The 41,781-nt window shown below is 73.8% G+C and carries 34 protein-coding genes and 2 tRNA genes; 20 read left to right on the top strand and 16 right to left on the bottom strand.

Annotation, left to right across the window (positions count from 1 at the left end; genetic code table 11):
- Positions 1-219: 219 nt before the first annotated feature.
- Together D459_RS0107650 and D459_RS0107645 are read right to left on the bottom strand one after the other, a co-directional pair.
- Positions 220-2,172, bottom strand: a complete 1,953-nt coding sequence (locus D459_RS0107650) for a helix-turn-helix domain-containing protein (RefSeq protein ID WP_017592406.1) — start codon at positions 2,170-2,172, stop codon at positions 220-222.
- The gene (locus tag D459_RS0107645; RefSeq protein ID WP_017592405.1) at positions 2,169-2,987 is read right to left on the bottom strand and encodes a 3-hydroxybutyrate dehydrogenase; all 819 of its coding nucleotides are present in this window, start codon (positions 2,985-2,987) and stop codon (positions 2,169-2,171) included. The genes D459_RS0107650 and D459_RS0107645 overlap by 4 nt, the downstream gene beginning before the upstream one ends.
- 359 nt (positions 2,988-3,346) lie before the next feature.
- Between D459_RS0107645 and D459_RS0107640 the strand changes: the two genes are divergently transcribed.
- On the top strand, positions 3,347-4,717 hold the full coding sequence (locus D459_RS0107640) for an MFS transporter (protein WP_017592404.1): 1,371 nt from the start codon (positions 3,347-3,349) through the stop codon (positions 4,715-4,717).
- Here the strand turns inward: D459_RS0107640 and D459_RS0107635 are convergent.
- Both D459_RS0107635 and D459_RS0107630 read right to left on the bottom strand, forming a co-directional pair.
- Positions 4,696-5,160, bottom strand: a complete 465-nt coding sequence (locus D459_RS0107635) for an acyl-CoA thioesterase (protein WP_017592403.1) — start codon at positions 5,158-5,160, stop codon at positions 4,696-4,698. The two genes, D459_RS0107640 and D459_RS0107635, sit on opposite strands and share 22 nt — an antisense overlap.
- A gap of 112 nt (positions 5,161-5,272) precedes the next feature.
- On the bottom strand, positions 5,273-7,381 hold the full coding sequence (locus D459_RS0107630; protein WP_017592402.1) for a prolyl oligopeptidase family serine peptidase: 2,109 nt from the start codon (positions 7,379-7,381) through the stop codon (positions 5,273-5,275).
- Between the two features lie 272 nt (positions 7,382-7,653).
- On the opposite strand from D459_RS0107630, the gene D459_RS0107625 reads away from it, so the two are divergent.
- Both D459_RS0107625 and D459_RS0107620 read left to right on the top strand, forming a co-directional pair.
- The gene (locus tag D459_RS0107625; RefSeq protein ID WP_017592401.1) at positions 7,654-8,199 is read left to right on the top strand and encodes an HNH endonuclease; all 546 of its coding nucleotides are present in this window, start codon (positions 7,654-7,656) and stop codon (positions 8,197-8,199) included.
- 137 nt (positions 8,200-8,336) lie between these two features.
- Positions 8,337-8,543: an FmdB family zinc ribbon protein gene (locus D459_RS0107620; RefSeq protein WP_017592400.1), complete on the top strand. Its 207-nt coding sequence runs from the start codon at positions 8,337-8,339 to the stop codon at positions 8,541-8,543.
- A 207-nt stretch (positions 8,544-8,750) separates the two neighbouring features.
- Here D459_RS0107620 and ilvD read toward each other — a convergent pair whose 3' ends face one another.
- Positions 8,751-10,613, bottom strand: a complete 1,863-nt coding sequence (gene ilvD / locus D459_RS0107615; protein ID WP_017592399.1) for a dihydroxy-acid dehydratase — start codon at positions 10,611-10,613, stop codon at positions 8,751-8,753.
- A 171-nt stretch (positions 10,614-10,784) separates the two neighbouring features.
- Complete coding sequence (locus D459_RS0107610) at positions 10,785-11,585, bottom strand: nuclease-related domain-containing protein (RefSeq protein ID WP_040709493.1); 801 nt, start codon at positions 11,583-11,585, stop codon at positions 10,785-10,787.
- Between the two features lie 207 nt (positions 11,586-11,792).
- Between D459_RS0107610 and D459_RS0107605 the strand changes: the two genes are divergently transcribed.
- Complete coding sequence (locus D459_RS0107605) at positions 11,793-13,223, top strand: amidase (RefSeq protein ID WP_017592397.1); 1,431 nt, start codon at positions 11,793-11,795, stop codon at positions 13,221-13,223.
- On the opposite strand, the gene D459_RS34180 is transcribed toward D459_RS0107605, so the two are convergent.
- On the bottom strand, positions 13,114-14,340 hold the full coding sequence (locus D459_RS34180; protein ID WP_394296692.1) for an MFS transporter: 1,227 nt from the start codon (positions 14,338-14,340) through the stop codon (positions 13,114-13,116). The genes D459_RS0107605 and D459_RS34180 overlap by 110 nt on opposite strands.
- A gap of 1,716 nt (positions 14,341-16,056) precedes the next feature.
- Between D459_RS34180 and malQ the strand changes: the two genes are divergently transcribed.
- Positions 16,057-18,156, top strand: coding sequence for a 4-alpha-glucanotransferase (gene malQ, locus D459_RS0107585; protein WP_017592393.1), 2,100 nt, complete (start codon positions 16,057-16,059; stop codon positions 18,154-18,156).
- A gap of 199 nt (positions 18,157-18,355) precedes the next feature.
- Here malQ and pepN read toward each other — a convergent pair whose 3' ends face one another.
- The gene (gene pepN, locus D459_RS0107580) at positions 18,356-20,902 is read right to left on the bottom strand and encodes an aminopeptidase N (RefSeq protein ID WP_017592392.1); all 2,547 of its coding nucleotides are present in this window, start codon (positions 20,900-20,902) and stop codon (positions 18,356-18,358) included.
- Positions 20,903-21,186: 284 nt separating this feature from the next.
- Here pepN and D459_RS0107575 point away from each other — a divergent pair, with 284 nt between their 5' ends.
- The 5 genes from D459_RS0107575 (at position 21,187) to D459_RS0107555 (ending at position 24,345) form a co-directional block, all read left to right on the top strand.
- Positions 21,187-21,798 (top strand): mycothiol-dependent nitroreductase Rv2466c family protein, encoded by a 612-nt coding sequence (locus D459_RS0107575; RefSeq protein ID WP_026120156.1) that lies wholly within the window; start codon positions 21,187-21,189, stop codon positions 21,796-21,798.
- A gap of 20 nt (positions 21,799-21,818) precedes the next feature.
- Positions 21,819-21,983: a hypothetical protein gene (locus D459_RS36120; protein ID WP_017592390.1), complete on the top strand. Its 165-nt coding sequence runs from the start codon at positions 21,819-21,821 to the stop codon at positions 21,981-21,983.
- A gap of 100 nt (positions 21,984-22,083) precedes the next feature.
- Positions 22,084-23,505, top strand: a complete 1,422-nt coding sequence (locus D459_RS0107565; RefSeq protein ID WP_017592389.1) for an aldehyde dehydrogenase family protein — start codon at positions 22,084-22,086, stop codon at positions 23,503-23,505.
- A 109-nt stretch (positions 23,506-23,614) separates the two neighbouring features.
- Positions 23,615-23,770, top strand: a complete 156-nt coding sequence (locus tag D459_RS36115) for a hypothetical protein (RefSeq protein ID WP_017592388.1) — start codon at positions 23,615-23,617, stop codon at positions 23,768-23,770.
- 107 nt (positions 23,771-23,877) lie between these two features.
- The gene (locus tag D459_RS0107555) at positions 23,878-24,345 is read left to right on the top strand and encodes a ribose-5-phosphate isomerase (RefSeq protein WP_026120155.1); all 468 of its coding nucleotides are present in this window, start codon (positions 23,878-23,880) and stop codon (positions 24,343-24,345) included.
- A 91-nt stretch (positions 24,346-24,436) separates the two neighbouring features.
- Here D459_RS0107555 and D459_RS0107550 read toward each other — a convergent pair whose 3' ends face one another.
- Together D459_RS0107550 and D459_RS0107545 are read right to left on the bottom strand one after the other, a co-directional pair.
- The gene (locus D459_RS0107550; RefSeq protein WP_017592386.1) at positions 24,437-24,700 is read right to left on the bottom strand and encodes a hypothetical protein; all 264 of its coding nucleotides are present in this window, start codon (positions 24,698-24,700) and stop codon (positions 24,437-24,439) included.
- 85 nt (positions 24,701-24,785) lie between these two features.
- Positions 24,786-26,021: a GNAT family N-acetyltransferase gene (locus D459_RS0107545; RefSeq protein ID WP_017592385.1), complete on the bottom strand. Its 1,236-nt coding sequence runs from the start codon at positions 26,019-26,021 to the stop codon at positions 24,786-24,788.
- A gap of 291 nt (positions 26,022-26,312) precedes the next feature.
- On the opposite strand from D459_RS0107545, the gene D459_RS0107540 reads away from it, so the two are divergent.
- The 3 genes from D459_RS0107540 (at position 26,313) to D459_RS0107530 (ending at position 29,264) form a co-directional block, all read left to right on the top strand.
- Positions 26,313-27,416, top strand: a complete 1,104-nt coding sequence (locus D459_RS0107540; protein ID WP_017592384.1) for a PP2C family protein-serine/threonine phosphatase — start codon at positions 26,313-26,315, stop codon at positions 27,414-27,416.
- 134 nt (positions 27,417-27,550) lie between these two features.
- Positions 27,551-28,894, top strand: coding sequence for a magnesium transporter (gene mgtE, locus D459_RS0107535; RefSeq protein ID WP_026120154.1), 1,344 nt, complete (start codon positions 27,551-27,553; stop codon positions 28,892-28,894).
- Between the two features lie 151 nt (positions 28,895-29,045).
- A complete protein-coding gene (locus D459_RS0107530; RefSeq protein WP_017592382.1) occupies positions 29,046-29,264 on the top strand; it encodes an antitoxin in 219 nt (72 codons plus the stop codon).
- Between the two features lie 66 nt (positions 29,265-29,330).
- Here D459_RS0107530 and D459_RS0107525 read toward each other — a convergent pair whose 3' ends face one another.
- The gene (locus D459_RS0107525) at positions 29,331-30,161 is read right to left on the bottom strand and encodes an ABC transporter ATP-binding protein (RefSeq protein ID WP_017592381.1); all 831 of its coding nucleotides are present in this window, start codon (positions 30,159-30,161) and stop codon (positions 29,331-29,333) included.
- Positions 30,162-30,371: 210 nt separating this feature from the next.
- Here D459_RS0107525 and D459_RS0107520 point away from each other — a divergent pair, with 210 nt between their 5' ends.
- Positions 30,372-30,869, top strand: coding sequence for a hypothetical protein (locus tag D459_RS0107520; RefSeq protein WP_017592380.1), 498 nt, complete (start codon positions 30,372-30,374; stop codon positions 30,867-30,869).
- Positions 30,870-30,917: 48 nt separating this feature from the next.
- Here D459_RS0107520 and D459_RS0107515 read toward each other — a convergent pair whose 3' ends face one another.
- The 3 genes from D459_RS0107515 to D459_RS0107505 form a co-directional block, all read right to left on the bottom strand.
- Positions 30,918-32,537: an MDR family MFS transporter gene (locus tag D459_RS0107515; RefSeq protein ID WP_017592379.1), complete on the bottom strand. Its 1,620-nt coding sequence runs from the start codon at positions 32,535-32,537 to the stop codon at positions 30,918-30,920.
- 102 nt (positions 32,538-32,639) lie between these two features.
- Positions 32,640-33,323, bottom strand: a complete 684-nt coding sequence (locus D459_RS31035) for a TetR/AcrR family transcriptional regulator (protein ID WP_017592378.1) — start codon at positions 33,321-33,323, stop codon at positions 32,640-32,642.
- Positions 33,324-33,514: 191 nt separating this feature from the next.
- Positions 33,515-35,392: an ABC transporter ATP-binding protein gene (locus D459_RS0107505; RefSeq protein WP_017592377.1), complete on the bottom strand. Its 1,878-nt coding sequence runs from the start codon at positions 35,390-35,392 to the stop codon at positions 33,515-33,517.
- A gap of 235 nt (positions 35,393-35,627) precedes the next feature.
- Between D459_RS0107505 and corA the strand changes: the two genes are divergently transcribed.
- Complete coding sequence (corA, locus tag D459_RS0107500; RefSeq protein WP_017592376.1) at positions 35,628-36,602, top strand: magnesium/cobalt transporter CorA; 975 nt, start codon at positions 35,628-35,630, stop codon at positions 36,600-36,602.
- Between the two features lie 9 nt (positions 36,603-36,611).
- Here corA and D459_RS0107495 read toward each other — a convergent pair whose 3' ends face one another.
- Together D459_RS0107495 and D459_RS0107490 are read right to left on the bottom strand one after the other, a co-directional pair.
- Positions 36,612-37,109 (bottom strand): adenylyltransferase/cytidyltransferase family protein, encoded by a 498-nt coding sequence (locus D459_RS0107495; RefSeq protein WP_026120151.1) that lies wholly within the window; start codon positions 37,107-37,109, stop codon positions 36,612-36,614.
- Between the two features lie 232 nt (positions 37,110-37,341).
- A tRNA-Gly gene (locus tag D459_RS0107490) sits at positions 37,342-37,412 on the bottom strand.
- A 126-nt stretch (positions 37,413-37,538) separates the two neighbouring features.
- On the opposite strand from D459_RS0107490, the gene D459_RS0107485 reads away from it, so the two are divergent.
- The 5 genes from D459_RS0107485 to clpX form a co-directional block, all read left to right on the top strand.
- A tRNA-Pro gene (locus tag D459_RS0107485) sits at positions 37,539-37,613 on the top strand.
- 243 nt (positions 37,614-37,856) lie between these two features.
- Positions 37,857-39,260 (top strand): trigger factor, encoded by a 1,404-nt coding sequence (gene tig, locus D459_RS0107480; protein WP_017592374.1) that lies wholly within the window; start codon positions 37,857-37,859, stop codon positions 39,258-39,260.
- 233 nt (positions 39,261-39,493) lie between these two features.
- Complete coding sequence (locus D459_RS0107475; RefSeq protein ID WP_081620483.1) at positions 39,494-40,093, top strand: ATP-dependent Clp protease proteolytic subunit; 600 nt, start codon at positions 39,494-39,496, stop codon at positions 40,091-40,093.
- Positions 40,094-40,188: 95 nt separating this feature from the next.
- On the top strand, positions 40,189-40,851 hold the full coding sequence (locus D459_RS0107470) for an ATP-dependent Clp protease proteolytic subunit (RefSeq protein ID WP_017592372.1): 663 nt from the start codon (positions 40,189-40,191) through the stop codon (positions 40,849-40,851).
- Positions 40,852-41,084: 233 nt separating this feature from the next.
- Positions 41,085-41,781, top strand: a 697-nt coding sequence (gene clpX / locus D459_RS0107465; protein WP_017592371.1) for an ATP-dependent Clp protease ATP-binding subunit ClpX, incomplete at its 3' end; no start/stop codon positions are given.

The raw sequence follows: 41,781 nt of genomic DNA, 5'->3' as shown, positions 1-41,781 counted from the left end.
GCCCCCCCCCCCCCGCCGGTGGGCGGACGGCGGCGGGGTCCCGCTGCGGCCGGGCCGGCCGCAGCACGGTGCGGCGCCGGGCGGTCCCTCCGGCGCCGTGCACCCCGTTCCGCAGGGCCTCGATGGGGATGCGCTCCCCGCGGGCCGGGTCCCGCCCGGCGCGCGGTGCCGCGTCGGGCACGGGGGGCCGCCCGCTCTGACGGGACCGCACCGCCGGGATCAGCGCGGGGGGCGGCCGGCGGGCGGGGGGTCGAGGTCCAGGCCGTCGCCGAGCAGGGCGTGCAGGCGCAGGGCGAGCTGGAGCTCCAGGGCGCGCGGCGGGCTCTGCCAGTCCGGCCCGAGCAGCCGGCCGACCCGGTCCAGGCGCTGGGCGACGGTGTTCACGTGCACGTGCAGGGCGTCCTTGGCGCGGGCCGGGCTGGCCCCGTGCGCGAAGTAGGCGCGCACCGTCTCCACCAGGGTGGTGCCGCGCTCCCGGTCGTAGGCGAGCAGCGGGCCCAGGGTCGCCTCGACGAACCCGGGGACGTCCCGGTCGCCGCCGATCAGCAGCCCGAGGAAACCCAGGTCGGCGGGGGAGGCCACGTCCCCGGTGCGGCCCAGCGAGACCAGCGCCCGCAGGCAGCGCCGCGCCTCGGCGTAGGCGCCCCGGAAGCCCGGCACCCCCGCGGTGGGGCCCGCGGTGCCCGCGGTCACCGGGGTGTTCACCGCCGCGGACAGCGCCTCGGCGGCCCGGGCGCCGACCTCGGCCGGGTCCTTCCCGGGAAGCGCCAGCACGGTGCCGCCGGCCCGCGTCCCCGCCAGGCCGTCGCCGGTCTCCGCCAGGTGCTGGGCGGCCGAGCGGAGCCGCCCGGCGTGCGCCCCGGGCGCCTCGGCGACCACCACGACGTGCGGGGCGTCCAGGTCGGCGCCGAGCAGCCGGGCCCGGCGGCGCAGCGCGTCGGCGTCGTCCGGGGAGTCCAGCACCGCGTCCAGCAGGTCGCCGCGGACCCGGTGCTCGGCCTCGCTCGCCGAGCGGCGCATCACCAGCAGCAGGGCGACCACCAGGGCGGCCCGCTCCAGGATCCGGCGGTCGGCGGCGTCCAGCCGCACCCCGCGCAGCACCAGGGTGCCCAGCGGCTCGCCGCCGGCCAGCACCGGTGCGGCGCAGGTCTCGCCGACCTGCACCACCCGGCCGCCGGCCTGCGCGGCCCGCACCGCCTCGGCGTCCTCCCCGGCGGGGCCGTCCGGACCGGGGCGCCCGGCCCCGGGCGGGCCCGCGTCGTAGAGCACCGCCGAGCCGCCCAGCACCTCGCTGACCGCGGCCTCCACCTCCTCCATCCCGCCGCCGCGCAGCACCAGGTCGGTGAGGCGCTCGTGGGCGGCCGCGGCCCGCTCCACGCCGGTGCTGTGCAGGGTGAGCCGCTGGTTGGCCTCGCCCAGCTCGGCCAGGGCGGCCCGGGTGTCCTCGATGAGGCCGGCGTTGTCGATCGCGATCGAGGCGTGCGCCGCGAGCGAGCCGAGCAGCGCCACCTCGTCCCGGGAGAAGGGCCGCTCCCGGCGGTTGGCCGCGAACAGCACCCCGATCACCCTGCCGTTGAGCTGCAGCGGCACCCCGAGGATGGCGATCAGGCCCTCTTCGCTGACGGCGGTGTCGATCGGGTCGGTGTGCGCGAACCGGGTGTCGGTGAAGTAGTTCGCGGTCACGTAGGGCAGCGCGGTCTGCGCCACCAGCCCGCCCAGCCCGTCCCCGGGGCTCAGCCGCAGCCGCTGGAACCGCGCCGACACCGACCCCGAGGTGACCCGCATGACGGTGCCGCCGCCGTCGCCCGGATCGGCGTCGCGCAGCGTCAGGTAAGCGGTGTCGGTGCCGAGCAGGTTGCGGGCCCGGTCCACGATGGCGCGCAGCACCCGGTCCAGGTCGCGCATGCCGGCCAGGTCGTTCGCGGTCTCGTACAGCGCGGCCAGCTCCGACTCGCGCCGCCGCCGGTCGGCCAGCACGGTGCGCACCTCCAGGGCGAGCACCTTCGCCGTCTCCAGCCCGGCCAGGGCCTCCGGGTCCCACCCGGCGGCCCGCGCCTCCATCAGCGGCCGCTCGTACTCCACGGCGGGCGCGTCGCGCAGCAGCAGCCGCAGGAACTGGGTCTGCGCGCTCTCCGGGCCGGCCGGGTCCGGCGGCGGGACCGACCGGGTCACCCGGCGCTCCAGCCGCCGTCGAGGGTGAGCGAGGCCCCGTTGACGAACGAGGCGGCGGGGCCGCACAGGTAGGCGACGGCCTCGGCGACCTCCTCGGGCTCCAGCAGCCGCTTGGCCGGGGTGCGGGCGAGCAGCACCCGCTCGGCCACCTCGCCGGGGTCCAGGCCGTGCGCGGCGGCCTGATCGGCGAGCTGGCCCTCGACCAGCGGGGTGCGCACGTAGCCGGGGGCGACGCAGTTGGACGTGACGCCCCGGGCGGCCCCCTCCACCGCGACGGCCTTGGACAGCCCCTCCAGGGCGTGCTTGGCGGTGACGTAGGCCGACTTGTAGGGCGAGGCGAGCCGCCCGTGCACCGAGGAGACGTTCACGACCCGGCCCCACCCCCGCCGGTACATGTGCGGCAGGGCGGCCCGGACGGTGCGGAACGGCGCCTCCACCATGACCCGCAGCATCCGGGAGAACTCCTCCGGAGGGAACTCCTCCACCGGGGAGACCAGCTGGAACCCGGCGTTGTTCAGCACGATGTCGGCGCCCCTGCCGATCTCCTCGGCGGCTTCGGGGTCGGCCAGGTCGGCCGGGACGGCGGTGCCCGCCCCGCTCTCGGCGAGCGCGCGCACCCCCTCGGCGTCCCGGTCCACCAGCCGGACCTCGGCGCCGGCGGCGGCCAGCCGCAGCGCGCACGCCCGGCCGATGCCGGAGGCGGCGCCGGTCACCACGGCGGTCCGCCCGCGCAGGTCGAGCGGGGCGGACGCGCCGGCCGCGGCCGGCGCCGGAACGGGCGCCGCAGGCTGCGCGCGCCGGTCGGTGGTGGCCATCGAGCCCTCCTGGTCCTGCACGGGGCCGGGGCCGGAGCCCCGGCGGGAGCGGTCGCAGCTCAATCTAGGCGGGCCCGGCCCCCCGGCGCATGGGGCCCGCCTCCATGCCGGACGGCCCGGGAGTGGCGCCCGGCGACATGCCTCGCCGGCCGCGGCCCCGGGGGCCGCCCGCGGGGGCGCCGCCGGCGTCCGGGGCCCAGGGGTGTGCCCCGGATACATGGGCGCGCCGCACCGTGGGTGGGCGGCCGCTATGGCATGGGCCACACTGTGCGGCCTACGGTGCAGCTGCCGAGGCCCTCCGGGCGTCCGGAAGGCCTCGGGCCCTGCCCCCCGACCGTGCGGAAAAGGTGGAGAACCCCATGGCCACGACCCGCGACGGCACCCCGCGCAGCTCGTTCGCGAAGGTGGTGACGTCCAGCCTGATCGGTACCACGATCGAGTGGTACGACTTCTTCCTCTACGGCTCCGCGGCCGCGCTGGTGTTCGGCTCGGTGTTCTTCCCCGAATCCGACCCGCTGACCGGGACGCTGCTGGCGTTCGGCACCTACGCGGTCGGGTTCGTCGCCCGGCCGGTCGGCGGCCTGGTCTTCGGGCACTACGGGGACCGGATCGGCCGGAAGAAGCTGCTGGTCATCAGCCTGCTGATGATGGGCGCCTCGACGTTCGCGATCGGGCTGCTGCCCGGCCACGCCGCGATCGGCCTGCTGGCGCCGCTGCTGCTCATCCTGCTCCGGCTCGTCCAGGGCTTCGCGCTGGGCGGCGAGTGGGGCGGGGCGGTGCTGCTCGTCTCCGAGCACGGCAGCCCGCGCCACCGGGGCTTCTGGGCGTCCTGGCCGCAGGCCGGCGTGCCCTGCGGGAACCTGCTGGCCACCGCGGTCCTCGCGGTGCTGGCCGCGACCATGTCGGACGCCTCCTTCGAGGCCTGGGGGTGGCGCATCCCGTTCCTGCTCTCCGGGATCCTGGTGCTGATCGGGCTCTACATCCGGCTGGCGGTGTCGGAGTCCCCGGTCTTCCTGGAGGCGGCCGCGCGGGCGGAGCGGGCCCGGGCCGCCGAGGGCGCCGTCGAGCGGGCCCCGCTGCTGCTGGTGCTCCGGGACCACTGGCGCGAGCTGCTGGTGGCCATGGGCGTGCGCGTCGCGGAGAACATCTCCTACTACGTCATCACCGCGTTCATCCTGGTCTACGCGGTGCAGGAGGCCGGCGTCGACGACGGCACGGTGCTCAACGCGCTGCTGGTCGCCTCGGTGGTGCAGCTGGCCGCCATCCCGCTGTGGGGGTTGCTCTCCGACCGGGTGGGGCGCCGCCCGGTGGTGGCCTTCGGCGCGGTCGGGGTGGGCGCCTGGGCGTTCGCGTTCTTCCCGATCATCGACCAGGGCACGTTCGGCGCGCTGCTCGCCGCCGCCGCGGTCGGCCTGGTGCTGCACGCCGCCATGTACGGGCCGCAGGCCGCCTACTTCTCCGAGCTGTTCGGCACCCGGACCCGCTACTCCGGCGCCTCCATCGGCTACCAGCTGGCCTCGATCGCCGCGGGCGGCCTGGCTCCGCTCATCGCCACCGCGCTGCTGGCGGAGTTCGCCTCCTCGGTGCCGATCTCGGTCTACGTGGCCGCGGCGTCGGTGCTCACCCTGGCGGCGGTCGCGGTGTCGCCGGAGACCCGCGGCCGGGACCTGGCCGAGCGCCCCGCCCAGGACGGGGCGGCCGACCCGGATCAGGCCGCCGGGTCCCGGTAGCGCAGCAGGTAGGCCCGCTCGCCGGCGTCCAGCCGGCGGGCGGCCTGGCGGTCCAGGTCGTAGCCGACGATGACCGACTCGGCCCGCAGGTAGACCGCATCGTCGTCGAGGATCTCGTAGGCCAGCCGGAAGCTGGCGTTGCGCACCTCGGTGACCCGGGTCTCCACCCGGACCGGGGCGCGGCGGAGCAGCAGCGGCCGCAGGTAGTCCACCTCGTGCCGGGCGACGACCAGCGCGCCGAACAGCCGCTCCCCGCCCCCGTCCGGCTCGGAGTCCCACTTGAGGAACGCGATCCGGGCGTCCTCCAGGTAGGTCAGCATCCGCACGTTGTTGACGTGGTTCAGCGGGTCGAGGTCGGCGAAGCGGACCTGGGCCAGGTGCACATGGCGCTCACCGCCCCCCGCGGTCCGTCCGGGGGGCGCCTCGGTCGCGATCTCCACCACTGCTCAGGTCCCTGCCTCTCCGCCGCCGCGATCCCGGGCGGCCCGTACGCACCGGGCCGCCCACCGGCCGATTCTCCCGCGCCGGGCGGACCGCCCGCACACCGCCCCCGGGTCAGGCCCCGCCGGAGCCGCGCCGCAGCCCGGTGCAGCGGGCGAGGAACGCCAGCTGCTCGGAGCCGAGCGCCACGCTGCGGCTGACCGAGCGGGAGCTGTGCCCGACCTCGGACTCCCGGCGGAGCAGCACCGGGCGCTCCTCGGGCGGGGCGGAGGTGGCGTGCTGCACGGCGGCGCACATCTTCCGCGCGTGCAGCGGGTCCACCCGGGTGTCGTTCTCGAACACGGTGAACAGGACCGCCGGGTAGCGCACCCCCTCCCGGACATGGTGGTAGGGGGAGTAGGAGAGCAGCCAGTCCAGCTGCTCGGGGTCGTCGGCGGAGCCGTACTCCACGTTCCACAGCCGCCCCAGCCCGAACCGCTCGTAGCGGACCATGTCCAGCAGCGGCGCCGAGCACACCGCGGCCGCGAACAGGTCCGGCCGCTGGGTGACGGCCGCGCCCACCAGCAGGCCCCCGTTGCTGCCGCCCATCACGGCGAGCCGGTCCGGGGCGGTGGCGCCGGACGCGATGAGGTGCTCGGCGCCGGCGGCCAGGTCGTCGAAGACGTTCTGCTTCCGGTCGAGCATGCCGTCCCGGTGCCACTCCTCGCCCTCCTCCAGGCCGCCGCGGAGGCCGGCGACGGCGTAGACGCCCCCGGCCCGGACCCAGGCCAGCGCGGTCGCGGAGTAGAAGGGGGTGACGGAGAGCGCGAAGCCGCCGTAGCCGGACAGCACGGTCGGCAGCGGGCCCTCGGCCCCCTCCGGGGAGAGCACCAGCATCCGCACGGTGGTGCCGTCCTTGGAGGCGTAGGCGACCTGCTCGGCGCGGACCCCGGGCAGGTCCAGGTCCCCGGCCCCGGGCGCGGCGGCCCACAGCGAGGCCTCGCCGGTCCGCGCGTCCAGCCGGTACACCGAGGCGGGGGTGGCGTGGTCGGTGTAGGTGAACCACACCTCGTGGCCGCCCTCGGGCCGCTCGGTCAGCGCGCCGACGCTGCCCGGGCCGGGCAGCTCCACCCTGCCCAGCAGGTCGCCGGTGGCCAGGTCGTGCCGGGTGATCTCGGAGACCGCGTGCCGGGCCCAGACCGCGACCAGCTGCGGCCGGTCCAGCTCCGGCCCGTCCGCGATCGCGTACCCGCCGAGCACCGCCTCCGGGTCGGGGCCGATCAGGGTGCGCCAGTTCTCCGGGCCTGGGTCGGCGGGGTCGCAGACGCACAGCCGGCCGCGGGACGCGTCCCGGTCGGTGGAGACGTACAGCCGGCCGTCCCGCCCGACGTAGGGCTCGGCCTCGGCGTCCGCGCCCTCCTGCACCGGGGTGAAGCAGGGCGTCTCCGGGCCGGACTCGGCCAGGTCGGCGATCCAGGCGTCGTTGCTGACCGAGGTCCCCTCGGAGGAGGTCAGCAGCAGGTACCGGCCGGAGCGGTCCACGGCCGCCCCGAAGTACTCGGTCATGCCGCGCCCCTCGCCGAAGACCAGTACGTCCTCGTCGGTGGGGCGGCCGACCCGGTGCAGGTAGACGCGGCGGTGGTACTGGCGCTCGTCCTCGGGCACCTGCTCGGGCGGGAGCCGCCGGACGTAGTAGAACGCCTTGCCGCCGGGCAGCCAGGCCGGGGCGGAGTGCCGGGTGCGGTCGATCGGGCCGTCCACCGTCTCGCCGGTGGCGATGTCCATGACCCGGAGCAGGGACTCCTCATCGCCGCCCTCGGAGAGGTGGTAGGCGAGCAGCCGCCCCTCGTCGTCGGGGTACCAGCCGTCCAGGGTGGTGGTGCCGCTCGGGTCGATCGCGGTGGGGTCGATCAGCACCCGCTCGCCCTCGCCCGGGGCCGAGGTCACCAGCACCCCGTGCTCCTGGCCGGGCTCGCGCCGGACGAACAGGCACCGTTCGCCGCGCCACACCGGCGGGCCGACGTGGCCGGCCCGCATCAGCGCGGCGATGTCCGCCGCGAAGGCGGACCGCTCCGGCCAGGAGTCGCGCATCCGGGCGTAAAGGGCGTCCTGGGCCGCGGACCATTCCCGGGAGGCGGGCGAATCCGCCTCCTCCAGCCAGCGGTAGGGGTCGGCGACGGAACGGCCGTGCAGATCTTCGACCAGGTCCGAGCGGCCGGCCGCGGGGTAGCGGTGATGAGGCATGACCGCACCCTATCGGCGCGCTTCACGTCGCCGATTCATACCGTGCGCCATTATCGGAAGCCAGGGGTTTTCCACGAGCCCGCAGAATTGGGGTGGCGGCGGACGGGTCCGACCCAGCAAACTGAATGCGGGACTAAACGCTGCGGGAACCACCCACGGGAGGTCCGTGTGGAAGAGTCGACAGAGGCGGCCGCGAGGCCGGCCCACAAGGAGGTCTCCTGGCTGGCCGATCGGCTGGCCGGGGTAGAGACACGTACGGCCGGAGCGGTGCTGTGAGCGCCCGCACCGGCACGGAGGGCGGCACACTCCGCAGGCACGTCCTCCTGCTCAACGCCAGCTACGAACCCCTGACCACGCTCCCCCTGCGCCGGGCCGTGCTCCTGGTGCTCAGGGACAAGGCCGAGGTCGTCCACGGCGACGCGGCCGGTGCGGTACTGCACTCCGCGACCACGGTGCTCTCGGTGCCGTCGGTGATCCGGCTCCGCCGCTACATCAGGGTTCCCTACCGCCGCCGCGTTCCGCTGACCAGGATCGCGCTGATGCGCCGGGACGGCAACCACTGCGCCTACTGCGGCAAGCGCGCCGAGACCATCGACCACGTCATCCCCCGGAGCAGGGGCGGCGCCCACATCTGGGAGAACGTGGTCGCCTCCTGCAAGCCCTGCAACCACAAGAAGGCCGACCGTCTCCTCGACGAGCTGGGGTGGACGCTCAACATCACCCCCAGCGTTCCACGAGGTCTGCACTGGCGGCTGATCAACGGAGACCAGCACGGCGACCCGCAGTGGGCGCCGTACATGCCCCGCCAGGCGGCCTGATCAGGACAACCGAACCGCGCAGCGCCCACCGTGACGCGCCCCGGGGGACCACCCGGGGCGCGTCGCCCGTTCCAGGAGCGGGGCGGGGCTGAGACGGCGGCGCGCCGCGCGGGCGGCCGGTGCCTATCATCGGTGCCATGCCTCGATACGAGTACGCCTGCCGGACCTGCGGCGAGTCCTTCGAACTGTCCCGGCCGATGGCCGAGTCCGCCGACCCCGCCGACTGCCCGCAGGGGCACGGCGACACGGTGAAGCTGCTGTCCCGGGTGGCCGTCGGCGGGATGGCCGCCGAGCCCGCCGGAGGCGGCGGCGGGGGCTGCTGCGGCGGCGGGTGCTGCGGCTGACCGCGCACGCCCGGCCCTTCGGCGGGCCGGCCCCTCCCCGAGCGGTGGTCCCGACGCTGCGGCCTTGACCGGGCGGGTCGACGGGGCCGCTCTGCCGGGATCACCGGGGCGGGCCCTTCTCCGGCAGGCGGTCCGGTCCGGAACGGGCGGAGCCCGGGTCACCGCCGTGCGGGCGGGACCCGGGCTCCGCCGGTGCCGGTGCGGGGCTCAGCCCTCGATCTGGGAGACGTCCCGGGCGGCACCGGTGGAGGCCGAGGTCGCCATCGCGGCGTAGGCGCGCAGCGCGGCGGTCACCGACCGCTCGCGGGTGCGCGGCCGGAACCCGCCGAGCTCCTTGAGCAGCCGCTCGCGGCGGGCGTTCAGCTCGTCCTCGGGAACCTCCAGGACGATGCCGCGGTTCGGGATGTCGATGCCGATCACGTCGCCGTCCTCGACCAGGGCGATGTCGCCGCCGGCCGCCGCCTCCGGGGAGGCGTGCCCGATGGACAGCCCGGAGGTGCCGCCGGAGAACCGGCCGTCGGTGACCAGGGCGCACGCCTTGCCCAGCCCGCGCCCCTTGAGGAAGCTGGTCGGGTAGAGCATCTCCTGCATGCCGGGGCCGCCCTTGGGGCCCTCGTAGCGGATGACCACCACGTCGCCCGGCTCCACCCGCTTGTTCAGGATGCCCTCGACGGCGTCCTCCTGGCTCTCGAAGACCTTGGCCGGGCCGGTGAAGGTGAGCAGCTCCTCCTCCACGCCGGCGGTCTTGACCACCGCGCCGTCCACGGCCAGGTTGCCGAAGAGCATGGCCAGCCCGCCGTCGGCGCTGTAGGCGTGGCCGACCGAGCGGATGCAGCCGGCCTCCCGGTCGGTGTCCAGGCTCTCCCACCGGGTGTCCTGGGAGTAGGCCTTGGTGGTGCGCCGCCCCCCCGGGGCGGCGTGGAACAGCTCGACCGCCTCCGGCGACGCGCTGGGCAGGGAGATGTCCCACTCGGCGATGAACTCGCCGACCGTCTTGCCGTGCACGGTGGGCAGCGAGGTGTCGATCAGCCCGCCGCGGGCCAGCTCGCCGAGGATGGCGGGGATGCCGCCGGCCCGGTGCACGTCCTCGACGTGGTACTTGTCCGTGTTCGGCGCGACCTTGCACAGGCAGGGCACCTTGCGGGAGAGCTCGTCGATCTCCGGCAGGCCGAATTCCACGCCGGCCTCGGTGGCCGCGGCCAGCAGGTGCAGGATGGTGTTGGTGGAGCCGCCCATCGCGATGTCCAGCGCCATCGCGTTGCCGAAGGCCTGCGGGGTGGCGATGGACAGCGGCAGCACCGAGGAGTCGTCGCCCTCGTAGTAGCGCTTGGCCACGTCCACCACGAGCCGGCCGGCGTCCTGGTAGAGCCGCTTGCGGGCGACGTGGGTGGCCAGCACGGTGCCGTTGCCGGGCAGGGCCAGGCCGATCGCCTCGGTGAGGCAGTTCATCGAGTTGGCGGTGAACATGCCGGAGCAGGAGCCGCAGGTGGGGCAGGCGGCCTCCTCCAGCACCGCGAGCTCCTCCTCGGAGACGCTCTCGTCGGCGGCGGCGACCATCGGGTCGATCAGGTCGAGCTTGCGCTCCTTGGTGGCGGTCCCGTCGACCACGGTGACCCGGCCGGCCTCCATCGGGCCGCCGGAGACGAACACGGTGGGGATGTTCAGCCGCATCGCGGCCAGCAGCATCCCGGGGGTGATCTTGTCGCAGTTGGAGATGCAGACCAGCGCGTCCGCGCAGTGCGCGTTGACCATGTACTCCACCGCGTCGGCGATGAGCTCGCGGCTGGGCAGCGAGTAGAGCATGCCGCCGTGGCCCATGGCGATGCCGTCGTCGACCGCGATGGTGTTGAACTCGCGGGGGACGCCGCCGGCCTCGCGGACCGCGCCGGCCACCACGTCGGCGACCTCGCGCAGGTGCACGTGGCCCGGGACGAACTGGGTGAAGCTGTTGGCCACCGCTACGATCGGCTTGCCGAAGTCCTCGCGCTCCACGCCCGAGGCGCGCATGAGCGCGCGGGCGCCGACCATGTTCCGGCCGTGGGTGACGGTGCGTGAGCGGAGCTGCGGCATGGGATTCTCCCAACGAGAACGGTGTTTCAGACCGATGGTATCCCCGGCGCCCACCTGCCTGTGTCTCGACTCCAAAGATTTATGTCTCATATTTTGAGATGACATGTCCGGGGCCGGACACGGCGGCGGCCCGCCCCGGGCGCCGGGACGGGCCGTTGCGGGCTCCGCGGGTCAGTACTTGGCGGGCAGGACCTTCTCCGCCGCGCGGTGGATGTCCTCGATCTCCTGCTCGGTGAGGCGGCTCTTGCCGGTCCGCAGCCACTTGCGCACCTTGGTGCCGCGGATGATGTCGACCCCGCGCAGGTTGTGGCTGTCCCAGGGCATCCCGGGGCCGTAGATGGCCAGCGAGGCGCGGACCTCCACCGGCCGGCCGAGCTCGTCGCTGATCAGCTGCTGGGCGGTCCGGGCCTCCTCCAGCGCCTCGTCGATCCGCTCGTTCTTGGAGAACCGCCCGTGGTAGAGGCTCTCCAGCTTGTTGCGGAGCGGCAGCCGCTTGTCCCACGACTCGGAGTCGATCGCGAACGCGCCGCGCCGCCCGACGATGAAGTGGTCGATCTGGCCGTTGCCGCCCGGGGTGCCGCGCGCGTGCAGCACCCGGTAGCCCAGCCGCTTCATCACCCGCAGCTGCGCCTCGGTCCGCCGCTGGGCCATGGAGGGCTTCCGCCAGCGGGGGACCTCCGAGTGGCGCCGCGCGGTGCGGACGATGAACCCGATGAGCACGGCGGCGGTGAACGTCGCCCCGATCTGCCAGTCCCGGGTGAGCAGGCCCGTGACGAGCCCGACGGCCAGCGCGATCGCGCCGCGCACCGCCCACCTGCGGGTCGCCTCGGGGGTGACCAGGTCGCCGTAGGTGCCGAGGAGCCCGCCTTTCGAGCCCTCGCCGCTCTGTTTGTCCGCCGACACGAAAAAGGGCGACAGGGATGCCGCCTCAGGGCGCTTGGCGCCGTCCTTCGCACTGGTTGCCGATTCCACGGTGCACAGATTAGTTCCATCCATATGCGAGTCCCAGTCCATTGAAACTCACACTTTTGTTCCCTTCTTCTTGGGGGAATCTCACGTGTTCGTTACCGGAGGGAGGGAATGATGACCCTTTACCCGGACCTCTCTAGAGAAGTGCCGGGCCCGCCCGCTGCTCCGGCGGGGTACCGCAGGGCGGGCCCGCCGCGCTAGCCTCCGCCCATGAGTAGGATTCACGACCTGACGGCGCTGGAGCAGGCCGAGGCGGTCCGCCGCCGGGAGCTGTCCCCGGTGGAGATCACCGACCACTACCTGGACCGCATCGACCGGCTCGACGAGCAGGTCGGAGCCTTCATAACGGTCACCGCGGAATCGGCGCGGGAACAGGCCCGCAAGGCGGAGGCCCAGGTGCTCCGCGACGCGCCGGAGGACCTCCCTCCGCTCCTCGGCGTACCGGTTCCGGTCAAGGACCTGGACCCCGTTGCGGGCGTCCGGCACACCTTCGGGTCGATCGCCTACGCGGACAACACCGCGGCGGTCGACGCCGAGTTCGTGGTCCGGCTGCGCGCGGCCGGCACGGTGATGACCGGCAAGACCAACACCCCCGAGTTCGGCAGCCCCTGCTACACCGAGAACGACATCGCCCCGCCCGCCCGCACCCCCTGGGACGCCTCCCGCTCCGCCGGCGGCTCCAGCGGCGGCGCGGCCGCGGCCGTCGCGGCCGGGCTGGCCCCGGTGGCCCAGGGCAGCGACGGCGGCGGCTCGATCCGCATCCCGGCCAGCGTCTGCGGGCTGTTCGGGATCAAGCCGTCCCGGGGCCGGATCACCTCGGCCCCGGCCCGCCCGGACTACATCGGCCTGTCCACCTCCGGGCCGCTCGCCCGCACCGTCGCCGACGCCGCCCTGCTGCTCGACGTGATGTCCGGGTCGCTCCCCGGCGACTACTACACCGCCCCGCCGCTGCCCGCCGGGGAGACCTTCCTGGACCACGCCCGCCGGGAGCCGAAGCGGCTGCGCATCGGCAGGTTCAGCGCGACCCCGGTCCCGGGGGTGCGGCCCGACCCGGCGGTGCTGGAGGCCTATGAGGACGCCACCCGGCTGCTGACCGGCCTCGGCCACGAGGTGGAGGAGGCCGACTGCCCGTTCGACGCCTCGATGCTGCAGATGTTCTCGGTGGTCTGGGCGGCGATGGCGGTGGCCGGCCCGGTCCCGCCGGAGTACGAGGACCGGCTGCGCCCGCTCACCCGGAGCCTGCGCGCCAAGGCCCGCGCACTCTCGGTGGAGGACTACATGCGGGCCACCGCCGGGCTGCAGCTGGCCATCCGCAAGGCGATGCCGGCGATGCTCGGCTACGACGTGCTGCTCAGCCCGACGCTGGCGGCGCTGCCCGCGCCGGTGGGCCACTTCGACGCCGGGAACGACCCGGAGGAGGAGTTCGCCCGGATGACCCGGTTCACCCCCTACACCTCCATGTTCAACGTGACCGGCCAGCCCTCCGCGAGCGTCCCGCTGCACTGGACCCCCGAAGGGCTGCCGGTCGGCGTCATGCTGACGGGCCGGATGGGGGAGGAGGCGACTCTGCTGTCCCTCTCGGCCCAGCTGGAGGGGGCCCGTCCGTGGGCGGACCGGCGTCCTCCGCTGTGGGACGCCTGACCTTCATCCCCAGGGTGAGCAGCGCGCCGAGGGCCGCCAGAGCGGCGGCCCCGGCCGCGCCCGCAGCGATCCCGCCCAGATCGATCAGCCAGCCGGTGAGCGGCGAGGCCAGCGAGATGCCGCCGGTCGTCGCGGTGGTCATCCAGCCGTAGGCCTCGCCGCGCCGGTCCGGCGGGGCCAGCTCGCCCACCCGCTCGGTCACCGCGGCGACCGTCGGCGCGATGGCCAGGCCGGCGATGAACAGCACCGGGCCGATCAGCCACGGCGTCGGCAGGTGCAGCACCGGCGGCAGCAGCGGCACCACCAGCAGCGCCCCGGCCGCGGTGCCGAAGGCGCGCCGCGGGATCCGCGGCCGCCCGGCCAGGGTGCCCGCGATCAGGCCGCCCACCAGCGACCCCAGCGCGTAGATCGCCATCAGGCCGCCGGCGTAGCCGGGCGTGCCCAGCTCGCGGGACCAGGCGACCATGGCCAGATCGATCGAGCCCAGCCCGGCGACCATCAGCATGATCACGGTGATCACCAGCAGCACCTGGGGGTCGGTGAGCAGCGACCGGCGGCGCCCGGCGGGCCCGGCGGAGTCGGCCGCCCCGGAGCCCGCCTCCCCGGAGGGGCGCGGCGGCAGGGTGTGCCCGGCCCGGCGCAGCGCCAGCGCGAAGCCGACGGCCCCGGTGCAGCCGATGGCGCCCAGCACCAGCAGGCCGGTGCGGCCGCCGCCGAAGCCGACCACCACGGCCGCCAGCAGCGGCCCCACGATGAAGAGCAGCTCCTGCAGGGTCGCCTCGGCGGCGAACATGGTCTGGCGGGTCGGGCCGGAGGTGATCCGGGGCCACAGCGCCCGGCCGATCTGGGTGGCGGGCGGCTGGAACACCCCGGTGACCACGGCCAGCGGGACCGCGACCCACCACAGAGCCGCGGGCAGCAGCGCCATCGCGGTCAGCCCGCCCCCGTACACCGCGGCCGAGGCGAGCAGCAGCCGGTCGTTGGGCTGCCGGTCGGCCATCCGCCCGCGGACCGGCCCGCCCAGCGCGGTGCCGGCGGTCAGCCCGCCGGCGACCAGCCCGGCCAGGGCGTAGGAGCCGGTCCAGCCCGCGACCAGGAAGGTGACCGCGATCGGCATGCCGCCGATGTGCATCCGGGCGGCCAGCGACCAGAAGAGAAGGGAGCCCACGTCGGGCACGGCGAAGAGACGGCGATAGGACATGAGCACCGTCCCAGTGAAGCACAGAGTCGTCCCATGTTTAATCCGTTTTCCGGCCGCTCCGAGTCCCTGGCGGGAGCGAGCCCGACGGGCGGCACGGTGGGCGACATGACGGGCGAAACGACGGCGCGCCGGCCCCCGGCACCCCCTGAGCGGCCGCCGGAGCCCCGCCGGAACCCCGGCGAGACGCTGTCGGCGGAAGGCAGGAACGGGGCGGAGGCGGTCGCCCGGGTGCGGCGTCCCACGGGGTGAAGGTTCAGGCGGGCGGCGAGGGCGGGGAGGGGGACCGGCCGGTCGGTCGGGTGCGGCGCCCCGCGGAGCGGAGGTTCAAGCAGGCGGCGACGGCGAAGGTAGGGCCGGGGCCGGGCACTCCAGCCGGGTGCGGTGCCTCGCGGAGCGAAGGTTCAGGCTGACGGCGACGGTGACGGCGCCGGTGGGAGCGGGGCGGGCGTCTCACCCGGGCGCGGCGCCTCGCGGGGTGCAGGTTCAGACGGGCGGCGACGGCAGCGGGCCGCCCGCCCGCGCCAACCAGGGGGCCTTATCCCCTATGCCGGGTTTGCGGCAGGGAACGGGCGGGAGCGGCAGCACCTTGCGCACCTCCGCAGCACCCCGATTACATCTACCAGCGAGTAGTAAGCCCCGAAGCCCTCACCACCCCCTCCCCGGTTACCCAGAGTGGTCAAGGTGGGCCCTCCCGGCAGGGCAAATACGACATCTCGCCCCCGCCTCTGCTCTTCCCGGGTTCCGGCCCCCTGCTTTGCGGGCTTGCGGGCGGCTCGAACCCCCGAACACCGGCCCGGCCGGGGCGATTCGGGCCTCTCGGGGGCCGATCCGGGCCGGGATGCGCGCTCAGGAATCACCGGGGTGCTCTCGCGGTGCGCAGGGCGCCCCAACCCGCCATCACCCTGCGTATTCATCCAGGTCAGAGGGGTGTGGTGGTTTCAGGGGTGGCCGACCACGGTGCCCGGGGCGGCGCGGGCGCGGCGATCCCGCCCCCCTCTGACCGCTCCGACCACTCCCGCCCTGCTCTGCCGCACCGGATCGACCGGCCGGTTCCCACCGCCGCCTTCGCCGCCCGCTTGAACCCCGACCCCGTGGGGCCCGACACCCGGGCGACGCCTGCACCCCGCCCCCACCGCTGCCGTCGCCGCCCGCTTGAGCCGTCACCCCGTGGGGCGCCGCACCGGATCGACCGGCCGGTCCCCTCCCTGCCCTCGCCGCCCGCTTGAACCTTCGCTCCGCGAGGTGCCGCACCCGGGTGGCCGCCTTCGCCTCGCCCCCGCCGCTGCCGTCGCTGCCTGCTTGAAGCCCGGCCCCGTGGGGCGCCGCGCCTGACCGACCAGCCGGCACGCCCCCTTCCCGCCTTCGCCGCTCGCTTGAACCCTTGCCCCGTGGGGCGCCGCGCCCGGGTGGCCGCCTTCGCCTCGCCCCCACCTTTGCCGTCGCCGCTCGGGGCGTGTCCGGGCGGTTTCGGTCTGTCGGGAGGGGGCGGAACGGGGTGCGGAGCGGTGGGGGCGGACCGGGGCGTCTGCCGGGGAGGGGCGGGGCGGGCCCCCGATACGGTCCGGCCGCAGCGTGGAACAGGGCATGGCGTTCCCGTCCCGATGCGGGCCGTATGCGGCATCATCGGATGCTGTGAGCGATGAGGACCTGGCACTGCTGGCCGAAGAGCACGGGGTGGCGACCGCCTACGAGGACTGGCGGGGCCGCAGGGTGCGCGTGGGCGCCGATACGCTCCGCCATGTCCTGGGCGCCCTCGGGGTGGACCCGTCCGATCCGCGGGCGGCGCTGGAGGCGCACCGGGAGGCCCAGGCCCGCCGGCTGCTGCCGCCGGCCGTGGTCGCCAGAGCCGGCCGCTCGCCCCGGCCGCCCCTCCCCGAAGGGGCGGTGGCCCGGGTCGAGCTGGCCGACGGCGGCGAGACCGGGCTCGGCCCCGGCCTGCCGCTGGGCGTGCACACGCTCTACGCCGAGTACGGCGGCGCCTGCCAGAGCGCCCCGCTGCTCATCGTCCCGGAGCGGATCGGGCTGCCCGCCGCGCTGGCCGGCCGGCGCTGCTGGGGGCTGATGGCCCAGCTGTACTCGGTGCGCTCGCGCGCCTCCTGGGGCATGGGCGACCTGCGCGACCTCGCCGAGCTCGCGGACTGGAGCGCACGCGACCTCGGCGCCGCCTTCGCGCTGGTCAACCCGGTGCACGCGACCGAGCCCGCGCCGCCGCTGGAACCCTCGCCCTACCTGCCGGTGGGCCGCCGCTACGCCAGCCCGCTCTACATCCGGGTCGAGGACGTCCCCGAGTACAGCCGCCTGGAACCGGCGCAGCGGGAGGCCGTGCAGCGGCTGGCCCGGCCGCTGCGCGAGCGCGGCCGCACCGCCGACCTGCTCGACCGGGACGCGGTGTGGAGCGCCAAGCGCGTCGCCCTGGAGTCCCTGTTCCAGGTGCAGCGCTCCCCGTCGCGGGAGGCCGCCTTCCAGGCCTACCTGGAGCGGGAGGGGGCGCCGCTGATCGAGTACGCCACCTGGTGCGCGCTGGCCGAGGAGCACGGGCCGGACCACCGGCGCTGGCCCTCGGTGCTGCGCGACGCCTACGGGCAGGAGGTCGGCGCGCAGGCCCTGGACCGGTGGGACAGGATCGACTTCCACCGCTGGATGCAGTGGGTGCTCGACGACCAGCTGGCCGCCGCCCAGGCCGGGGCGCGGGCGGCGGGCATGCCGATCGGCATCGTGCACGACCTCGCGGTGGGCGTCCGGCCCGGCGGCTCGGACTCCTGGATGTACCGGGACGCGCTGCTGGACGGGGTCAGCGTGGGCGCCCCGCCGGACGAGTTCAACCAGCAGGGGCAGGACTGGGCGCAGCCGCCCTGGCACCCGGTGCGCCTGGCCGAGCAGGGCTACGCGCCGTTCCGGCAGGTGCTCCGCCAGTGCATGCGGCACGCCGGCGGGGTCCGCGCCGACCACGTCATGGGCCTGTTCCGGCTCTGGTGGATCCCCGAGGGCGCCTCCCCGGAGGAGGGGACCTACGTCCGCTACGACCACGAGGGCATGGTCGGCTCGCTGCTGCTCACCGCGGAGGAGACCGGGGCGCTGGTCATCGGAGAGGACCTGGGCACGGTCGAGCCGGAGGTGCGCGAGCACCTGGCCGAACGGGGCGTGCTGGGCACCTCGGTGCTCTGGTTCGAGCGCGGCCCGGACGGCGCCCCGCGCCGCCCCGAGGAGTGGCGGGAGCAGTGCCTGGCCACCGTCTCCACGCACGACCTGCCGCCGGTCGCCTCGTTCCTCACCGCCGAGCACGTCGAGCTGCGCGACCGGTTGGGGCTGCTGAAGCGCCCCGTGGCCGAGGAGCTCGCCGACGCCGAGGCGCAGGTCGAGGCGTGGCGCCGGCTCCTCATCGAGCTGGACCTGCTGGACCCGGGGGTGGACCCGGTCTCCGACCCGCAGACCGTCGTCGCGGCGCTGCACGCCTACCTGGTCCGCACCCCGGCGCGGCTGGTCGGCATCGCGCTGACCGACGTGGTCGGCGAGCGCCGGATGCAGAACCAGCCCGGCACCAGCACCGGCTACCCCAACTGGCGCATCCCGCTGACCAGCGCGGAGGGCGAGCCGGTGCTGCTCGACGAGCTGATGGCCGACCCGCACCTGTCCGCGGTGGTCCGCCGCGCCCTGCACCCGCTCACCGGAGGCCTGCCGGACGAGCCCCACCCGGACGCCCCGCGCCTCCCGCCGAGCTGGTTGGAGTCCTGACGGCGGGCGCGGGCCCGCGCGGGCCCGCGCCCCCGGGCACGGCGAAGGCGGGAAGACGCGGCGAGGGGGCGGCCCGGGCGGGCCGCCCCCTCAGTGGTCGGGACCTCGGACCGGGTTCTCCGACCGGGTTCTCCGGTCGGGGCGGCCGGGCGGGGTGCGCCGCCCGGCCGCCGTTCCGAGGCCGCCGTTCCGGGACCGGCTACTCGGCGGCGCGGGCGTCGCGGCGCTGGGCCTCCAGGGCGCGCTCGACCGTGGCGCGGCCCTCGACCAGGAGGCGGCGGAGCGCCGGGGCCGGCGACTCCGACTCCAGGTAGGCGTCGGTGCGGCGGAGGGTCTCCTCCTCGACGAGCTGGCCCGGGTAGGCCATCTCCGCGAAGGACTGGGCGAACTCCTTGGTCCAGTTCTCCCAGATGTCGCCCAGCCGGGAGAAGTAGGAGTCGACGTAGGGCCGGACCAGCTCGCGGTGGGCCGGCTCGCCGAACCCGGCCAGGGTCGCGCGGAACTCGGCGTTGGCCATGTCGCCGCGGACGATCCGCTCCCAGGTCTGCGCCTTGGCCTCGGCGGTGGGCACCGCGGCCCGGCAGCCGGCGGCGTGCCGCTCGCCGGTGGCGGTGGCGTCCGACTCCAGCTCGGCGGCGATCTCCTTCTCCCCGGCCTTGCCCGCCGCGACCAGCCGGCGCAGCAGGGTCCAGCGCAGGTCGGTGTCGACGGTGAGGCCGTCCACGGTGATCGCGCCGTCCAGCAGCCCCTGCAGCAGCGACAGGTGCTCGTCGCCGACGGCGGCGTCGGCGAAACCGGTGGCGTAGACCAGCTGCAGGTCGCTGCCGGGCTCGGCGGCGGTGAGCAGGTCGCGCAGCCGGTCGGCGAGGAGCCGGAAGCCGGTCTCGCGCCACTCCGGGGCGGCGTAGTTGACCAGCGCCGAGACGGCCTGGCGGAGCAGCATCTGGGCGACCGAGACGTCACCGACCCCGCCGATGCCGGAGACGACCAGCCGCACGTAGTCGCGGGCGGCCATCTCCGCGTCGCGGGTCATGTCCCAGGCGGCCGAGAAGCACAGCGCGCGCGGCAGCGACTCGGCGATCTCGCCGGCCGACTCCACCACGGTGCGCAGCGACCGGTCGTCCAGCCGGATCTTGGTGAAGGTGAGGTCGTCGTCGTTGATCAGCACCAGGTCCGGGCGGGCCTTGCCGACCAGCTCGGGGATCTCGGTGCGCGGACCGCTGACGTCCAGCTCCACCCGGTCGCGGCGGACGATGCCCTTGTCGGTGCGGTCGTACAGGCCGACCGCGAGCCGGTGCGAGCGCAGCGTCGGGTGGTCGGCCGGGGCCTCCTGCAGCACCGCGAAGGAGGTGAAGTTCCCCTCGGCGTCCACCTCGAAGTCCGGGTGCATGGTGTTGACGCCCGCGGTCTCCAGCCACTCCCGGGACCAGCCGGACAGCTCCCGGCCGGAGGCGCGCTCCAGCTGGCGGAGCAGGTCGGAGAGCTCGGTGTTGCCCCAGGCGTGCTCGTTGAAGTACTCGCGCACCCCGGCGAAGAACGCGTCCACCCCGACGTAGGCCACCAGCTGCTTGAGCACCGAGGCGCCCTTGGCGTAGGTGATGCCGTCGAAGTTGACCTCCACCGCCTGCATGTCCGGGATGTCGGCGGCGATCGGGTGGGTGGAGGGCAGCTGGTCCTGGCGGAGCGCCCAGGCCTTCTCCACGTTGGCGAAGGTGGTCCAGGCGTCGGTCCACTTGGTGGCCTCGGCCTGGCAGTGCACGCTGCTGTAGGTCGCGAACGACTCGTTCAGCCACAGGTCGTCCCACCAGCGCATGGTGACCAGGTCGCCGAACCACATGTGCGCCATCTCGTGCAGGATGGTCTCCGCGCGGCGCTCGTAGCGGGCGTCGGTGACCCGGGACCGGAAGACGTAGTCCTCCAGGAAGGTGACCGCGCCGGCGTTCTCCATCGCGCCGGCGTTGAACTCCGGCACGAAGAGCTGGTCGTACTTGCCGAACGGGTAGCGCAGACCGAACACGCCGTGGAAGAAGTCGAAGCCCTGCTTGGTGACCTCGAAGATGGCGTCGGCGTCCAGGAACTCCGCCAGCGAGGCCCGGCAGTACACGCCCAGCGGGATGCCGTCGTGGGAGTCCCGCTCGACGTGGTACGGCCCGGCGATGAGCGCGGTGATGTAGGTGGAGATCGGCTCGGTGGCGGGGAAGTGCCAGCGGACCTTCTCCGCGCCGGAGTCCTGCACCGGCTCGCGCACCGCGTCCGGGGCGCTGTTGCTCACCACCTCGAAGTCGGCCGGGGCGAGCACCGCCAGCTCGAACCGGGCCTTGAGGTCCGGCTGGTCGAAGCAGGTGTACATGCGGTGCGCGTCCGACGTCTCGAACTGCGTGTACAGGTAGGTCTTGCCGTCCACCGGGTCGACGAACCGGTGCAGCCCCTCGCCGGTGCGCATGTAGGCGGCGTCGGCCACCACGCGCAGCTCGTTGGAGGCCTCCAGGCCGCTCAGCGCGATCCGGCCGCCGTCGAACACCTCGGCCGGGTCCAGTGCGCGGCCGTTCAGCACGATCTCGGAGACCGCGGGGGCCACCAGGTCGACGAAGGTCGACGCGCCGGGCTCGGTGCAGTCGAAGCGGATCGTCGTGGCGGACCGGAAGGCCGTGTCCCCGGTGGTCAGGTCGAGCTCGACGTCGTAGGAGGAGACGTCGAGGAGCCTCGCGCGCTCGCGTGCCTCGTCGCGTGTCAGGTTGCCCGCCACGTACCGCTCCCTTCGCGGCCGTCGTCGTCGCCGGCCGCAATCGAAAGGCGGCCTCCACCGCGCGGCGGTCGGCCGCGTCCCTGGGAGGCCCTGCCAGGTTGTGCTTCCCTGGGCCTAGATCCTGCCACTTCCGGGCCCCGGATGCCGAGCGGGCGGACGAACCGGGCGGAATGCGGCGTGCGTGGGCGCGGTTGACGCTCGCGTGGGGGTCTTCAGGGCGCCCCCGCGACCCCCGAGACGCCGCCCTGAACTCTGCGAGGAGCCGAGACGTGGCCGAGACGCCGATGGAACCCGTGAAGACCGCCGATTTCTGGTTCGACCCGATGTGCCCGTGGGCCTGGCTCGCGTCGCGCTGGCTGCTGGAGGTGGAGAAGGTCCGGCCGGTGAAGGCCCGCTGGCACGTGATGAGCCTGTCGGTGCTGAACGAGGGCCGCGACGAGCTCCCGGAGAAGTACCGGGAGATCATGAAGCAGGGCTGGGGCCCGGTCCGGGTCGCCATCGCCGCCGAGCAGCGGTTCGGCAACGAGGTCCTCGGCCCGCTCTACACCGCCCTGGGCACCCGCTTCCACCTGCGCGGCGAGGAGGTCGGCCTGCCCGCGGTGCGGGACGCGCTCAAGGAGGCCGGCCTGCCCGAGGACCTGGCCGAGGCGGCCGGTTCCGAGGACTACGATGAGGCCCTGCGCCGCTCGCACCACGACGGCATGGACCGGGTCGGCGAGGACGTCGGCACCCCGGTCATCTCGGTGGACGGGGTGTCCTTCTTCGGCCCCGTGGTGACCCCCGCCCCCAAGGGCGAGGCCGCCGGGCGGCTGTGGGACGGCGTGGTCCTGGTCGCCGGGACCGACGGCTTCTTCGAGCTCAAGCGGACCCGCACCCGCGACCCCATCTTCGACTGAGCAGCGCTGGAGGCGCACCGATGACCGCTCCCGACGACGACCGGCGGATCGACCTGTCCGCCTTCGACGACGGCCTGGACGTCCTGCCGGACATCACCGACGACGAGCGCGGCTCGTCCTGGGGCGAGGCCGCCGAGGACGACACGGCGCGCCTGCTGGAGGACCGCCCGCCGCACTGGGGGTGAGCCCGCGCCGCGGGCCGGGCCGCCCCCGGGCGGGCGGCCCGCGGCGCCTTTCCGGACGCGCCCGGGCATGACCGAACGCCGTTCTGGGAAGGTGGGCGGCATGCGTTCCCTCTACATCGACGGCGCCTGGACGCCGTCCGCCTCCACCGCCTCCCTCGACGTCGTCAACCCCGCGACCGAAGAGGTCATCGACACCGTTCCGGCCGGCGACCCGGCCGACGCGGACCGCGCGGTCGCCGCGGCGCGGGCCGCCTTCCCGGCCTGGTCCGCGCTGCCGGTGCAGCAGCGCCGCGCCGTGCTCGGCAAGGCGCTGGCCCTGTTCTCCGAGCGCGCCCCCGAGATCGCCGCGGCGATGGCCGCGGACATGGGCGCCCCGCTGAAGTTCGCCGCCAAGGTCCAGGCCGGCCTGCCGCTGCTGATGTTCTCCACCTACCTGGACCTGGCCGAGGAGGTCGGCGAGCGCTACTTCACCGGCGAGGAGGTCGGCTCCTCGATCGTGGTGCGCGAACCCTACGGAGTGGTCGGCGCGATCACCCCGTGGAACTACCCGCTGCACCAGATCGTGCTCAAGGTCGTCCCGGCGCTGCTGGCCGGCAACACCGTGGTGCTCAAGCCCACCGAGGTCGCCCCGCTGGGCGCCTACGCCTTCGCCGAGGTGCTGCACGACGCCGGCCTGCCCGCCGGGGTGTTCAACATGGTCTCCGGCCTGGGCCCGGTGGTCGGCGAGGCGATCGCCGCCCACCCCGACGTCGACATGGTCTCCTTCACCGGCTCCGGCCGGGCCGGCAAGCGGATCACCGAGGTGGCCGCGGCCACGGTCAAGAAGGTCGCGCTGGAGCTCGGCGGCAAGTCGCCCAACGTCATCCTGGACGACGCCGACCTGGAGGCCGCGGTCAAGGCCGGGGTGGCCGACGTGATGCGCAACACCGGGCAGAGCTGCAACGCCCTCACCCGGATGCTGGTGCCCCGGGAGAGGTACGACGAGGCCGTCGGGCTCGCCGCCCGCGCCGCGGAGAAGTACGCCCCCGGCGACCCGATGCAGGAGTCCACCCGGATGGGGCCGCTGGTCTCCGCCCAGCAGCTGGAGCGGGTCCGCGGCTACATCGAGGCCGGGGTGGCCGAGGGGGCCCGCCTGGTCACCGGCGGCGCGGAGCCGCCGGAGGGGGTGGAGCGCGGCTACTACGTCCGGCCCACCGTCTTCGCCGACGTCCGCAACGACATGCGGATCGCCCGGGAGGAGATCTTCGGCCCGGTGCTCGCGGTCATCCCCTACGAGGACGAGGAGGACGCCGTCGCGATCGCCAACGACACCGTCTACGGGCTGGCCGCGGCGGTCTGGTCCGGCGACGCGGACCGGGCGATGGCGGTGGCCCGCCGGCTCCGCGCCGGGCAGGTCTCGGTGAACGGCGGCGGGGTCAACCCGCGGGTGCCCTTCGGCGGCTACAAGCAGTCCGGCGTCGGCCGCGAGTGGGGCCTGCACGGGCTGGACGAGTTCTGCGAGGTCAAGGCCATCCAGCGGTAGCCCCGGGGAGGCCGGGCCGCACAGCTCGGGGGCGGGTCGGGGCACTCGGGTCCGCTGCATACCATGGGTCCGACGTTATGTCCGGGTTACCCATTCTTTGAGGTGTGAGTTGAGCAGCAAGCCCAAGGTGTCGAAGGCCGGTCCGCTGAGCAAGGACATCAAGAGCATCGTCGTCACCAACGTCGTCGCGATCCTGTCGATGGCCCTGTTCGCCGCGCTCGGCCTGAGCGTCGCCTACGCGGCCAACGGCACCCTCGCCTTCTGAGGACCTGAGGACTCCGGGCGGCGCGGACGCGCCCCCCGAACGGCCCGCCCCGCGCCCGCGGGGCGGGCCGCTGCACTTCCACCCGGCTGACCTGCCACACTGGGGGCGTGCGAGTTTATCTTGGATCCGATCACGCAGGCTTCGAACTGAAGGAGCACCTCGTCTCCTGGCTCAAGGAGCGGGGGCACGAGGTCGTGGACGCCGGGCCGGCCGTCTACGACGCCGTCGACGACTACCCGCCCTTCGTGCTCCGCGCCGCCGAGGGCGTCGCCGCCGACCCGGGCTCCCTGGGCGTGGTGATCGGCGGTTCCGGCAACGGCGAGCAGATCGCCGCCAACAAGGTCAAGGGCGTCCGCGCCGCGCTCGCCTGGAGCGAGGACACCGCGGTCCTGGCCCGCGAGCACAACGACGCCAACGTGATCGGCATCGGCGCCCGCATGCACAGCACCGAGGAGGCGGTCCGCCTGGTCGAGCTCTTCCTCGGCACGCCCTACAGCGGCGAGGAGCGGCACGGCCGGCGCATCGGCATGCTCACCGACTACGAGCGGACCGGCGAGCTCCCGCCGCTGCCGTAGCCCGGCCCCGGCACCCCGCAGGCCCCGCCGCCCGACCAGGGCGGCGGGGCCTCGGTGCGTGTCCGGCCGGTCCGGGCGGGCCGGATCGGGGTCAGCGGCGCCGGCGGGCGCGCCTGCCGCGCCGCGGCCGGGGCGGGGGCGGGACCACCAGGTCGTCGGGGCGGGCGGGTGCGGCGGGCCCGCTGCGCTGCCGGGAGGCGGGCCCGCCGGACCCTCCGTCGCCCGTCTCCGGGCCGGAGGCGGTGCCCTCGGCGGAAGGGGCGCCGTCGGGCGGGGGCTCGGCGTCGCCGGGCCGCGGGCGCGACACGTCGCGTGCGCGCATCGCGGCCGACAGGGTGATGTGCGTCCGCCCCATCGGCACCGCCTTCCCGGGCCGTCGGCCCCTGCCGCGACGGTAGTACGCCCGGGCGCCGCTGAAAAGGCGCCCGCCGGGAAGGCGACTAGAAGACCACCGGGCAGTGAGGTGCCCGGGGCGGGGTCAGCGCCAGGTCGAGGGCGGTGACGGCGCCGGGGGAGCGCTCCTCCACCAGCCCGGCGTCGGCGAACTCCGACAGCCGGTGGCCGCCCAGGTAGGCCGAGGCCAGGTGCGCGGTGTCCAGCCGCACGTCGGGCCCGGCATCGGTGCGGGCGCACTCGGCCCCCTCCGGGCCGCCGCGCAGCCGCCAGCGGCCGGCGTTCCACGGGCAGTCCCGGTCGGAGACCTCCAGCACCGTGTCGACCGGGGCGGCGTAGGGCCGCTCGGCCAGGGCCCGGCGCAGGTCGACCAGGCGGAGCCAGAGGCCGTCCCGGACCTTGGACTCCACCTGGTAGGGGTCGGTGAACAGGCGGAACACCGGGTCGTCCACCGGCACCGCCTCGGCGCGCACCTCGCCGACCAGGTCCCGCTCCAGGACGTGCCGCCACAGCAGGACGGCGGCGGCCGGGTCGGCGGCGTGCAGCGCCTCCACGTCCAGCCCGGAGTCGGCGGTGCCCTGGTCCCGCCATCGCTGGGCGGTCCGGTACAGGACCAGGCCCCGGGGCCCGCCGTCGCGCTCGGCCACCGCGACCCGGAGCGCGGAGCGGCCGCCCCGGTCCGACTCGCCGTCCTTGAGCAGCTCCTGCCACCACGCGTCGGTCAGCCGGAACGTCCCCCAGCGGTGCGGGAGCGCCGCGTCGTGGGCCGCGGCGAGCTCCGCGCGGAGCTCGCGGGGGGCGCCGAAGCGGACCTCCAGCGCGGGGTCGTGCGGCAGGTCGGGCCGGAGCACCGCCTCCCGGGGGCCGATCCGCACCTGGGCGAGGGGCGCGGCCGGGCCGTAGCCGAACCGGCCGTAGATCCCGCCCTCGCTGGCGAAGAGCGCCGCGGTGCTCTCGCCGGCCTCGCGGACGTCGGCGAGCTGGCGGCGCATCAGCGCGGTGAGCAGGCCGCGGCGGCGGTGCGTCGGCCAGACCCCGACCGCGGACACCCCGGCGACCCGCCGGAGCCCGCCCGGCATGGCCATCTCCAGGGCGTGCACCAGAGTGGTGCCGACGATCCGGTCGCCGTCGAAGGCGGCGAGGGTGCGCCCGATGTCGGTGACGGGGGACCGCTCGGTGTCGAACGGGTCGCGGTGGGAGAGCAGCGCCTCGCGGAGGACGCGGATGAAGGCGGGGTACTCGTCGTCGGTGATCGGCCGGATCGGCCACGGGGTCGGTTCCATGGACGGCTGCCTATCATCGGAGGGGCCGGAACGGCGATCGGATTTTCCGGTGCGGCCCGGAGGCGCGTTCCGGTTCGGCCGTGTCGGCTTTTTTCCGGCGAATCGCGGCGGAGAGGGCCGGATGCCTGACGTGAAGGGCCGTCTCTGCCCATACTTGACCATGAGGTCACCTGTACGAGTTCCGGGTCGCACGCTGGGGAGATATCGGTTGATCCCATATGTGGCGGAGTGGTGCGGTTACCGACCCGGTGGCGTGCTCGAGAAGATTGCGCACGCTACAGTGCGGGCACGATGAACGCCTCGCCCACCGCCAAGATCAGCCGCCGCCTGCGGTCGCTGTGGCAGCGCGGCGTGGCCTTCCTCCGCCGCAAGGTGCTCTTCCGCTACCGCCTGGTCCTGATCACCCTGGTGCTGCTCGCGGTCGGCATCGGCGTGGGCGCGGTGTGGGGCCCGGCGGGCTGGTTCCCGCCCAGCGCGGTGATCCTCACCGTGCTGGCCGGCGGGCTGCTGCTCAAGCGCAAGAGCCTGGCGTTCCTGCTCGGCGTGGTCGCCTCGGTGCTGCTGTTCACCGCCTTCGCGCTGGACTTCGGCCAGGTCGGCCCGGGCCTGCTGGTCACCATCGGGGTGACCGCGGTCCTCGCCTACCTGCTGTCCGGAGTGCGCGAGCGGCTCGGCGTGCAGGGCCTGGGCGGCGAGAAGATGCTCCTCGAACTGCGCGACCGGCTGCGCGCCCAGGGCCGGCTGCCGGAGCTGCCCGGGGGGTGGGGCGCCACCGCGGTCCTCCGCCAGGCCGGCGGCTCCTCCTTCGGCGGCGACTTCGTCGTCTCCCGGCTGCACCGGGACCGCCTCGACCTGGCCGTGGTCGACGTCTCCGGCAAGGGCGTGGACGCCGGGACCCGCGCGCTGCTGCTCTCCGGGGCCTTCAGCGGCATGCTCAGCGCGGTCCCCTCCGACGAGTTCCTCGCCTACTGCAACGACCACCTCATCCGCACGGCCGAAGGTGAGGGGTTCGTCACAGCCGTGCACCTCAGCCTCGACCTGGGCAGCGGCGCCTACCGGATCACCTCGGCCGGCCACCCCCCGGCCGTCCAGTTCGACAACGGCGCAGGCCAGTGGGCGAGCAGCGAGGCCAAGGGGGTGGTGCTCGGAGTGATCCCGGAGATGACCTACACCCCGGTGGAGGGGCGGCTGCGCCCCGGCGACGCCCTCATGCTCTACACCGACGGCCTGATCGAGCGGCCCGGCGAGGACCTGGACGCCGGGGTGGACCGCCTGCTCGGAGCGGCCGACGGCCTGGTCGCCGAGGGGTTCGAGAAGGGCGCCCGGCGGGTCGTGGACACCCTCGCCCAGGGGGAGAGCGACGACACCGCCCTGGTGGTGATCTGGCGCTCCTGAGCCCGGCGGGTGCGGCCGGGCGGGCGTGCTCCGCCCGGTATGGTCGCATGGTGCCTTCCGGCCCCGCGGCGCTGCTCCGCGGCGGCATCTGCGGAGGGCGCCGAAGCGAGGGGACCGCGAAGGGGGTGCTCGGCATGGCCGAAGAGGACAACGGCGCAGAGCTCAACCGGCTGATCGAAGAGAACGACCTCACCGGTATCCGGCTATGGCTGGCCGACCATCCCCCTTATCTGATCGCCGACGAGCTGGCCCGGATGGACGCCCGCACCGCCATCGTGCCGTTCCGCCTCCTGGACAAGGACCGGGAGCTGGAGGTCTTCGAGGAGCTCGACCCGGTGCACCAGCAGGAGATCCTGCTCGGCCTGCGCGACTCGGCCTTCCACGAGCTGCTGGAGGAGATGGACCCCGACGACCGGGCGCGGCTGATCGGGGAGGCCCCGGCCAAGATCGCCACCCGGGCGCTGGCCGGGCTGAGCCCCGCGGAGCGGAAGATGACCGCGGCGCTGCTCGGCTACCCGGAGGAGTCCGTCGGCCGGTACATGACCCCGGAGACGGTGATCCTCCACCGCGACCTCACCGTGGGCCGGGCGCTGGAGGTGGTCCGGGCCAAGAGCGCCGAGGCCGAGACCGTCTACACGCTGCCGGTCGTCGCCGACGGCCGCCGGTTCGCCGGCACGGTGGAGCTGAGCGACCTGGTCCGGGCCGACGACGACACCGGGCTCAAGGACCTGGTGGACGTGCTGGTGCCCCGGGTGCGGGCCACCGAGCCGGCCGAGGACGCCGCCCGCCTCATGCAGGAGGCCAACCTGGTGGCGCTCTCCGTGGTCGACTCCGAGGAGCGCTTCGTCGGGCTGCTCACCTTCGACGACGCCCTGGAGCTGATCGAGGCGGCCGACTCCGAGGACATCGCCCGGCAGTCCGGCGCCAGCCCGGTCCCCGGGCACTACGTGGCCGCCTCGGTGTTCCGCCTCGCCCGGGCCCGGGCCACCTGGCTGCTGCTGCTGATCGTCGCCGCGACCCTGACGGTCAACGTGATGCAGGCCTACGAGGCCACCCTGGAGGAGGTCACCGCGCTGGCGCTGTTCGTGCCGATGCTCACCGGGACCGGCGGCAACGTCGGCTCGCAGTCGGCCACCGCGATCGTGCGCGCGCTGGCCGTCGGCGAGGTGCGGGTCCGCGACCTGCCGGGCGTGGCCTGGAAGGAGTCGCGGGTCGGCTTCCTGCTCGGGGCGATGCTGGCCTGCGTCGCGCTGGCGATCGGCTCGGCCCTGGTCGGCCCGGTCATCGCGGCGGTGGTCGCCACCTCGGTCATCTGCATCTGCATCTGGGCGGCGACCATCGGCAGCTGCATGCCGCTGCTGGCCCGGAAGGCGGGGGTGGACCCGGCCGTGGTCTCGGCGCCGCTGGTGTCCACCCTGGTGGACGCCACCGGCCTGCTCATCTACTTCTCCATCGCCCGGATGATCCTGCACATCTGAGCCGGTGCCGCAGGTCCCGGGGCATACACCACCCGGGGCCGGGTATCGCCTACCCCGAGGGCGCCCGCGGGTGCCGCGGCCCCGGCCGCGATCCGCGCCGCGGGGCCCGGCAGCACGCAGACACCGGCAGAGCGCGCCGAAGGGGGATGGAATGTCCGGTATCGGGGACGCTTTCGAGAAGGTCAAGAAGGCCGCCACGGAGAACAGCGAGAAGGTCGCGGAGGGGGTCGGCAAGGCGGCCGAGTACGCCAAGGAGAAGACCGGCGGCAAGTACGACGACAAGATCGACAAGGCCGGCGGAGCCGCGACCGAGTACCTGCGCAAGCAGGCGGCCAAGAAGCGCGATGCGGACGGCGGGAAGGACGCGTAGTCCGCACGGTGCGGCGGGGGTCCCGGGGCCCGGCCCCGGGACCCCCGCCTGTGCGCGGGGCGGCCCTCAGCCCTCCAGGCCGGCCGCGTCGGCGGCCGCGGCGCGGGCCTGCCACCGGCCGCCGGACCGCTCGATGTCGATGGGGTGGTCGAAGCAGGCCGAGACCGGCTTGGAGGCGACCACCTCGGCGGCCGGGCCGGCCGCGACCACCTGCCCGGCGCGCAGCAGCAGCGCGTGCGTGGTGGACGCGGGCAGCTCCTCCAGGTGGTGGGTGACCAGCACGGTCGCCATCTCCGGGTGGGCCCGGCGGAGCCGGTCGACGGCGGACAGCAGCCGCTCCCGCGCCGCCACGTCCAGCCCGGTGGCGGGCTCGTCCATGAGCAGCAGCCGGGGCTCGGGCATCAGCGCGCGGGCGATCAGGATCCGGCCCCGCTCGCCCTGGGAGAGCGTGGTCCACGGGGCGTCCGCCTGGCCGGCGACGCCCAGCACCTCCATCAGCATCGCGGCCCGCTCCAGCTGGGCCCCGGTGGGCCGCCAGCGCGGCGGGGTCTCGATGCTGCCGGTGGCTCCGGTGAGCACCACGTCCCGGCCGGGCAGGGCCGAGCGCAGGTCGTGCCGGGGGTCCACGTGCCCGATGTGCGCGCGCAGCTCGCGCAGGTCCACCCGGCCGAGGGTGCCGCCGAGCACCCGCACCGAGCCGCGGGTGGGGTGGCGCCGCGCGCCGAGGAGGCCGAGCAGCGTCGTCTTCCCGGCGCCGTTGGGACCGAGCAGGGCCCAGTGCTCGCCGGGCCGGACCACCATGCTGACCTGGTCGAGGAGGGTCCTGCCGGAGCGGACCAGGTCCACCCGGTCGGCTTCGATGACGGTTCCGACGTCCGTACCGCTCTGCACGTTCACACCTTCCCGCGTCGTCCGCGGCCCCGGGGCGGGGGCGCCCCGCGCCGCCGCCGGCGGCCCGTACGCGGTTCCGGTGCCGGGGCGCGCCGACCGGGACACCTTACAGCGGTGCCGCGTCTCACCGGTCGGACTCCGCTGCGCACCCGCCGACCTGCACGTATACCGTAGAACGCGACTAAGCGGACGAAACTGCTGAGAAGGGGCGGACAGGTGGTCGCTGACCCGGCGGACCGGCCGTGCCGGCTGGTGGTGTGCCGCGGCTGCTGCTGCGGAACGAAGAAGAAGGTCCCCGGGGTGGACCACAAGGCCCAGCTGGCCCGGCTGAGCGGGCTGGAGGACCACGAGGGGCGCAGCGTCCCGGTGCGGGTCAGCAAGTGCCTGGACATCTGCTTCAAGGCCAACGTCGTGGTGGTGCAGCCCTCCTCCAAGGGGCGGGCCTCCGGCGGCCGCCCGGTCTGGCTCGGCGACTTCGCCCGGGACGAGCTCGTCGACGAGCTGGACGACTGGATCTTCGAGGGCGGTCCGGGCATCGCCCCGCTGCCCGCCGCTCTGGAGGAGCACGTCACCTCCAAGGACGCCAAGAAGCCGAAGAAGGCCAAGAAGCAGAAGAAGGCGAAGAAGGAGAAGAAGGGCGGCGCGGCGGAGAAGGCCGCGAAGAAGGAGAGGAAGGCCCGGAAGAAGGCGGAGAAGAAGGCCGGGAGGAAGTGAGGCGGCCCCGCCCGCGCGGGACCGCCCCTCCGCCGCCCCGGCCGCGGATCAGGCCGGGACCGGGGCCCGCTCCCCGTCCCGGGAGCCGGCCTCCGGCTCCTCCTCCGCCACCTCGGTGCCCAGCGGCCTCTCCTTGAGCAGCAGGGTGAGCACGAAGCCGACCGCCAGCAGCGGCAGCGCGTAGAGGAAGACCGGCGGCAGCGCCTCGGCGAAGGCGTTCACCACGAACTCGCGCACCGGCGCGGGCAGCGCCTGCAGCATCTCCGGGGTGAGCGAGCCGATCCCGGCCTCGCCGCCCTGCACCTCCAGGCCGCCCCCGGGCGGGGCCGCCGCCATCTGCTCGTTCAGCCGGCCGACGAAGACCGAGCCGAACACCGCGATCCCGAACGACGCCCCGATCTGCCGGAAGTAGTTGTTGGCCGAGGTCGCCGTGCCCAGGTGCCGGCGCGGCGCGGAGTTCTGCACGATCAGCACCAGGTTCTGCATCACCATGCCCACGCCCAGCCCCAGCACCAGCATGCCCGCGGCGTTGTAGAGGTAGGACGTGCCGGCGTCCATCCGGGAGAGCAGGACCAGCCCCGCGGCGATGGTCGGCATCGCCGCCACCGGCCACACCTTGTACCGGCCGGTCCGGGAGATGAGCCGCCCCGAGGTGATCGTCGCCGCCAGCATGCCGGCCACCATCGGCAGCATCATCAGCCCCGACTCGGTGGCGCTCGCCCCGTTCACCATCTGCAGGAAGGTCGGCAGGTAGGAGACGGTGGAGAACATGGCGATGCCGACCGTGACGCCGATCAGCGCGGTGAGCACGAAGTCGCGGTCGCGGAAGAGCGACAGCGGGATGATCGGCTCCTCGGCCCGCCGCTCCGCCAGCACGAACAGCGCGGCGAACAGCACCGACCCGGCGCCCAGGCCGATGACGACCGGGCTGGTCCAGGCGTACTCGCCGCCGCCCCAGCTGGTGAAGAGCACGATGCAGGTGCTGGCCGCGGCGAGCAGCACGGTGCCGGCGTAGTCCAGCCGCGGCCGCGGGCCGGACGGCCGCGGCAGCCGCAGCACCAGCGCCGCGGTGGCCAGCGCGACCGCGCCCAGCGGCAGGTTGATGTAGAAGATCCACCGCCAGTCCAGGTGGTCGGTGAAGAACCCGCCGAGCAGCGGGCCGGCGATCGACGCGAGGCCGAAGACGCCGCCCATCATGCCCATGTACCGGCCGCGCTCCCGGGCCGGGACGACGTCGGCGATGATCGCCTGGGCGCTGATCATCAGCCCGCCGCCGCCGATGCCCTGCAGCGCGCGGAACAGGATGAGCTGCGTCATGTCCTGCGCCATGCCGCACAGCACCGAGCCGGCCAGGAAGACCCCGATCGCGAACAGGAAGACCCGCTTGCGGCCGAACAGGTCGCCGGCCTTGCCGTAGATCGGCATCCCCACGGTGGCGGCCAGCATGTAGGCGGTGACCACCCAGGACAGGTGCTCCAGCCCGTTGAGCTCGCCGACGATGGTGGGCAGCGCGGTGGAGACGATCGTCTGGTCCAGGGCGCCCAGCAGCATGGTCAGCATGACGCTGAGGAAGATCCAGCCGATCTTCGGCTTCGGTCCCGCCGGTGCGCCGGCGGCCGGGGCCGCCTCGGCTCCGCCGGGGCTCGCCCCGGATCCGGTGGTGGTCATAGGTCAGACTCGCTTCCCCGTTGTGGTGGGCGGCGCCGCGCGCGCGGAGAGCGGGCGCCGTTGTTCGGTCCCCTCGCCGGGGACGGGGTGCGGGGCCGGGGGTCAGGCGGTCCCGTCGGGCCGCTCGGAGGGGGAGGCCCCCGCGGCACCGGTGAAGAAGGCGCGGAGCGCCTCGAAGGTCTCGTCGAAGGAGCGCTCCAGCGCGGCGCGCTCCTCGGCGGTGGCCGGCGCGTCCGGCTCGGCCGGGGCCTCGCCGGGCTCGCCGCCCTGCAGGCGCTGCATGGTGAACCGCATCAGCGTGGTGGCCAGCAGCGCCCCCAGCCGCGGCCGCAGGTCGTCCGGGCCGGTGCCGAGCCGGGCCGCGACGTCGGCCGCGATGGCCTGCTCCGCCTCGGCGAAGCGGGCCATCATCTGCGGCACCAGCGACGGCTCCCGGTGCACCAGGGACTTGCGCATGCGCAGGTCGGCCATGGCGCTCCGGTAGCCCTCCGGGGAGTCGTCCAGGAACGAGCCCAGGTAGGCCCGGAGGTCGGCGAAGGGGTCCCCGGTGGGGCCGCCGGCGATGAACACGGCGCGCCCCTCCTCCGAGGCGCGCGGCGGCCCGTCGCCGATCAGGGCCTCGTCCTTGGAGCCGAAGTAGTTGAAGAAGGTGCGGGTGGAGACCTCGACCTCGGCCGCGATGTCGTCGACGGTCACCTGGTCCAGGCCGCGCTCCAGCACGAGGCGGACCGCGGCGCGCTGCAGCGCCCGGCGGGTCGCCAGCTTCTTGCGTTCGCGCAGCCCCATCCCGCCGCTCCCTCCCGCGATGCGCCCGGCCCCTCCGGACACCCTTTATTTTGCACGTCATGCAAAAATGCGCCAAATGAAATACTGCGTGACGTGCATCTCCGGTTCGGGCGGGAATAGGGCGGAGCGCCCCGGCCGCGGAACGCGAGCGGGGGCCGCCGAACGCTCGGCGGCCCCCGGTCGGACGGGGCTCAGGCCCGCGACTCCTCCTGCGCGGCGAACTGGGTCCGGTACAGGGCGGTGTACAGCCCGCCCCGGGCGAGCAGCTCCTCGTGGGTGCCCTCCTCCAGCAGGCGGCCGTCCTCCAGCACCAGGATCCGGTCGGCGTCGCGCACCGTGGCCAGCCGGTGCGCGATGACCAGCGAGGTCCGGCCCTCCAGCGCGGTGGCCAGCGCCTGCTGCACCGCGGCCTCGGACTCGGCGTCCAGGTGGGCGGTGGCCTCGTCCAGCACCACCACCGAGGGCTCCTTCAGCAGCAGCCGCGCGATGGCCAGCCGCTGCTTCTCCCCGCCGGAGAGCCGGTAGCCCCGGTCGCCGACCATCGTCTCCAGCCCGTCCGGCAGCGACTCCAGCAGCCGGCCCAGCTGCGCCGCGCGCATCGCCTCCTCCAGCTCGGCGTCGGTGGCGCCGGGCCGGGCGTAGCGCAGGTTGGCCGCGACCGTGTCGTGGAAGAGCTGGGTGTCCTGGGTGACCACGCCCACCGTGTCCCGGACCGACTGGGAGCGCGCCTCGCGCAGGTCGGTCCCGCCGATCCGGACCGCCCCCTCGGTCGGGTCGTACAGCCGGGACACCAGGTGGGTCAGGGTGGTCTTGCCGGCGCCGGACGGGCCGACCAGTGCGACCAGCGAACCGGCCGGCGCGCTGAACGACACCCCGCTGAGCACCTGCGCCGCGTCGGCCTCGTCCGGCTGCGGGGTCAGCTCCAGGGAGGCCAGCGAGGACTCGGCGGCGGTGGGGTAGCGGAACGAGACGCCGTCGAACTCCACGTCCACCGGCCCGTCCGGCAGCGGCCGGGCGTCCGGCGCCTCGCGCAGCATCGGCTTCAGGTCCAGCACCTCGAACACCCGGTCGAAGCTGACCAGCGCCGTCATCACCTCGACGTGCACGTTGGACAGCGCGGTGATCGGCGCGTACAGCCGGGCCAGCAGGGTGGTCAGCGCCACCAGGGTGCCCAGCTGGAAGGAGCCGCCGATGACCAGGTTGCCGCCCACCCCGTAGACCACCGCGGTGGCCAGCGCGGTGATCAGTCCGATGCTGGTGAACAGCAGGCCGCCGAAGACCGACTGGGAGACGCCGACGTCGCGTACCCGCGCGGCCCGCTCGGAGAAGGCCGCGGCCTCCTCCTCCGGCCGCCCGTACAGCTTGACCAGCATCGCCCCGCCGACGTTGAACCGCTCGGTCATCAGCGAGCTCATCTCGGCGTTGAGGTTCATCCCGTCCCGGGAGATCCCGGCCAGCCGGCGCCCGATGAGCTTGGCCGGCACCAGGAAGAGCGGCACCAGCACCAGCGCGACCAGGGTGATCTGCCAGGACAGCACGAACATGGTGCTGATCACCGCGGCCGCGCTGATCAGGTTGGACACCACCGACTGCAGCACCGAGGTGATCGCCCGCTGCGCCCCCACCACGTCGGTGTTGAGCCGGCTGATCAGCGATCCGGTCTGGGTCCGGGTGAAGAAGGCCAGCGGCATCCGCTGGACGTGCCGGAACACCTCGGTGCGCAGCTGGTAGATGACCCCCTCGCCGATCCGGGAGGAGAGCAGCCGGTTGGCCAGCCCGAGCACCGCCTCCAGCACCGCCAGCCCGGCGACGGCCGCGGCCAGCGAGGTGACCAGGGAGGAGTCCTGCTGGGCGACGCCGTGGTCGATGATCCGCTTCAGCAGCAGCGGATTGGCCACCACGATCGCCGAGGCCAGCGAGGAGCCGAGCAGGAACAGCGCGATCGCCCGCCAGTGCGGGCGGGCGTAGCCGGCGATCCGCCGCACGATGCCCTCGGAGAGCCGGGTGCCGGCGGAGCTTCCGTCGTTGACCAGGGACCGGTAGAGGGGTGGACCGCCCATCATCGCCATATCGACCTCATTCACCTGGGTGCGCGGATGTGCACGGCGCAAGTGCGGGTCCCCGGGCCGGCCTGCGGGCCGGCGGTCGCCCGGAAGCCGTCGTGCAGGGGCGTCAACAGCGCGCCGCGGGGCTCTGTTCCCGCCCGGTGGCCGGAACCGGCAACCGGGAAAGGGAACTTTTCACCCCGAACCACTCTGAAACGGGTTCGGCAGGGTGAAACCAGCCACATAATGATCCGTCGTGATGATGGAATGCGCTATCTACCGGGCCGACGGGCGATCCGCGATCGAAGGGGACATCAGCGACACCCTGGACGAGGTTCTGCTCGCCGACGACAACGCCTTCTGCTGGATCGACCTGCACGAGCCGACCGAGGACGAGTTCCGGCTCGCCTCCGAGGAGCTCGACCTGCACCCGCTCGCGGTGGAGGACGCCCTCACCGCCCAGCAGCGCCCCAAGCTGGAGCGGTACGGGCGGGTGGTGCTCGTCGTGCTCAAGTCCCTCGCCTACGACGCCGACTCGCGCGACGTCAGCTCCGGCGACGTGCTGGTCTTCCTGGGCCGCAACTACGTGGTGACGGTCCGGCACGGCGACGTCGACCCGCTGGGCGCCCTCCGCCGGCGGCTGGAGGCCGACCCCGACCTGATGGCGTTCGGCGCGCCGGTGGTGCTCTACGGGGTCCTGGACGCCGTGGTGGACGACTACGTCGAGATCGCCGACCAGGTCCAGGACGCCGTCACCGAGCTGGAGGAGCGGGTCTTCCTGTCCGCCAAGGACACCCTCGCCGGGGAGATCTACGAGCTCAAGCGGGAGGTGCTGGAGATGCGCAACGCCGTCCAGCCCCTGCTGCCGGTCACCAACGCCCTGGTCGCGGGCGACACGATCCGGGTCACCCAGGAGTCGCTGCCCTACTTCCGGGACGTGGCCGACCACGCCGTGCAGGTCTCCGCGAAGGTCGAGGCCCTCAACGAGCTGCTGCCCCAGGTGCTCTCGGCCTACCTGGCCCAGATGAGCATCATGCAGAACGACGACTCCCGCCGGATCTCCGCCTGGGCCGCCATCATGGCCGTGCCCACCCTGATCGCCGGCGTCTACGGGATGAACTTCACCCACATGCCCGAACTCAAGTCCGAGCTCGGCTACCCGATGGTGCTGGGCCTCATCGGGCTGGTCTGCACGTCCCTGTTCCTGCTGTTCAAGCGGAGCAAGTGGCTCTGAGGCCGGCGGCTACGGCGAGCGGGTGAGCTGGCCCAGGGTCGCGGTGGTCGAGCGGCCCCGGGTCAGCGGGAGCTCCCAGGCCTGCGCGCCGAGGGCGGCGGCGCCGCGCTCCTTGGCCTCCGCGTAGGGGTCGCCGGCGGTGTAGGCCAGCGCCGCGGGCCGGAGCGGCCGGAGCAGCTCGGCGTAGGCGTCGGCGCCGTTGACCTCCGGCGGGCCGGAGACGATGAAGACCCCGTCGACGCAGCGCAGCGCGGCCAGCATCTCGGCCCGCTCGGTGTCCGGGTTGACCGGGCGGTCCGGGCCCTTCCACGCGCTGACCCGGCGGTCGTCCTCGACCCCCACCACCAGCGGCAGGCCGCGCTCCCGGATGGCGGACAGGAAGCGCAGGTGGCCCACGTGCAGGACGTCGAACACGCCGGTGACCACGGCGGGGCGGGCGCCCGCGGGCGGCTCCGCCGTCCAGTGGGCGGACAGCGCGGGAGCCTGCATGGGACCGGGACTCGACATCAGCTCAACCTTCGCACGCGGTTCGCACGACCGACCTGGGCAGGGGCGCCGTGCGGACGCCGCCGCCCGCAACAACATATCTTCCCGGCGCCGATGTCCGGTCTTCCCGGGGCCGCTGTCCGGCATCTTCCCGGCGCCGGCATGCGGCCGGGCGGGGCGCGCGGTGCGGGCCCGGAACGCGGGCCCCGGAACACAGAGAAGGCCGGGCCCGGGGCCCGGCCTCTCCGCGCAGAGCGGGCGACGGGAATCGAACCCGCATGACCAGCTTGGAAGGCTGGAGTTCTGCCATTGAACTACGCCCGCGTGGCACCGGCCCCTCGGAGTTTCCTCTAGACTCGTGGGGCCGACGGGGACAACACTACAGTCTCCGGAGTGCCGGTCGCACACGAGAATCCCCGGAGGACTCCGCGCGAGGCCGGCGCGGGAGCACGGGGAGTAGCGCAGCTTGGTTAGCGCGCATGCTTTGGGAGCATGAGGCCGCGGGTTCGAATCCCGCCTCCCCGACGAGAAACTCGCGAGCTCCTGGCCGGAGCGGGCTGCGCCCGTCGGCCATGAGCCCCTGTTCATCTGCCCTAGACTTGGTGAGATCAGCAGGGGACACGCGAAGACCGGTCCAGACTTGGTCCAAGGCCCCACGGCTCGGTTCACGGACTGCACGGTCGGCGCCCGCGGCGCCGCGACCGCGCTAGCGTGCCCTGCGTGCCGGGTCGTCCCGGAAAACAGCCGGAAATCTAGGAGTACCGCCCCGTGAAGACCGATGTCGAGGAGCTCAGCCCGACCCGGGTCAAGCTGACCATCGAGGTTCCGTTCCAGGAACTGGATCACGCCTTCGACGTGACCTACAAGTCGCTGGCCAAGCAGGTCCGGATCAAGGGGTTCCGCCCCGGTAAGGCTCCGGCTCGGCTGATCGACCGCTACGTCGGGCGCGGCGCGGTGATCAGCGAGGCCGTCAACCACGCCGTTCCCGAGCTCTACAACGAGGCCATCCAGAAGGAGGAGGTCTTCGCGCTCGGCCAGCCCGACGTGGAGATCACCAAGCTGGAGGACAACGACGAGCTCACCTTCACCGCCGAGGTCGACGTCCGCCCGAAGTTCGAGGTGTCCGACTGGGAGGGCGTCGAGGTCACCGTCGACGACGCCGCGGTCACCGACGAGCAGGTCGACGACCAGCTCGGCAACCTCCGCGAGCGGTTCTCCACGCTGGCCGGCGCCGGACGCGCCGCGCAGAGCGGGGACCACGTCTCCATCGACCTGTCCGCCGCCATCGACGGCGAGGTGCTGGAGGACGTCCAGGCCAGCGGTGTCTCCTACGAGGTGGGCACCAACACCATGCTGGAGGGGCTGGACGAGGCCATCGAGGGCCTGTCCGAGGGCGAGTCCGCGACCTTCTCCACCAAGCTGGTCGGCGGCGAGTACGAGGGCAAGGAGGCCGACGTCACGGTCACCGTGCACTCGGTCAAGGTCAAGGAGCTGCCCGAGCTCGACGACGAGTTCGCCCAGATGGCGAGCGAGTTCGACACCATCGAGGAGCTCCGCGCCGACGTCCGCAAGCGGCTCGGCGAGATGCGCGAGGCGCAGCAGCGCGCGCAGGCCCGGGACCGCGCGATGGAGAAGCTGGTCGACTCCATCGACATCCCGCTGCCCGACTCGGTCGTCACCGACGAGGTGAACCGCCGCCGGCAGAGCCTGGAGCAGCAGCTCCAGCAGGGCGGGCTGTCCAAGGAGTCCTACCTGGAGTCCCAGGAGCAGTCCGAGGAGGAGTTCGAGCAGGAGCTCGAGAAGAGCGCCACCGCGGCCGTCAAGGCCGGCTTCGTCCTCGACCAGCTCGCCCTCCAGGAGGAGCTCAGCGCCGGCCAGGAGGAGCTCAGCGGCTACGTCATCGAGCAGGCGCAGCGGATGGGCGTCTCCCCGGACCAGCTGGTGCAGCACCTGGTGCAGTCCAACCAGATCCAGGTCGCCTACACCGAGGTCGTCCGGTCCAAGGCGATGGACCTGGTCGCGGCGAAGGCCAAGGTCGTCGACGAGTCCGGCAACGAGGTGCGGACCGCCGACGCGGACGAGGCCGCCGCCGAGTCCTCCGAGGAGGCCCCCGAGGCCGCCGCCGAGGCCGCCGAGCAGGAGGCCCCGGCCGAGGAGCAGGAGCAGAAGTAGGGCGCGGCGGCACCGCCGCCCGGCCCCCGGGCCCCCGGACGCACCCCGTGCGCCCGGGGGCCCGTTCGCTTGCGGCGGAAGGCCGTGGCGGGGCCGCCCCGGAACCTGCGCTCAAAGCGAACAGGGCGCCGAACCGTCCGAGCGGGGCGGCGATGAGCGTTAGTGTCGCAAGCGTCGCAACCGTTTCGAAATCGGAGCAGGTGACGAGAGTGCCGCCGACCTTGAATGAGTCCATGCGAGTCGAAGCCCGTACGGCCGAGTCGCCTCTTCCCCAGGTGATCGAGCAGACGTCGCAGCGCCTGCTGCGCCAGCGCATCGTCTTCCTCGGCCAGCAGGTCGACGACGAGATCGCCAACCGCATCGTGGGTGAGCTGCTGCTGCTGTCCGCGGAGGACCGCAACCGGGACATCACGCTCTACATCAACTCCCCCGGCGGTTCGGTCACCGCCGGCATGGCGATCTACGACGTCATGCAGTACATCCCGAACGACGTCCGCACCGTGGGCATGGGGATGGCCGCCTCCATGGGGCAGTTCCTGCTCTGCGCCGGCGCGCCCGGCAAGCGCTTCGCGCTGCCGCACGCCCGGGTGATGATGCACCAGCCCAGCGGCGGCATCGGCGGGACCGCGTCCGACATCCGGATCCTCGCCGACGACCTGCTGTACGTGAAGAAGATGTTCCAGGAGCGGATCGCCTTCCACACCGGGCAGAGCGTGGAGCAGATCGAGAAGGACTCCGACCGGGACCGCTGGTTCACCGCGGACGAGGCCCGGGAGTACGGGTTCATCGACGAGGTGCTGCAGGGCACCCTCGACGTCTCCGGCCGCGGCTGACCGCAGCGGACCCAGGAGACCCCAGAATCGAGCGGGCGGGGCGGGGGCCCGAGCCGTACCGCCGACCGTCCGGTGCACCGTGGAGGGCCAGAACAATGAACGAGTACGACTTCCAGGCGTACGGCGCCGGCGGGATGGCCCCGCCGAGTCCGCAGAGCCGCTACATCCTTCCGTCCTTCGTCGAGCGCACGTCGTACGGCGTGAAGGAGATGAATCCGTACAACAAGCTGTTCGAAGAGCGGATCATCTTCGTCGGCGTGCAGATCGACGACACCTCGGCCAACGACATCATGGCGCAGCTGCTCACCCTCGAGCAGATCGACGGCGAGCGCGACATCCAGATGTACATCAATTCGCCGGGCGGGTCGTTCACTTCGCTGATGGCGATCTACGACACCATGCAGTTCGTCCGCCCGGACGTGCAGACGGTCTGCATCGGCCAGGCCGCCTCGGCCGCCGCGGTGCTGCTCGCCGGCGGCACCAAGGGCAAGCGCGGCTGCCTGCCCAACGCCCGGATCCTGATCCACCAGCCGGCCACCGACGTGAGCCGCGGCCAGGCCAGCGACCTGGAGATCCAGGCCAACGAGATCATGCGGATCCGCCGCCAGCTGGAGAGCACCCTGGCGCGGCACACCGACCGCACCGAGGAGCAGATCTCGGCCGACATCGAGCGGGACAAGATCCTCACCGCCGAGGAGGCCAAGGACTACGGCATCGTCGACTTCGTCCTGCCGTACCGCAAGACCTCCATGAAGTAGGTCCCCAGGGGACCGGTCTTCAGCACACGCCGGACGCCGCCGGGTGGTGAAGCCGGTCCCCTTCTTCGCTTACGCTCAGAGGAACGACGCACAGATCACCCCGTACGAACACGGCGCCGGAGGGCATATCCTGCAAATGCGGGAGCCGGCCCCGAGGACCCGGGAACGACATCCGGTCGGGCGGGCGCGCGAGCGCCGGTGACGGGGCGGCCTACGTTATAAGGAGTGGCTGGGTGGCACGCATCGGCGACGGTGGAGACCTGCTGAAGTGCTCGTTCTGCGGCAAGAGCCAGAAGCAGGTGAAGAAGCTCATTGCCGGCCCGGGTGTGTACATCTGCGATGAATGCATCGACCTGTGCAACGAGATCATCGAAGAGGAACTCGCCGATTCCACCGAGCTCAAGTGGGACAGCCTTCCCAAGCCGCGTGAGATCTATGAGTTCCTGGATTCGTATGTGATCGGTCAGGAGCAGGCGAAGAAGGCCTTGTCGGTGGCGGTGTACAACCACTACAAGCGGGTGCGTTCGGAGGGGGAGCGCCCGCGCGATGAGGACGTGGAGATCGCCAAGTCCAACATCTTGCTGCTGGGGCCGACGGGGTCGGGCAAGACGCTGCTGGCCCAGACGCTGGCCAAGATCCTCAACGTTCCGTTCGCGATCGCCGACGCCACGGCGCTGACCGAGGCGGGGTATGTGGGCGAGGATGTGGAGAACATCCTGCTGAAGCTGATCCAGGCGGCCGATTACGACGTGAAGAAGGCCGAGACCGGGATCATCTACATCGACGAGGTGGACAAGGTCGCCCGCAAGTCGGAGAACCCCTCGATCACCCGGGACGTGTCGGGTGAGGGGGTGCAGCAGGCGCTGTTGAAGATCTTGGAGGGGACCACGGCCAGTGTTCCGCCGCAGGGCGGGCGCAAGCATCCGCACC

Source organism: Nocardiopsis potens DSM 45234, from assembly GCF_000341105.1.
Lineage (GTDB): Bacteria > Actinomycetota > Actinomycetes > Streptosporangiales > Streptosporangiaceae > Nocardiopsis_A > Nocardiopsis_A potens.
Note: the sequence above shows the minus strand (reverse complement) of the source record. Positions and strands in the feature narration are given on the sequence as shown.

Bases quoted from the DNA above. Each gene is read 5' to 3' on its own strand.
- mgtE (WP_026120154.1), top strand. From the start codon at position 27,551: ATGGCCGAAGAGGACAACGGCGCAGAGCTCAACCGGCTGATCGAAGAG.
- D459_RS0107640 (WP_017592404.1), top strand. From the start codon at position 3,347: ATGGCCACGACCCGCGACGGCACCCCGCGCAGCTCGTTCGCGAAGGTG.
- D459_RS0107515 (WP_017592379.1), bottom strand. From the start codon at position 32,537: ATGACCACCACCGGATCCGGGGCGAGCCCCGGCGGAGCCGAGGCGGCC.
- D459_RS0107530 (WP_017592382.1), top strand. From the start codon at position 29,046: ATGTCCGGTATCGGGGACGCTTTCGAGAAGGTCAAGAAGGCCGCCACG.
- D459_RS0107475 (WP_081620483.1), top strand. From the start codon at position 39,494: ATGCGAGTCGAAGCCCGTACGGCCGAGTCGCCTCTTCCCCAGGTGATC.
- D459_RS0107620 (WP_017592400.1), top strand. From the start codon at position 8,337: ATGCCTCGATACGAGTACGCCTGCCGGACCTGCGGCGAGTCCTTCGAA.
- D459_RS0107575 (WP_026120156.1), top strand. From the start codon at position 21,187: ATGGAACCCGTGAAGACCGCCGATTTCTGGTTCGACCCGATGTGCCCG.
- D459_RS0107605 (WP_017592397.1), top strand. From the start codon at position 11,793: ATGAGTAGGATTCACGACCTGACGGCGCTGGAGCAGGCCGAGGCGGTC.
- D459_RS0107470 (WP_017592372.1), top strand. From the start codon at position 40,189: ATGAACGAGTACGACTTCCAGGCGTACGGCGCCGGCGGGATGGCCCCG.
- D459_RS0107630 (WP_017592402.1), bottom strand. From the start codon at position 7,381: ATGCCTCATCACCGCTACCCCGCGGCCGGCCGCTCGGACCTGGTCGAA.
- D459_RS0107540 (WP_017592384.1), top strand. From the start codon at position 26,313: ATGAACGCCTCGCCCACCGCCAAGATCAGCCGCCGCCTGCGGTCGCTG.
- D459_RS36120 (WP_017592390.1), top strand. From the start codon at position 21,819: ATGACCGCTCCCGACGACGACCGGCGGATCGACCTGTCCGCCTTCGAC.
- D459_RS0107505 (WP_017592377.1), bottom strand. From the start codon at position 35,392: ATGGCGATGATGGGCGGTCCACCCCTCTACCGGTCCCTGGTCAACGAC.
- D459_RS0107645 (WP_017592405.1), bottom strand. From the start codon at position 2,987: ATGGCCACCACCGACCGGCGCGCGCAGCCTGCGGCGCCCGTTCCGGCG.
- D459_RS34180 (WP_394296692.1), bottom strand. From the start codon at position 14,340: ATGCCGATCGCGGTCACCTTCCTGGTCGCGGGCTGGACCGGCTCCTAC.
- D459_RS0107565 (WP_017592389.1), top strand. From the start codon at position 22,084: ATGCGTTCCCTCTACATCGACGGCGCCTGGACGCCGTCCGCCTCCACC.
- D459_RS0107545 (WP_017592385.1), bottom strand. From the start codon at position 26,021: ATGGAACCGACCCCGTGGCCGATCCGGCCGATCACCGACGACGAGTAC.
- corA (WP_017592376.1), top strand. From the start codon at position 35,628: ATGATGGAATGCGCTATCTACCGGGCCGACGGGCGATCCGCGATCGAA.
- D459_RS0107550 (WP_017592386.1), bottom strand. From the start codon at position 24,700: ATGGGGCGGACGCACATCACCCTGTCGGCCGCGATGCGCGCACGCGAC.
- D459_RS0107495 (WP_026120151.1), bottom strand. From the start codon at position 37,109: ATGTCGAGTCCCGGTCCCATGCAGGCTCCCGCGCTGTCCGCCCACTGG.
- ilvD (WP_017592399.1), bottom strand. From the start codon at position 10,613: ATGCCGCAGCTCCGCTCACGCACCGTCACCCACGGCCGGAACATGGTC.
- D459_RS31035 (WP_017592378.1), bottom strand. From the start codon at position 33,323: ATGGGGCTGCGCGAACGCAAGAAGCTGGCGACCCGCCGGGCGCTGCAG.